Source organism: uncultured Algoriphagus sp., assembly GCF_963974835.1.
Taxonomy (GTDB): Bacteria; Bacteroidota; Bacteroidia; order Cytophagales; family Cyclobacteriaceae; genus Algoriphagus.
In genome coordinates, this window is the sequence record NZ_CAXBET010000007.1 from 1 (window position 1) to 57,671 (window position 57,671).

Annotated in this window: 56 protein-coding genes and 1 pseudogene (1 of these 57 running past the window's edge); 30 read left to right on the plus strand and 27 right to left on the minus strand. The window is 39.7% G+C overall.

Annotation, left to right across the window (positions count from 1 at the left end; translation table 11 throughout):
* The first annotated feature begins 337 nt into the window (after positions 1-337).
* The 3 genes from AACZ73_RS13980 (at position 338) to AACZ73_RS13990 (ending at position 2,614) form a co-directional block, all read left to right on the plus strand.
* Positions 338-505, plus strand: coding sequence for a hypothetical protein (locus tag AACZ73_RS13980; protein ID WP_339878750.1), 168 nt, complete (start codon positions 338-340; stop codon positions 503-505).
* 950 nt (positions 506-1,455) lie between these two features.
* Positions 1,456-1,626 carry a hypothetical protein gene (locus AACZ73_RS13985; RefSeq protein ID WP_339878752.1) on the plus strand — a complete coding sequence of 57 codons (171 nt, stop codon included), beginning with the start codon at positions 1,456-1,458 and terminating at the stop codon, positions 1,624-1,626.
* An 808-nt stretch (positions 1,627-2,434) separates the two neighbouring features.
* Positions 2,435-2,614 (plus strand): hypothetical protein, encoded by a 180-nt coding sequence (locus AACZ73_RS13990; RefSeq protein ID WP_339878754.1) that lies wholly within the window; start codon positions 2,435-2,437, stop codon positions 2,612-2,614.
* A gap of 630 nt (positions 2,615-3,244) precedes the next feature.
* Here the strand turns inward: AACZ73_RS13990 and AACZ73_RS13995 are convergent.
* The 4 genes from AACZ73_RS13995 to AACZ73_RS14010 all read right to left on the minus strand — a co-directional run bounded on the left by AACZ73_RS13995 (position 3,245) and on the right by AACZ73_RS14010 (position 7,275).
* Positions 3,245-4,426 carry a 6-bladed beta-propeller gene (locus AACZ73_RS13995; protein WP_339878755.1) on the minus strand — a complete coding sequence of 394 codons (1,182 nt, stop codon included), beginning with the start codon at positions 4,424-4,426 and terminating at the stop codon, positions 3,245-3,247.
* 68 nt (positions 4,427-4,494) lie between these two features.
* Positions 4,495-4,800, minus strand: coding sequence for a hypothetical protein (locus tag AACZ73_RS14000; protein WP_339878757.1), 306 nt, complete (start codon positions 4,798-4,800; stop codon positions 4,495-4,497).
* A gap of 110 nt (positions 4,801-4,910) precedes the next feature.
* Positions 4,911-5,921, minus strand: coding sequence for a glycosyltransferase family 2 protein (locus tag AACZ73_RS14005; RefSeq protein ID WP_339878759.1), 1,011 nt, complete (start codon positions 5,919-5,921; stop codon positions 4,911-4,913).
* A complete protein-coding gene (locus AACZ73_RS14010; RefSeq protein ID WP_339878760.1) occupies positions 5,914-7,275 on the minus strand; it encodes a hypothetical protein in 1,362 nt (453 codons plus the stop codon). Before AACZ73_RS14010 ends, AACZ73_RS14005 begins: the two co-directional genes overlap by 8 nt.
* A 393-nt stretch (positions 7,276-7,668) precedes the next feature.
* Between AACZ73_RS14010 and AACZ73_RS14015 the strand changes: the two genes are divergently transcribed.
* Both AACZ73_RS14015 and AACZ73_RS14020 read left to right on the plus strand, forming a co-directional pair.
* On the plus strand, positions 7,669-9,066 hold the full coding sequence (locus AACZ73_RS14015) for a hypothetical protein (protein WP_339878761.1): 1,398 nt from the start codon (positions 7,669-7,671) through the stop codon (positions 9,064-9,066).
* A complete protein-coding gene (locus AACZ73_RS14020; protein WP_339878762.1) occupies positions 9,059-10,621 on the plus strand; it encodes an NAD(P)/FAD-dependent oxidoreductase in 1,563 nt (520 codons plus the stop codon). The genes AACZ73_RS14015 and AACZ73_RS14020 overlap by 8 nt, the downstream gene beginning before the upstream one ends.
* A gap of 226 nt (positions 10,622-10,847) precedes the next feature.
* Here AACZ73_RS14020 and AACZ73_RS14025 read toward each other — a convergent pair whose 3' ends face one another.
* The gene (locus tag AACZ73_RS14025; RefSeq protein WP_339878764.1) at positions 10,848-12,692 is read right to left on the minus strand and encodes a S41 family peptidase; all 1,845 of its coding nucleotides are present in this window, start codon (positions 12,690-12,692) and stop codon (positions 10,848-10,850) included.
* Between the two features lie 529 nt (positions 12,693-13,221).
* Between AACZ73_RS14025 and AACZ73_RS14030 the strand changes: the two genes are divergently transcribed.
* Positions 13,222-13,692, plus strand: a complete 471-nt coding sequence (locus tag AACZ73_RS14030; protein WP_339878766.1) for a JAB domain-containing protein — start codon at positions 13,222-13,224, stop codon at positions 13,690-13,692.
* Positions 13,693-14,822: 1,130 nt separating this feature from the next.
* On the opposite strand, the gene AACZ73_RS14035 is transcribed toward AACZ73_RS14030, so the two are convergent.
* From AACZ73_RS14035 to AACZ73_RS14085, 11 genes are all read right to left on the minus strand, one after another.
* Positions 14,823-17,093 carry a molybdopterin cofactor-binding domain-containing protein gene (locus AACZ73_RS14035; protein WP_339878768.1) on the minus strand — a complete coding sequence of 757 codons (2,271 nt, stop codon included), beginning with the start codon at positions 17,091-17,093 and terminating at the stop codon, positions 14,823-14,825.
* A 12-nt stretch (positions 17,094-17,105) separates the two neighbouring features.
* On the minus strand, positions 17,106-17,564 hold the full coding sequence (locus tag AACZ73_RS14040; protein WP_146915529.1) for a (2Fe-2S)-binding protein: 459 nt from the start codon (positions 17,562-17,564) through the stop codon (positions 17,106-17,108).
* Positions 17,565-17,679: 115 nt separating this feature from the next.
* Positions 17,680-19,920 carry a molybdopterin cofactor-binding domain-containing protein gene (locus AACZ73_RS14045; RefSeq protein WP_339878769.1) on the minus strand — a complete coding sequence of 747 codons (2,241 nt, stop codon included), beginning with the start codon at positions 19,918-19,920 and terminating at the stop codon, positions 17,680-17,682.
* 19 nt (positions 19,921-19,939) lie between these two features.
* Positions 19,940-20,830, minus strand: coding sequence for an alpha/beta hydrolase (locus AACZ73_RS14050; RefSeq protein WP_339878771.1), 891 nt, complete (start codon positions 20,828-20,830; stop codon positions 19,940-19,942).
* 84 nt (positions 20,831-20,914) lie between these two features.
* Positions 20,915-22,024 (minus strand): aldo/keto reductase, encoded by a 1,110-nt coding sequence (locus tag AACZ73_RS14055; protein ID WP_339878772.1) that lies wholly within the window; start codon positions 22,022-22,024, stop codon positions 20,915-20,917.
* 92 nt (positions 22,025-22,116) lie between these two features.
* On the minus strand, positions 22,117-23,721 hold the full coding sequence (locus AACZ73_RS14060; protein ID WP_339878773.1) for a carboxylesterase family protein: 1,605 nt from the start codon (positions 23,719-23,721) through the stop codon (positions 22,117-22,119).
* 43 nt (positions 23,722-23,764) lie between these two features.
* A complete protein-coding gene (locus AACZ73_RS14065) occupies positions 23,765-24,616 on the minus strand; it encodes an aldo/keto reductase (RefSeq protein WP_339878774.1) in 852 nt (283 codons plus the stop codon).
* Positions 24,617-24,695: 79 nt separating this feature from the next.
* Entirely contained in the window at positions 24,696-25,124 is a 429-nt protein-coding gene (locus AACZ73_RS14070; RefSeq protein ID WP_339878776.1) for a helix-turn-helix transcriptional regulator, read from the minus strand.
* Between the two features lie 37 nt (positions 25,125-25,161).
* Positions 25,162-25,770, minus strand: coding sequence for a flavodoxin (locus AACZ73_RS14075; RefSeq protein WP_339878778.1), 609 nt, complete (start codon positions 25,768-25,770; stop codon positions 25,162-25,164).
* A 78-nt stretch (positions 25,771-25,848) separates the two neighbouring features.
* A complete protein-coding gene (locus AACZ73_RS14080) occupies positions 25,849-26,295 on the minus strand; it encodes a nuclear transport factor 2 family protein (protein WP_339878780.1) in 447 nt (148 codons plus the stop codon).
* 18 nt (positions 26,296-26,313) lie between these two features.
* Positions 26,314-26,763 (minus strand): nuclear transport factor 2 family protein, encoded by a 450-nt coding sequence (locus tag AACZ73_RS14085; protein ID WP_339878782.1) that lies wholly within the window; start codon positions 26,761-26,763, stop codon positions 26,314-26,316.
* 292 nt (positions 26,764-27,055) lie between these two features.
* Between AACZ73_RS14085 and AACZ73_RS14090 the strand changes: the two genes are divergently transcribed.
* From AACZ73_RS14090 to modA, 6 genes are all read left to right on the plus strand, one after another.
* Positions 27,056-28,054, plus strand: a complete 999-nt coding sequence (locus tag AACZ73_RS14090) for a sensor histidine kinase (RefSeq protein WP_339878784.1) — start codon at positions 27,056-27,058, stop codon at positions 28,052-28,054.
* Entirely contained in the window at positions 28,051-28,758 is a 708-nt protein-coding gene (locus tag AACZ73_RS14095; protein WP_339878786.1) for a LytTR family DNA-binding domain-containing protein, read from the plus strand. Before AACZ73_RS14090 ends, AACZ73_RS14095 begins: the two co-directional genes overlap by 4 nt.
* 197 nt (positions 28,759-28,955) lie before the next feature.
* On the plus strand, positions 28,956-29,585 hold the full coding sequence (locus tag AACZ73_RS14100) for a hypothetical protein (protein ID WP_339878787.1): 630 nt from the start codon (positions 28,956-28,958) through the stop codon (positions 29,583-29,585).
* A 197-nt stretch (positions 29,586-29,782) separates the two neighbouring features.
* Positions 29,783-30,124 carry a ModE family transcriptional regulator gene (locus tag AACZ73_RS14105; protein ID WP_339878789.1) on the plus strand — a complete coding sequence of 114 codons (342 nt, stop codon included), beginning with the start codon at positions 29,783-29,785 and terminating at the stop codon, positions 30,122-30,124.
* Between the two features lie 251 nt (positions 30,125-30,375).
* Entirely contained in the window at positions 30,376-30,882 is a 507-nt protein-coding gene (locus tag AACZ73_RS14110) for a molybdopterin-dependent oxidoreductase (RefSeq protein WP_339878791.1), read from the plus strand.
* Between the two features lie 11 nt (positions 30,883-30,893).
* Positions 30,894-31,652, plus strand: a complete 759-nt coding sequence (gene modA, locus AACZ73_RS14115) for a molybdate ABC transporter substrate-binding protein (protein WP_339878792.1) — start codon at positions 30,894-30,896, stop codon at positions 31,650-31,652.
* A gap of 735 nt (positions 31,653-32,387) precedes the next feature.
* Here the strand turns inward: modA and AACZ73_RS14120 are convergent.
* Entirely contained in the window at positions 32,388-33,293 is a 906-nt protein-coding gene (locus AACZ73_RS14120; RefSeq protein ID WP_339878793.1) for a helix-turn-helix transcriptional regulator, read from the minus strand.
* 461 nt (positions 33,294-33,754) lie between these two features.
* Between AACZ73_RS14120 and AACZ73_RS14125 the strand changes: the two genes are divergently transcribed.
* From AACZ73_RS14125 to AACZ73_RS14145, 5 genes are all read left to right on the plus strand, one after another.
* Positions 33,755-34,735, plus strand: a complete 981-nt coding sequence (locus AACZ73_RS14125; protein ID WP_339878794.1) for an aldo/keto reductase — start codon at positions 33,755-33,757, stop codon at positions 34,733-34,735.
* 13 nt (positions 34,736-34,748) lie between these two features.
* Positions 34,749-35,960: an aldo/keto reductase gene (locus AACZ73_RS14130; protein ID WP_339878796.1), complete on the plus strand. Its 1,212-nt coding sequence runs from the start codon at positions 34,749-34,751 to the stop codon at positions 35,958-35,960.
* A 35-nt stretch (positions 35,961-35,995) separates the two neighbouring features.
* Complete coding sequence (locus AACZ73_RS14135; protein ID WP_339878797.1) at positions 35,996-37,045, plus strand: NAD(P)-dependent alcohol dehydrogenase; 1,050 nt, start codon at positions 35,996-35,998, stop codon at positions 37,043-37,045.
* Between the two features lie 182 nt (positions 37,046-37,227).
* On the plus strand, positions 37,228-38,223 hold the full coding sequence (locus AACZ73_RS14140; protein ID WP_339879106.1) for an aldo/keto reductase: 996 nt from the start codon (positions 37,228-37,230) through the stop codon (positions 38,221-38,223).
* 77 nt (positions 38,224-38,300) lie between these two features.
* A complete protein-coding gene (locus tag AACZ73_RS14145) occupies positions 38,301-38,879 on the plus strand; it encodes an NAD(P)H-binding protein (protein ID WP_339878799.1) in 579 nt (192 codons plus the stop codon).
* Between the two features lie 200 nt (positions 38,880-39,079).
* On the opposite strand, the gene AACZ73_RS14150 is transcribed toward AACZ73_RS14145, so the two are convergent.
* The 5 genes from AACZ73_RS14150 to AACZ73_RS14170 form a co-directional block, all read right to left on the minus strand.
* Complete coding sequence (locus AACZ73_RS14150; RefSeq protein WP_339878800.1) at positions 39,080-39,892, minus strand: alpha/beta hydrolase; 813 nt, start codon at positions 39,890-39,892, stop codon at positions 39,080-39,082.
* Positions 39,893-39,964: 72 nt separating this feature from the next.
* Complete coding sequence (locus AACZ73_RS14155) at positions 39,965-40,717, minus strand: family 16 glycoside hydrolase (protein ID WP_339878802.1); 753 nt, start codon at positions 40,715-40,717, stop codon at positions 39,965-39,967.
* Positions 40,718-40,728: 11 nt separating this feature from the next.
* On the minus strand, positions 40,729-41,250 hold the full coding sequence (locus AACZ73_RS14160) for a DinB family protein (protein WP_339878804.1): 522 nt from the start codon (positions 41,248-41,250) through the stop codon (positions 40,729-40,731).
* 77 nt (positions 41,251-41,327) lie between these two features.
* Positions 41,328-41,915, minus strand: coding sequence for a Crp/Fnr family transcriptional regulator (locus AACZ73_RS14165; RefSeq protein WP_339878805.1), 588 nt, complete (start codon positions 41,913-41,915; stop codon positions 41,328-41,330).
* 615 nt (positions 41,916-42,530) lie between these two features.
* Positions 42,531-43,244 carry a helix-turn-helix domain-containing protein gene (locus AACZ73_RS14170; protein ID WP_339878807.1) on the minus strand — a complete coding sequence of 238 codons (714 nt, stop codon included), beginning with the start codon at positions 43,242-43,244 and terminating at the stop codon, positions 42,531-42,533.
* Between the two features lie 230 nt (positions 43,245-43,474).
* Here AACZ73_RS14170 and AACZ73_RS14175 point away from each other — a divergent pair, with 230 nt between their 5' ends.
* From AACZ73_RS14175 to AACZ73_RS14200, 6 genes are all read left to right on the plus strand, one after another.
* Positions 43,475-44,044 carry a sugar O-acetyltransferase gene (locus AACZ73_RS14175; protein ID WP_339878808.1) on the plus strand — a complete coding sequence of 190 codons (570 nt, stop codon included), beginning with the start codon at positions 43,475-43,477 and terminating at the stop codon, positions 44,042-44,044.
* A gap of 29 nt (positions 44,045-44,073) precedes the next feature.
* Positions 44,074-44,583 (plus strand): cupin domain-containing protein, encoded by a 510-nt coding sequence (locus AACZ73_RS14180; protein ID WP_339878809.1) that lies wholly within the window; start codon positions 44,074-44,076, stop codon positions 44,581-44,583.
* Between the two features lie 11 nt (positions 44,584-44,594).
* A complete protein-coding gene (locus AACZ73_RS14185) occupies positions 44,595-45,065 on the plus strand; it encodes a cyclophilin-like fold protein (RefSeq protein ID WP_339878811.1) in 471 nt (156 codons plus the stop codon).
* A gap of 13 nt (positions 45,066-45,078) precedes the next feature.
* Complete coding sequence (locus tag AACZ73_RS14190) at positions 45,079-45,483, plus strand: cupin domain-containing protein (protein ID WP_339878813.1); 405 nt, start codon at positions 45,079-45,081, stop codon at positions 45,481-45,483.
* A 95-nt stretch (positions 45,484-45,578) separates the two neighbouring features.
* A complete protein-coding gene (locus AACZ73_RS14195) occupies positions 45,579-46,661 on the plus strand; it encodes an alpha/beta hydrolase (RefSeq protein ID WP_339878815.1) in 1,083 nt (360 codons plus the stop codon).
* 69 nt (positions 46,662-46,730) lie between these two features.
* Complete coding sequence (locus tag AACZ73_RS14200) at positions 46,731-47,777, plus strand: NAD(P)-dependent alcohol dehydrogenase (RefSeq protein ID WP_339878817.1); 1,047 nt, start codon at positions 46,731-46,733, stop codon at positions 47,775-47,777.
* A gap of 335 nt (positions 47,778-48,112) precedes the next feature.
* Here AACZ73_RS14200 and AACZ73_RS14205 read toward each other — a convergent pair whose 3' ends face one another.
* Entirely contained in the window at positions 48,113-48,847 is a 735-nt protein-coding gene (locus AACZ73_RS14205) for an SDR family NAD(P)-dependent oxidoreductase (protein WP_339878818.1), read from the minus strand.
* Between the two features lie 324 nt (positions 48,848-49,171).
* Between AACZ73_RS14205 and AACZ73_RS14210 the strand changes: the two genes are divergently transcribed.
* Together AACZ73_RS14210 and AACZ73_RS14215 are read left to right on the plus strand one after the other, a co-directional pair.
* Positions 49,172-49,633, plus strand: a complete 462-nt coding sequence (locus AACZ73_RS14210; RefSeq protein WP_339878819.1) for an antibiotic biosynthesis monooxygenase family protein — start codon at positions 49,172-49,174, stop codon at positions 49,631-49,633.
* 6 nt (positions 49,634-49,639) lie between these two features.
* On the plus strand, positions 49,640-50,539 hold the full coding sequence (locus tag AACZ73_RS14215; RefSeq protein WP_339878820.1) for a helix-turn-helix domain-containing protein: 900 nt from the start codon (positions 49,640-49,642) through the stop codon (positions 50,537-50,539).
* 304 nt (positions 50,540-50,843) lie between these two features.
* Here the strand turns inward: AACZ73_RS14215 and AACZ73_RS14220 are convergent, their stop codons facing one another.
* Both AACZ73_RS14220 and AACZ73_RS14225 read right to left on the minus strand, forming a co-directional pair.
* On the minus strand, positions 50,844-51,002 hold the full coding sequence (locus AACZ73_RS14220) for a hypothetical protein (RefSeq protein ID WP_339878822.1): 159 nt from the start codon (positions 51,000-51,002) through the stop codon (positions 50,844-50,846).
* 298 nt (positions 51,003-51,300) lie between these two features.
* On the minus strand, positions 51,301-51,576 hold the full coding sequence (locus tag AACZ73_RS14225; RefSeq protein ID WP_339878824.1) for a hypothetical protein: 276 nt from the start codon (positions 51,574-51,576) through the stop codon (positions 51,301-51,303).
* Positions 51,577-51,985: 409 nt separating this feature from the next.
* Between AACZ73_RS14225 and AACZ73_RS14230 the strand changes: the two are divergent.
* Positions 51,986-52,193: pseudogene (locus AACZ73_RS14230) on the plus strand (IS1595 family transposase); the annotation flags it as partial.
* Positions 52,194-52,510: 317 nt separating this feature from the next.
* On the opposite strand, the gene AACZ73_RS14235 reads toward AACZ73_RS14230, so the two are convergent.
* Both AACZ73_RS14235 and AACZ73_RS14240 read right to left on the minus strand, forming a co-directional pair.
* Positions 52,511-53,872 carry a hypothetical protein gene (locus AACZ73_RS14235; RefSeq protein ID WP_339878826.1) on the minus strand — a complete coding sequence of 454 codons (1,362 nt, stop codon included), beginning with the start codon at positions 53,870-53,872 and terminating at the stop codon, positions 52,511-52,513.
* A gap of 21 nt (positions 53,873-53,893) precedes the next feature.
* Positions 53,894-56,305 carry a TonB-dependent receptor plug domain-containing protein gene (locus AACZ73_RS14240; RefSeq protein WP_339878827.1) on the minus strand — a complete coding sequence of 804 codons (2,412 nt, stop codon included), beginning with the start codon at positions 56,303-56,305 and terminating at the stop codon, positions 53,894-53,896.
* Between the two features lie 171 nt (positions 56,306-56,476).
* On the opposite strand from AACZ73_RS14240, the gene AACZ73_RS14245 reads away from it, so the two are divergent.
* From AACZ73_RS14245 to AACZ73_RS14260, 4 genes are all read left to right on the plus strand, one after another.
* Positions 56,477-56,659, plus strand: a complete 183-nt coding sequence (locus tag AACZ73_RS14245) for a hypothetical protein (RefSeq protein ID WP_339878829.1) — start codon at positions 56,477-56,479, stop codon at positions 56,657-56,659.
* A gap of 50 nt (positions 56,660-56,709) precedes the next feature.
* Positions 56,710-56,844 carry a hypothetical protein gene (locus AACZ73_RS14250; RefSeq protein ID WP_339878831.1) on the plus strand — a complete coding sequence of 45 codons (135 nt, stop codon included), beginning with the start codon at positions 56,710-56,712 and terminating at the stop codon, positions 56,842-56,844.
* Between the two features lie 394 nt (positions 56,845-57,238).
* Positions 57,239-57,655, plus strand: coding sequence for a response regulator (locus tag AACZ73_RS14255; RefSeq protein ID WP_339878833.1), 417 nt, complete (start codon positions 57,239-57,241; stop codon positions 57,653-57,655).
* A protein-coding gene (locus AACZ73_RS14260) for an ATP-binding protein (RefSeq protein WP_339878835.1) crosses the window boundary here: on the plus strand, positions 57,652-57,671 show its 5' end (the start). Its footprint extends 1,123 nt past the window's final position; only the first 20 of its 1,143 coding nucleotides appear in the window; it begins with the start codon at positions 57,652-57,654; its stop codon lies off the right edge, out of view. The genes AACZ73_RS14255 and AACZ73_RS14260 overlap by 4 nt, the downstream gene beginning before the upstream one ends.

Here is a 57,671-nt window from a genome sequence, read left to right on the forward strand (position 1 = left end):
GGTTCTAAGTTAAGGGGGCTTAACTTACTGTCCAATCAAATGTAGCAGGTCCAGGTTCCGAATCGTCAACTATTCGGACACAGACCTTAACAACGGAATCTTAGAAGGTATCAATGCTAAAATACAACTGGCCAAAAAGGAACTCGTGGTTTCCGACATATCGATATGATATACTTCATTGCCGGTAAACTCAAATTCGACTACCTAGCTATATCCCAGCTAGAGCCTAAAAAATAGGGCGAATGAAAAAAAAGAAATTATTTAGTATGTATTATTTGTTTAGTTTTCAATAACTTTTATCTTAGTCATTCATTTAAACTAAAAACCCAAAATTTTTATGGATAATCAAGCTAAATCGCGACAGCAAATAGCTGATGAATATGGCGTTTCTACCAAAACTCTTTTACGTTGGATTAAGAAGGAAAGAATTGTTATTTCAAATGGCTTAGTAACGCCAAAAGAACAATCAGTACTGTATGAAAAATTTGGAAATCCAAAGAGATAGCAACTCTAAAATTGTTTAGTTTTTTATCTTTTAGCTAACCTATAATAGACGCGGTAAGACTTAGCTTTAATGCTACAAGTGCCGATATTCCATATCTCTCTATCTTTCGAGTCACTAATGCAAGGGTTATACTTGATTATTTTTTTTGATTCCTAAAAGCTTCATGATGATTCTTCGTGATACAAAAGGCGTAACGCTTCTGTTCTTTTCAGAGTTGAAACATCACTAAAAAGCTGAACTCTGACATTGTTGAAGGAAGCACGTCCTTTTCATATTCTTTCCACTAAATATTCCACGCTAAAGGATTTCATTACTCAATTTTTACTGTTTCAATAGAGTCTGCTGAAAAACTCAGGGATTTTAACTTATAAAACCCAGGCATACAAGTGCCCTCCCTGCCAGTTTCACAAGGTTCAGCATAAGGATGATGGAGGCGATCCACGATTGGCTGGTTTGTTTATGTCTTACCCTGATCCTTTTCATCCCGTATGCATTTTTGGCCTGTACAAACTTTCTCTAAATCGGATTCCTCCCTCAGGATGTTACTTGATTTGCCACTGCCTTTGCGGATGGACGGCATAAGGGTTTGGCCGCCAGCTTTATATTTTTGGAGGCCAGCCATTTCCTGTTTTCCCTGGTGCAGTAGATCTTATCTGCCAACACTTTGGCAGGATAAAGGACAAAGCGCTCCCTGTAGTTCTCCACATAGTCAGCCAGATGGCTTCCCTCATTGAAGGTATCCCAGTAGATGGAATCCAGAAAAAATTATCTCCCAGATTCAGATGGATCTTGGCTCCGAACTCTGTTTTTGCTTTTGCTTTACGCCGCACGATAGGGGGAATATGTGGCTGACCAATTACTGACTATTCGATGATCCACCTGATGGCTTTCTTCCCGAAACATCTTCAATTGCTGTGCATATACGGTCTGGATGATCCAATACTTCCGATGTGTCAGGCGGAGAGTGGAAGCACGGTAAAGCCATCGAGCTGTTTTTCAATAATCCTGAAGTTCCTCCCCAGGTACTGGAGCTGGAATTTGATGCTTTTCGGATGACTTTCCCAGATGGTTTTTTGTTTTGGGCAACCTTGAGAAAACGCTTTCTGGCTACTTCCCGGTAAGTCCGGGGCTATTTTTACTGAGGGTTGGCCGCATGCAGCTGATCAATGATCGCTTCTGTGATCTCCTTGGATTTATTCAATAATCCAATATCGGTGGGATAGGCGATGTCCTGGGGACAGGCTGTGGCATCATAGATCACCTCTCCTTTTTTAACAGGAGCTACAGCTGATCCATTCGTCTGGGCAGTGGTTTTATCTTTTTTTTAACGCTTTGACCTGGGATAATTCATGAATCTTTTCGTTCATCTCGGCAAGCAATTCATTGCCAAGCCGTTTTCTGATTTCCACAAACAGGGAAGCATCAAAGGGAGGCCGTAATGTAAGAGCTGTAACCCCAAAATACTGGAGTTACATGTTTTCGGTGGTCTGGGCAACGGCCTCCAGATCATCCGCATTGAGCATGTGCTTGATGATCACCACTTCGATCAATACTCTGGGATTCAACTAAGGCTTTCTCGTGGATTTGGGAGAGTTTTGTTTGTTGAACAGACTCAACAGCTCGTCCGAGGGAATCACGGAACTGAGTACAACCCATCGGTTAGATGGATTCAAACTATTGTGGAAGGGAGTTTCAAATCCTGTGAATGGAAGCTGGCTTTGGCTGGTATATTTGCTGCGTTGGTGTATGCCTTTTAGAAGTCTTCTGCATAGTGCCTTGCACTTGTCTTCCTAAAATCTCACTCAATCCATCTAAATCTCGCTTTTTTATATTCTACCCAGACACTAAATAGAGATTTCTGCTCTTTGATGTGTTAGAAATGCCACGCGCCAACTATCCATAATGTGAGCTTTTTGCACCTCGACAGAAATGAAAACCTACGATAACCTGCTGAAAAATGAACAGTGCGATGCTGAAATCGATAAGATGTTGGAGCGCGTCATCAATTCGGTTGATAATAAGGGACAGTATCTCATTGAGCCGAAGCCACACAAAAGAGTGGATAAAAATACGCCCAAATACATCGAACTGAATTTGAAATTCTATTAGATGTTTGAAGGGACAGACGTATTGGCCATTCATAAGTTATTACAAAGTTTTATCTTTGATGAGCTAATTTAGGTTGGAGGGGAGGGGATTAAAAAAATCCAGGCTGTGAAGCATTTGGCCTATTTGCTTCGTCTTACACCAACAATAAAGTTAACTATTGAATGGTTCTTCCGAATAAAATCCCAAAAGAAAGATGCCGTCTTAAATAGCATCCGAATTGAAGCAAATGCCCTCGGGAATTCGAAAGATTCCACTCCCTTACTAGATTTTTTTCACCGCATTCACTCTCGCATCCATCTCCAAAAAGCCACTATTTTTTATGAATCCCCTAAAAAACAGAGCCTCCTAACACTCGGAGGATCCTGCAAGCAAAAGAAGATTGATTTATAAAAAAATAACCAATTCCTACGAATGATGCAAGTTCTGTAAGTAATTATTTTTTTGTTAAACAATTATGATTTGTACTACCTCTGTAAAAGTGTTCCTCTTCGTGACTAGCATCATTTCTGCATTCATATTTAACCAAATTCATTTTTTTTGTTTACTATTTTTCAATAGAAAATAGCCAAATAAGTCAAGGGAAGCTTCTTAAAAATAACAAATGCTGCTGGCTAAAGAACATGCGACCAGTTAGTTATTTCTATATATAAACAAAACTGGGTTTTCAACAATTTGCTTTTCTACTTCCCTGATCCTATCAGAATATTTTGTTGGGTTTTCCAAAACTGCATTTAAAGAAAATAAATCGTCTGGCGCAATATCAAGTACCATTTGATTTGCATTGGCGTTAGCGGGAAAAATCCCAGGAATATTTGCGATTAACCCATCCATGTCATTTTCCATCTTATCTATAAACCTAGCCTCTAAAGTCAATTTATTCATTGCTAGTATCTTCCAACTTTTCCCATGCCATACATTAAATAGTGTATAATCCTTTAAGTCTATAATTTGATCAGAAAACGCATAAAAATTATTGAGCCATATTTCATTAATTACATTGTCTTGATGAATAGCTTCGGCGCCCTTATTCCAAGGTATATCGAGTGTATTGAACTCATTTTTATCAAAGGAAAATTCCACAAAAGTGCTCGAATCATTTTCATTAATATAACTCAATGTGTTATCAACCTTTCTCTTAAAGAGAATTTCTCCATTTGATCCCCTGTAAAAATATTGGTTTTTAAACTCATCTTCAATTTTAATATCACTTTCTTTAATTGGAATCGTTACACCTGTAGATTTTAAATCGGCATCTAAAATATCAATTTTAACCCCTATATTATTATCAGCAGGTAGAACTGCATAGAATCCATCCTCAAATGGGTATAAATCATGATAACCTATCCCTTCCGAGAAAGATAGATCTCTAATCACTTCTCCATTTAAATCAAGTTCCAAAATTTTTCCTAAGGAATGATCCTTAATAAAAACAGATTTCTCATCATGTGAAAGAATAAAGTTTGAAACACGAATATACTCCCCAGGTCCACTTCCAGTACCTTGAAATGAATTTATAATCCGTCCATCATAATCAAAAATGAATAAGGACTCTGCAATGGAATTATCAAGCACAAAAATATACTGTTTTGTAGTGATTACTTTTGAAATACGTCCGATGAACGATTTTTCTGTAGCCTCCAATGGTACAATTAAAAGTGTATCAAAAAGTTCTGATAGTTTAAGGTCAATACTTTCGTTAGTCTCAATTGTCAAAATATTGCCTTTGGTCATCGTTTTCTCTTTGGAACATGAAACACATGTAAAAAGCATTAATACAGCAAAATTGAATAATAAAGTTTTGATAGATTTCATATTTAAGGTAATACAATGGAATCTAACTAAAATTGATTTAATCAGATTCCATTTGATGATTTTATATTTTACACACAGTCTTCTTCTTCCACATAGGTACAAGGACACATAGCACCTTGTACATATTCACAATCTTGCCAGAATGTAAAATATGAGCCACACCATTTTGACAGATCTGTGAGCTTAAAGTCTTCTGTGTATTGAGCTTCACAGGATGGCGGATTACTGCTACTGCTACTGCTTGACTGAGCAAGCGCATCATTACTGATCGATACAAATGGATCTGTCAAGCTTACCTTCACATTCATTAGTAGTGCCATAAAGAATATTCCCATAGCGGCTGTTTTTACGATTTTATTGAATTTAGTGTTCATTTTGATAAGATTTTTAATATAAGAATTTATTTTTAGTTGTTGTTAATTTTTTAGTTTTCACCTATCCTTTCCTCTGTTGCCCCGACAGCAGAAGAAAAATAACAATGAGGTCAAGTCATGGCTGCCCTCCTTTCTTGCCTATCTGATGGTTGGCCTTTTAGGTTTAGTGAATAGTTTTCTCCCCGAAGGTCATCAGCAGGAGTGATGTTGGTTTTTGAAATGAGATATGTAGGCCTTTGTTTTATTTCTATATATATTTTACCGATATATTCTCCGATCACACCCAAGACCATCATTTGAACACTTGAAAGGAACACAATACTGGCCACCACGGATGCCCATCCTGGCACTGTCATACCAAGAAATACTATTATGATTGCATAGATTCCATATCCGAATGCCAAACCTGCAAAGAACACTCCCACGGCGAGTGCAAAGCGAAGGGGTTTGACGCTAAAGGAGGTGATGCCATTGCTGGCAAGATTGAGCATTTTCCAGAACCCATACTTTGTTTCACCAAACTTTCTTTTTTCCTCTAGGTAGTAAGTGACAGCCTGCTTGTATCCTATCCAGGAGAATATTCCTCTCAGGTACAGGTTTTGGGTTTGGACACTGCGGATAATATCTGCCACTTTTCTGTCAAAAAGCCGAAAGTCCGCACCGTTTGGCAAGACCTTATGATCCGCCAGCCAGGATAAAACCTTATAATAGCAGGTGGATGTCAATTTTTTAAAAAGGGAAGGCTGTCCCTCATTCCTGCATACTGCTGTGACGATGTCATTTCCCTTTTGCCAAAGGGCGATCATTTCCGGGATTGCTTCCGGCGGTTTTTGAAGATCGGCATCAATGGTGACAATGCAATCGCCATTTGCATGGTCTATCCCTGCCTTAAGAGCTGCCTGATGGCCAAAATTTCTGGGGAACCTTATATAGCTGACCGATTGGTTCATGGAGTTAGCCAATTCGATTTCCACTTGCGTTTCGTCCTCACTGCCATCGTTGACTAATATCACTTCATAGCTATACTCTTTAAGTGTTATTTCTATACGCGCAAGTAGTGGTGCTATATTCTCAGCCTCATTGTAGCAGGGAACCACTATGGAAAGTAAAAAATCATTCATTTTCGATGAAGTTATATAATTTTCCCTCCTGTTTGCTTTTCTTTTGCTCTATGATTTCATACACACTTGCTTTTGCAGTCTCACTGTTTTTCCAGTCAGCAGTTCTTAAAAAAGTATGTATGCCCAAAAAAAGAAACCATACAGAACCTGCCACTATTAATATAGGTCTGTTTTTAGAGGAAAGCCACTGATCGACTTGCCAAACCAGCATCAATGCTATTCCTATGATGCTAATATACATATAGCGATCTGCGGTGATTACAGTACGGGGTAAAGGTATGATATGGAGTACTAATAGTAGATTGATGATAAAAAACAAAAATCCAGCTACTACAAATCTATTTCCTTTGCGGAAATTGACCCAGACGAAATAGCCTATAATCCCTGCCAAAACTATGTATCCATAATAGTATATAGGAAGAGCTTCTCCTGGCGAAATAGGGAAGGGGTGAAAGAAATACAGCTTAACGGGAGCCAGAAATCGGAAAATGTATTCGCTGATACTGTACAGGCCAAATACCAGCCTTTGATAAAATGGATATCCTCCAGTATTTACAGTGCCTAGATTGTTTGTAAAGGAAAAATACCAGAATCCTAGAGCCATTAAAAAGAAAGGGACTTTTTCAAGAAAGACCCGTGAAGTAACCAGTTTCTTCCAACCTAATTCCGAATACCGGCTAAATGCATAGTCAAAAAGTATCAGATTGAGCGGAAGAATAATTGCCTGTTCTTTTGCTCCAAATCCCAAAAGGAAAGCTAGTGCTGTTGCTATTAGAAAAAGCCAATTGGAAGTTTGAATGTATCTTATATAACTATATAAAGCAACTAAGGCAAAAAAGCCATAGAGTATAATTTTCGAGGCACTTATCCAAGCCACAGATTCCACTTGCAAGGGATGAATGGCAAAGATCAATGCGGTAAAGAATGCGTAAGTAATGATTTTCGTGTTTCCTGCATGGGGAAGTAAAGCAGCAACAAGCTTTTTAACTATAAAAAAAACTAAAACAGTGCTGCACCAATGAACCAGCAGGCATGCGGTATGAAATGCACCGGCTTGCATACCGAAGAGCTGAGTAATCATCAAATAGAATACTGAGTTGACAGGAGAATACTGCATCTGCCAAAAGTGGGTGAAATGGTAAATAATGTCCTGTGAAGATGGAGAGCTGACAAGTGGGTTTTCCAGAACCTGCCAAGTATCGTCCCAGTCTAGCTGGAAACCATTAGAAAGAGTGGTAAGAAACGCAATAATGAGGCTTGCGGACAACCCACATATAAGCCTGCTGGAAGTTATCCAGCTATCTGATCGAAAATTGGAAAGAATGTTTAATCGGTACTGTTTAATATTATCCATAAAAATAGTTTGGTTAAAATTAAAAATTAAATGTTTTAGTAAACGGTATAAAATCGGACAAAAATGGACAAAGAAAGACAGAGATATTTAAAGTCCTTATGATTTTTATATTCTTGGATAACAATTTCTGAAAGGTTAGAAAAAAGTAAGTTTTAGTAAAGTTTACTTGCGTACTAAAAATTTTTTATTATACGCGATTGTTATTTATTATATGACAGAATCACAAAAAAAGTAATGTAAAATGACCAAAACCCAACAAGAAATTGCAGTGGAAGATTGGATGTTTAAATTAGTAAAAAATTGGAATCGCTGATGTCATTGAAGACTAACAAGGGATCTATATATAGCGTATTTTTTATAGTCATCCTTGCGCTGACTTTCTTGTTTTGTCTTATGAATCATTATGAAGGACAGTCATGGGGGGATGATTTTTCACTTTATTTAAATCAAGCACGGAGTATCATATATGGTACAGTTGAAATAACAGTTTATAATAACATTTATGCTGTAAGAAACTCTACAGTTTCAACTTTTTCTCCAGAATCCTATCCTTGGGGATTTCCTCTTTTGCTTTCACCCTTTTTTTATATATTTGGAATTGATTTTAAATTTTTCAAGATTCTGGAGGCAATAATCCTGATTGCTTTCCTTTTTGTTTTTGATAGGCTTCTTTCAAATAAGTTGAAAAATCCCGAACGTATAGCGCTAATATCTTTGATTGGTTTAAATCAGGTATTTATTTTACATACAAATGATGTCTTAGCCGAAATACCTTTCTTGTTTTTTTCTGCTCTTACACTTTATGTGATTCAACAAGCATCAAAAACAAATTTTCCGACTCCTTTAAATATACTAATAGGATCTCTAATGCTTTTCACCTTCTTTATAAGGTCTGAGGGCATAGCATTAGTAGGTGCATTTTTATTATATCAACTTTTTATTATAAAACAATTTTCTAAAATAGATTTTAAATCATTCATGCTGTTTGCAAGTCCTCACTTGGTTTTTCTATTTTTGTATTTTTTATCTAAAGCAATATTTCCTACAGGATTTACATCTCATTTGGAATTTTTGGAGAATTTTAATATTGAGACATCTCTCCATCATACTGATTTGATATTTAAACTTTTAGGAATATTTCTTAATGAGAATATAAATTTAATTAATAGCATTTTAGTAATAGGTTTTTTTTTAATTGGTTTAGTGTCTAGGTGGAGAGAGGACTTTTTATTTATAGCTTATTGGTTTATTGTCCTATTTGTTTTATTTATTTGGCCATATTTTTATAATAGATATATGTACTCTCTGATTCCTTTATTTTGCTATTTTTTTGCTAGAGGTTGTGGGTTAGTTAGTGTATGGTTGGTAGGAAAGAATTATTCTGTTTATTTACTTTTACTTTTAGCGGGACTTAATCTTTTTTCACTTGTGGAAAAGACTGCTGAGCACAATAATGATATTTATATAACATATGGTCCAGCGAGTGCTGATAGTAAAGCTATGTATGATTTTATAAAGAATAAAGTTCCTCAGGATGAAGTTGTTGTTTTTCCTTTTCCTAGGGTTATTAATTTTTATACGCTAAGGAAATCAATATTTGAATATGAAAGTGCTGATATTATTATGGAAAAGGGAGATTGGTTGGTGCTTTTTAAGAATTGGAACCATAATTTTCAAATTTCAAATATTTCCGAGATTACCAGGCATGAAGGCTTTGAACATGTTTTTGAGAACAGACTGTATATTATTTATAAAATAAAAAAGGGTCCCAAATTAACGATTGATGCATAAAAAAACCGCGATAATTATTGGAGCAGGGCCTGCCGGACTGACTGCAGCATTGGAGCTTTTGGAGAAAACTGACATCAAACCCATAATTTTTGAAAAAAGTGAATACATGGGAGGGATATCCCGAACAGTCAATTATAAAGGCAACAGAATAGATATTGGCGGCCATCGATTTTTCTCCAAATCCGACAGGGTCATGGAATGGTGGGCGAAGATTTTACCCATAGAAAATTATGCAACGGATCGAGGGCAGCCTTTAACAATATCCTACCAGAGAAGCCATCGAACTGTTGTAAATTCAGCGAACGGAATAGATGCGGCGAAAGAGGATAAAGTGATGCTGGTGAGGAACCGTCTTTCAAGAGTATATTATGGCCGTAAATTTTTTAAATATCCTATATCTCTTTCATTAGATACTTTAAAGAAATTAGGGATAATAAACGTATTGCAGATTATGTCCAGCTACCTCTACATCAGGGTATTTCCCAGAAAAAATATAGAGACTTTAGAAGATTATATTGTTAACGGCTTTGGTAGTAAACTCTACAAGACATTTTTCAAGGATTATACTGAAAAAGTGTGGGGTATACCATGCAATAAACTAAGTGCAGAATGGGGTTCGCAGCGGATCAAAGGTATTTCAATCAGAAGTATTTTGGCACATGCTATGAAAAGAAAAAAAGATAATTCCATCGGCCAGAAAAACACCGAAACCAGCCTAATCGAGAAATTCCTCTATCCCAAGCTTGGTCCCGGACAGTTATGGGATGAAGTTGCTTTAAAAGTAAAGGAAGCTGGCGGTGAGATTATTACCCAAACCAAAGTTGTTGATTTTAAACTGGATGATAAGCAGTTTCTTGGAGCATTGGTTGATGATGGGGAACAACAAAGGGTAGTAATGGGAGACTATTTTTTCTCCTCAATGTCTGTGAAAGATCTGATTCAATGTATGACTGATGATGTGCCTGCAAAAATAAGTGCATTAGCCCGTGAGCTAAAATACAGGGATTTTATTACTGTGGGCATATTGGTTCATAAGCTGAAAATCCGTAATCCAGATGGCGGGAATATTCTTGACAACTGGATATATATTCAAGAAAAGGACGTAAAAATAGGGAGACTTCAAATTTTTAACAACTGGAGTCCTTATATGGTTAATGATAAGGAAACTGTATGGTTGGGTCTTGAGTACTTTTGTAATGAAGGAGATGAATTATGGACTATGGATAAAGATGCTTTGATTGAATTTGGTAAAAATGAGCTTTCTAAGCTGGGCATTATTGATGAAGAAAGTTTTATTGATGGAACCGTGATCAAAGTTCCCAAAGCCTATCCCGCCTATGTGGGCAGCTATGAATATTTTGATCAAATTAAGGATTATGTTAGCAAGTATGACAATTTGTTTCTGATAGGGAGAAATGGTATGCACAGGTATAATAACCAAGATCATTCTATGCTGACGGCCATGGCTTCTGTGCAGTGTATTATAGATGATTCTAAAAACAGAGAGCATATTTGGGCTATCAATGATGAGGATGAGTATTTGGAAGAGAAATAGAAAAAGACCCCCTCATTTTTTATGTATTACTTTTGTAGTTAGTTAGAACTGTTTCAATAGGATTGAATCTTAAAAAATATGCTTTCCCCCGATTCGAACCTTACCCATAAGGACATTGATTATTAGATGATTGGCACAGTGATTTGTAGCAGGCTACACGATTTACGCTGATTAGTATTAATCAATGGATTTAGAGTTTATTCTTTCCAGTAAATTGGATTGGGCTCTATTGCTGCTTGGCCAGTTCAATCGCTTTTTCCAGGAATTCGTCCCTTCCGGTTTTTACGCCTTCAATGGTACGCTTTACATAGACATCTGGTAAGAAGCCTATCCCATGAAGCTGGGATCCGTCATGTTTCAGTACCCGCATACCGGTAAAGGTAATAATATATTCCCCCGGCAGTGTAAAGCTGTTGACATTTCCATTGGTCCCGGAACTGGGCTGTCCAACGATAGTTGCCAGTTTGTATCCATCTATAAAGCCCAGATAGCTTTCTGCATAGCTTACCGCTCTTCCGTCGGTAATAAAGATGATTTTTTTGCCGCCCAGATAGGGTTTCTTTGCTTCAACAGACCAGCCAAAATCCGAATATCCGGATATTTGTTTTTGGTCAGGATACATGTGATGGTCTACCTGCATCCATTTGCGCTTATCCTGTTCCGATATAAGATGGCTGATTAATCCGTGGTTGCTATTTGGATAGCCTCTGACATCTGCTATGATGGCTTTGCTTTTTTCCAGTTGGGACATGATTTGGTTGATCGTATCCATCGGAACTGCATCCAGATTGAGATAGGCTATTCCATTTTTAAGGAATTTATATCCAGGACTCAAGGACTTGATTGAATCTTTCTGGGCATAATAGTTCAGTTTTCTCTTTAATGTGACGGTCTTTCCTGCTACGGTGACAGAGAGGTTTGTATTGAGTTTTCCGGTTATCATCAGGATAGGAGCGGTATAATCAAACCAGCCTTGTGTGGCAGCGGAGATCAATGGTTTCATTTCTTCATACAGCTGCTGCGGAGATATACCGTCTATCTTTTCAATAATCTCCCCCGGCTTAAAACCCAAACTCTGATCAAATACATCGGTGATGACCAGTTGCCCTTCTATCCATGCCACATTAATGGGAGGAGAAAAATAGGGGTTTTGTGGACCCCTTACACTCACATGGTTGTCTTTAAGTGCTGAAGTGAGGCGCTTCAGTTCATTCATGTGGTTTTTTGCATTACTGGCAAAGGTTCTTGTCAGGCTTGCCTTTAGCTCTTTATTCCAGTCTATGGACATTTCTGAGAAATAGGGATAGAAATGCTGGAACACATTCCAGGCATTGATCAGGTTGCCACAGCGGAAGGATAGAGCTGAAGCATCAGTAGCGGTTGATTGCTCTGCCAAATCCATAAGACCTTCTATGCTTATACTGCTTTGTGGGTAGGTCTGCCCGTCTTTACTGTAGAGTACCAGTGGCATGCTTATCCATAGGTCTTTTCCTATCTGAACTGTCCAGTTTTCATTTTTATTGGGTGAACCTTGAAAAAGAGCTGGGGTGGGAGTCAATTCACCATTGCCCATCTTGTTGTTATTATTGGCGGGAGATTCCTGGTTCTCATTTGCTAATGTTTCATTTCCGTCAGCTGCCTGGGGCGAATTCACCCTGACACTCCGGTACAGCGGATTGCCTTGGTTCATGTCTTTGGATACCCCGAAATGCTGCCAATACACAGGCAGGTATCCTTCTTTGTTTTCAGGGGTTGCATTGATAGGATATTGCGAAGAAGATTCAGCAAGAGTGAAGCTTACCGTAGGTGCAATGGGTTCAAAGATCCGCTGCATGGTCTGCATTAGCTCTTCATTATTCTGGCATTTCAGAACTTCTTCGCTAGCATAGACAGAAAACCATCCCCAGTCCACCTGATCTGCTTCGGTACTAGGATGGAAATATTTTACATAGCCATATGCTTTGGCAAAGGAAATCAGATTATCTATCTCTTGATTGCTCTGGGCCTGGGAGTAGAGGAGGTGGGATGACATGATGAGGAAGAAAAAAAGCGATTTATGTATAATATTCATGGTGCCTAAAAATTAGATCATAATTAGCTTCTAGTCTAAATCAGCGGATTGATATACAATATATTGAAAAAAGTTACATTAGTTGATGTAAGTAGTTTGAGATTAGTTATTTAGTCTGTTTTGATCATTCTTGCCGACGGGATTTTATTCCATATTTGAAAAGGATTATTTATTGGATTGAGTGTGTTTTAGGGTTTGTTTTCGCTAAAGCCTTTGAGGAATTGGTAGGCTTGGATGAGAAAACCTACTCCCTTTATTATCTATTTATGATACCTACAGAAATCCAGAGTGGTTAGGTCAACCAGGTTCTTGATCTGTAGAATTTTCAATTGAAAGGCTGTTTGGAAGGTTTTGGCTTTTTATCCCTGAATTCCTCACCAAGTTAGTCCTCTGGGCTCTGGGCGACCGTAAGCTTCCGGCATAAAGCCGCTTGCTTCGCTGCGCTTTTTATTCCTTTTCCTTCCGGTCTTTGTCGCCCCAGGCCTGATGAAGCTTCATAATTCATTGTTCCACAAAAACGAAAAACATTATGGAGACTCAAGAAAGAAAAATTGATTTGTTTGAAGTAGCTGAGATTAAGCTGAGCTACAGTACAAAAATAAAAGCTTCACAACGTCCAAGAGTTGAAAGCTCAAGGCAAGTGTATGAAGTGTTTACCAATGCCTGGGATCAGGATAGGATAGAATTTGTAGAGGATTTTAAAGTGATGTTGTTATCCCGAGCAAACCGGGTATTGGGGATTGTGAACATCAGCTCAGGCGGTACAGCAGGTACCGTCGTGGATGTTAAGCTGGTTTATGCAGCTGCCATCAAATCTAATTCCAGCTCGGTGATTATAGCTCATAATCATCCCTCAGGGAATATGAGGCCTTCAGAACAGGATAAGCGATTGACCCAGCGGATCAAACAGGCTGGAAATATACTGGATATCCCGGTTCTGGATCATGTGATTATGACTGCTGATGGATACTATTCATTTGCGGATGAAGGGGAGCTTTAGGGCTCCAATTTTTTAATATACAGAACGTATTTTATCTTTTTCCTTATAAAGGATTTGTATTGGGTGTATGTTTTTTATAAGGAATTATCAGTGGATTTTGGTATTGCAAGTATTTAGCTAAGTAAGAGCTGGAAAGATGCTGGATATCTAGACACTACTGTGGATAGTTATCCCAAAAATAATTGCTTGAATTAAGAGATTACAAGCGGTTATAAAACCAAATCAATCGATTATAAACAATAAAAAACCAGCTAATAAATCCGGATAGGCTATATTGGTTTTAAAAAGCCATGTAAAGTTTTATTCATATTGCTATTTATCAACAATTACCCAAAGCTAACAGGATAAAGTGTTCATACTTTATCCTGTTAAAAGAGGAAAGGAAAAGTTAAGCCTTTGATTACCAATTTTTACCATCCTAATCAAAAGCTTTGGAGTATGGTCAAAATCCATGAAACTGGGGATATCTTCAATGTCTTTTAAAAAGAAATCTGAAGTCAGATCAGCAGAGAAAAAATTATCTGTCCCTGTTAAAACTTTAATACCCAATCTATAAAGGCATTGGCATATTTGGAAGAGAAATTAATTCTTAAAGACAATAGCCCGTCTATGTTTAAAATACTTTTCACCACTTTGGGTATTACCTCATGTATATCCTTGCAGGTTATGGTGTGCTTCTAATATTTTACTTGCTTCACAGTTTCCAATCAGTCTTTATATTGATGGCCTCAGTTCATTATGTAAAAATAGATTTGGATTTACTTTGAATTTATCAGTTTGGCTACATGTGTTCGCACTATATCAACCGCCTCTTCTGCATCCCATCCAAAATAATGGCTTGAACCGGATTAATTTCAGAATATTTAACTGAAATAAGGCAGTATTTCTTGGACTACTCTTAAATAGAGTGGGGTTGTGGAAATTGTAGGTATATTCTGTTGTTGCTATTATAATTTTACAAGTATATTATTTGTATATATCGGTAACCTCAATTAATACCGAGGTCAATTTTATTAACCTCCGTTTTATGCTAGTAAACTTTGAATGAATAAAATTGCTGTTTTATTTCAACCAAAAAGAATAGGACTCTGAATTGAAGAGATCCATATTCCTTTATTTAATCCAGAATATTACATTCTCAGATTTTCCATCTGCATGATCTGAGGCTGGAATGGCTGGTCATATAGCCGCTTGCCAGTTGCTTTGTAAAGTGAATTGCCCAATGCGGCAAACACAGGGGGGAAGAGCGGTTCTCCCAATCCAGTTGGATCTTCAGTACTTTCTACGAAATGAACTTCGATTTTCTTTGGAGCTTCGCTGTGGCGGATCATGCGGTATTTATCGAAATTTGTCTTGGTAGGAACTCCATTTTCTAATGCCATTTCCCCATAGAAAGCATTGCCTATTCCATCGACAATCGCTCCTTCTCCCATATTTGCTGCTGCATCAGGATTGACGACTATACCGCAATCAACTGCCGCAAATACATTTTCCACCACTGGCTGATTTTCTTTGATGCTCACATCTATGACTTCGGCTACATAGGAATTATGGCAGAAGTAGGCAGAAACACCTCGTGAAATGCCGTTTGGAACCGTTGACCAATTGGACTTTTCTCGTACCAATTCCAACACTCCCGCATATCTCTTAGGATCGTAGTCATTATCTTTTCCTACAGGATTTGTCTCAGCTCTTTTCAGCAATTCGAGACGGAATTCAATGGGATCTTTTCCCATTTCTTCGGCCAATTCATCCAGAAAGCTCTGTTCCGCTCCTGCGATAAAGTTTGATCTCGGTGCACGGAAAGCACCAATTGTAATGTTGGACTCGATCTGCCAGCCTTCAGCGAGGTAATTGTCAATCGCTCCAGCAGGGAATCTATTGGCATGAAGAGGGGATTCAGGAATTCCACCTGCTTTTACATGAAGCGCGAGTAAGTTGTTATTTTCGTCCAAAGCAGCTCTGTAAGTAGCCGAATAGGTGGGCCTGTATACACCTGCACTCATATCATCTTCTCGGGTATACACCATTTTCACCGGAGTCTGGATCTTCTGGGAAATCAAAGCAGCTTCTACCAAATGATGGCTATAGGCTCTTCTACCAAATCCGCCACCCATTCTTGCAAGGTTGATCTGAATATTTTCTTTAGGAAGGGCTAGGCTGCTGGAAAGGGCATTCATAATGGATTCCGGCGCTTGTGTTGGACCATAGATAGTTGCCTTGTCACCTTTTACATCAGCAAAGCAATTCATCGGCTCCATAGTATTATGGGCCAAGAAAGGAGCAGTATAAGTTCTCTCGAGGACTCGGGCAGCTTTTTGAAAAGCTCCCTCAGGATCCCCGTCTTTTCTTTGCACATTACCTGGTTTGGTGATGTATTCAGCCATCTTTTCTTTATGTGCAGCAGAGTTTTCCAAGCCTCCAGGGACTTTAATGTCCATATTTTGACCTCCTCTACCCGCCATAGGGAAAGTGGAGTCAGGAGCTTTCTCCCATTCTACATTCAGTTTTTTCTTTGCCTGCATAACCTCCCATGTAGAATTCCCTACAATGGCTATGATCTGTGGGAAGGTGGTAGTATCAAAGAAGTTTCTATTATAGTCCTCTTTAAAAATATTGATTTCAAAGGCATCCTGAATTCCAGGTAAGGAAGTCACAGAGCTCTTGTCAAATGATTTTAACTTCATTCCAAAAGCTGGTGGATGAACTATAGCGGCATATTTCATGCCTTCCACTTTATGGTCTAAAGCAAAAAGAGGTTTTCCTGTCACAATTTTAGCCCCATCCACGTTCTTTTTGGAATTACCGATGATCTTGAAATCAGAATTTTCCTTCAGTTTCACTGCCTCGGGATCCGGAGCTTCGAGTGTCCCTGCCAGCGAAGCCATTTCACCATAACCGGCTTTTTTACCAGAACCTGTATGTTCTACCGTTCCTGCATTGGTAGTGATTTCCCCTGCAGGTACATTCCAGGTTTGGGCAGCAGCATTTATAAGCATATGTCTGGCAGTAGCGCCAGCAGTACGAAGAGGTTTCCAACTTGAACGGACACTATTGCTTCCCCCGGTAAACTGTCTTTCAAATCGTTCTGGATAGAAGTCTGCCTGCTCTACAAAGACGTTTTTCCAATCCACATCCAACTCATCAGCAAGGATCATTGGCAAGGAAGTTTTGACGTTTTGGCCAAATTCAGGATTCGGATTGAAAAGTGTCACGGCTCCATTTTCACCGATTTTGATGTAACTGTTGATTGTAAACCACTCATCAGGCATGGTCAGTACTTCTTCAGCGGTCGGTTTGCATCCAGCCAGCCAGCTAAAGCTCAGCATCATTCCTCCTCCTGCCAGTGTAGAGACTTTCAGGAAGGATCTTCTGTTTAATTTTTTATCAATTAATGTCATGATTTGCGCGGATTAGAGTGATTTGGAAGCAGTTTTTATGGCTGCTTTGATTCGGGTGTAGGTACCGCAGCGGCAGATATTTCCGTTCATCGCATAAGAGATTTCCTCATCAGTGGGATTGGGATTTTCAGCTAAAAGTGAGGCTGCAGTCATTATTTGTCCTGATTGACAATACCCACATTGTGGCACATCATGTTCCAGCCAGGCTTTTTGTACAGGATGATCGCCTTTTTCGGACAAGCCTTCTATGGTAACCACTTTTTTGTCTTCAATCACACTAACAGGGTAGGAGCAGGATCTTACCGCCTCACCGTCTATATGGACGGTACATGCACCACACTGGGCGATGCCGCAACCGAATTTGGTGCCGACCAAATCCAGATGATCTCTCAATACCCATAACAGAGGGGTGTTGGGATCGACATCTACATTCATTAATTTTCCGTTGATGCTTAAATTATACTGTGCCATAAGTGTTGTATTTATCTCTAAATTAATTATTTACAAGGAGTGTTGCTTACGAAATTCAAACGAAGCGTATTTTCTGCAATCGAATTATTACTATTTAAAAGGATTCTAAATTCAACTAACTGTTCAACTGATTGATATAAGGCTGATCATAAAATCGCTTTCCGGTTGCTTTATAAAGCGCATTCGCCAAAGCAGCGAATACAGGAGGGTAGGCGGGTTCACCTAACCCCGAAGGATCTTCTCCATTTTCCATAAAGTGGGTTTCTATGGAATCTGGGGCTTCTGTCATCCTGATCTGACGGTATTGGTGAAAGTTGGATTTGGTTGCCACTCCATCCTTGAAAGTCAACTCGCCAAACATTGCCGTTCCAATGCCATCCACCACGGCACCTTCACAGAGATTTTTAGCAGCATCTGGATTGACCACTATTCCACAATCTACCACAGTGGTAACTTTATGTATTTTCACCTGACCCTCGACTATTTTCAGATCAAGAACCTGAGCCGCGTAGCTATTATGACAGAAATAGGCCGATACTCCTCTTGAAATTCCATCTTTTGAACTTCCCCAGTTAGCCTTTTCCCTAAGCAATTCCAGCACTTTTGCATAGCGTTCCGCATCGTAATCATTTCTTTCTCCCACAGGGTTTGCTTTGGCTTTTGCCAATAATTCCAAGCGGAAATCAATAGGATCTTTCCCTGCTTCTTCCGCTACTTCGTCCAGAAAAGATTGCTCTACGCAGGCCATAAAATTGGATCTTGGAGCTCTGAAAGAGCCTGTAGTGATATTGGAAGGTACTTCCCATCCTTCAGCCAGATAGTTATCCACTGCTCCCGCAGGGAATCTGTCCGCATAAAGTGGGTTTTCAGGCAATCCTCCTGCATTAACATGAAATGCTGTCAGCTTATTGTTTTCATCCAAAGAAGCACGGTATGTTGCCTGATAGCGGGATCTGTAAACTCCTCCGGTCATATCATCTTCCCGGGAGTAAATCAGCTTGATTGGCGCCTTCATTTTTTGGGAAATTATAGCCGCTTCTATCAGCCAATGCGCATAAGATCTTCGCCCATACCCACCCCCCAATCGGGTCATTTTGATATCGATATTTTCCAAAGGGATTCCCAATCTGGAAGAAAGTGCCTGTTCCGTTAACTCCGGTTTCTGCAAGGGTCCGGCGCATTCCACTTTATCACCTTGTACATCCGCGAAAAAGTTCATCGGCTCCATACAGTTATGTACTAGAAAAGGCCCTGTGTAACTTCTTTCTATAATTTTAGCTGCCTTGGCAAATGCTGCTTCAGGATTTCCATCTTTGCGCTGAGTTTCCGGATTTTTAGCGGCTAATTTCATCGCTTGCTCCTGTGAGCTGGAGCTTTCCAATCCTTTCGGGACTACTCTTATCCCGTCTCTGCCAAACATATCGCGCTTTTCTTCATAGCTTTCCTGGATTTCCCATTCTGCCTCTATAGCTTTCTTTGCCTGCAAGACCTGCCAAGTGCTTTCTCCTACAACCGCGATTAAATCGGTAAATTGAACCGTATCAAAAAAGGTTCTTTTGTAATGATCCTGGATGGATTTTATCTGGAAAACATCCTTAATCCCAGGCATGCTTCGGGCCTTGGAATCATTAAACGATTTTAGCGTTTTTCCAAAAGCAGGGGAATGCAGGATCATTGCGATCAGCATACCTTCCCGCTTTGTATCTATTCCAAAAAGCGGTTTCCCTGTCACTATATTTTTTGCTTCTACATTCTTCTTGGAGGTACCGATAATTTTAAAATCCCTGGCGCTTTTTAATGGAACTTCTTCAGGAACGGGCATCGTGGCTGCCAAAGAAGCAAACTCTCCGAAATGTGCTGATTTACCTGATCCTTTATGGGAAATGGTGCCTGCTTTTACAGTTATTTCATTTGCGGGAACCTTCCAGTTTTGGGCTGCGGCAGCTATCAACATCGCACGGGCAGTAGCACCAGCCGTTCTCAAATTTGTGTAGCCAGAGCGGATGGCCTGACTACCGCCGATAAATTGTCTTGTAAAATATTTGGTGTCTAAATCCGCTTGCTCTACAACGACATTTTCCCAATCCACATCGAGTTCTTCGGCAACGATCATGGGCATGGAAGTCTTTACATTTTGTCCTCCTTCCGGATTTGGAGACATGATAGTTACCAATCCGTTTTTACCGATTTTAATAAATCCATTGAACTGAAACCATTCTTTAGGCATACCAAAAGCGTTTGCTTCCTTAGGTTGGCAAGCCGCCAGCCAGTTGAGGCTAAGCAGCATCCCACCTCCGGTAAGTGCGGAGACTTTGAGAAATGAGCGGCGGTTGATTTTAGTACTTGCAGTTTTCATGAATATAGTTTCAAGGTTTTCAGTCCAGACTTTTCTGTAAAAAAGCCATCACTTTCGTTCTGATTTCTTCAACATCAAACATAGGTCCGAAGTGAGGAGCGTCTTTGACAATAATCAGTTCATTGGATACACCTTTTACAGTGAGCCAAGAACTTAATAATTGGGATTGTCTCGGAGACACCAAGTCATCTTTCTCTCCATGAATGATCAGAAAAGGCGGATCGTATTCATCTATATAGCTAACTGGGCTTGCTGCCTTTGCCAAGTCCGGTCTATCCAGTGGAGCTGCGCCAATCAGAATTCCTTCAGGAGATTGGGCATCATTAGCTCCGGGAAAAAGAGTCAGATCTGCCGGGCCATAAAAATCAACCACTCCTTTGAAGCTGAAATTTTTATTGCTCTCTGGAATAAAGAATGCATCTACCTCATTGTTTTTGGCCAATCCAACCATGGATGCCAGATGACCTCCAGCGGAAAAGCCCATGACAACCATTCTTTTTGTATCCAAACCATATTTTTCAGAATTATCCACCAAATATGAAATGGCCGTATTGCAATCAAGCATTTGAGCCGGGAATACTGCCTGGGTGCTAAAACGATAATCGATCGAAGCCAAAGCATAGCCACTTTCAATAATTTCCGAAACGGTTTCATTCATATAACCCATGTCTGCGTACTTATCGTTACTCAGCCATCCGCCCCCATGAATAAATATTACCAAAGGGATCTTGCCTTTAGCATTTGCTGGTAAATAAATATCCAGGAGATGCTTCTTTAGTGTGTCATTTTGGTAGGGAATATTTCCATAGAGGATTGTTCCCTCTGAGAAAAGATTCATTACCCGGTTGTTTTGGCAAAATCCAGAGACCGAAAGAAGAATGAACAGAATGGCTAGGATGGGTTTTTTCATAGGTAGGTTGAAATACTTATTCAATAAACATGTCTGCTTAATTTACTGATTTTAAATAGGATATGCTTTGGAGTGATTTAGAATTTACTGATCAACTAAAGCAGATTCTTTAGAACGGACACCCAACAAATCGAATTTTTCTATTTCGGATCGAATTTCAGTTAACTCACTTTCGCTAAACCTCACTTCTAAAGCTCCGAGGTTTTCTTCCAAATGCTGGGGGTTTATTGTTCCTGGAATAGGTACAATAAACGGCTTTTGGGCAAGGAGCCAGGCAAGGGAAAATTGCGCCATGGTGATGCCTTTTTTCTGCGACCATTCCTGTACAATCCGCAAAAACGGCATGTTCTGTTCCAATCCTTCAGGAGAGAAAAATGGCAATTGAGAACGTCTGTCCAATTCTTCAAATCGGCTATACTCATTAAACCTTCCCGTCAGAAAGGATCTCAATGTCGGTCCCCATGGTACGAAGCCCACTTTAAGCTCTTCGCAGGTATCCAGAATCTTGTTTTCGGGAAATCGCTCACCTAATGAGTACTGGGTTTGCAGAGCCGAAACAGGTAATTCTGCATGAGCTTTTCTCAAGGTATCGGGGGCAACCTCTGATAATCCCCAGTGTTTTGCTTTTCCTGCTGCGATAATTTCTTTAAATGCTCCTGCTACTTCTTCAATCGGAATCTGTGGATCCCACCTGTGCAGATAAAGGAGATCAATGGTTTCCACACGAAGCCTTTTTAAGCTACCATCGACCACTCTTTTAAGTGATTCATAGCTGCTATTTCGTCCCATTCGTTGATTGTTTTGGATCTCAAAACCGATTTTTGTAGCAATCTTGATTTGACCTTTAAATGGCTCCAAACCTTCACCCACAACTTCCTCACTTCCGTAAGGTCCATAAACTTCCGCCGTATCAAAGAAAGTTACCCCACGTTCCACAGCCTTTCGAAGATGGGCGATCATATCCTGTTTTGGTGGGGTTGGGTTATAAGTGCCCGCTACCATGCTCATGCAGCCCAGACCGATCCCTGAAACTTCTAATGCTCCAAGTTTTCGGGTTGGGAGAGCGGCTGATGCATTTAAATGTGGTTTGTCTCCTGAGCTCATTGCCAGAGTAGGGGTCATTATTAAACCGGCTCCAGCCAATGTAGCACTTTTAAAAAACTCCCGTCGGTTGGATTTAATTTCATTGGTCATGCTTGTTTCTTAACTTCAATTCCTGATTTATCTACTTTTAAATTAAAGGCTACTTTTGATTCTTTAGTGAAATGCCTTGAATTCACTAATTCTCATATACCTCTGGTTTGTATTTTTGCACGATTCTTAAATGCTTTTTCCAACACATCGAATCGTGCTTTTCTAGGATCGGGGATGCTGGTCACTTTTCCGTCGAGCGTTATATCCATAATCTCTGCTTGTTGTATGTCGTATTGTGGCCATACTGGAAGGTTGTTTCCGTTAGGATTTCCGGTTTTGGCAAAATTGGCCCAATAGGTATTCATTATTCTTGCTAATTCTTTCTCTTCCGGCGTCGGTTCTCCTTGAGCTCCCCATCTTGCATTGAGTGTGTTGAATACAAATGAAGTCTCAGAACCATGACCTGCACCATAAGGTGAACGCTCTCTGGCTGCAGGGGGGACGTATCCAAATTGCCAAACATAAACTGGCTCATTTTCTTCTGCAAATGCTATTGCAGTCATTCTAGCAGGTTCAGCCCAACCCCAATCAGTAGTAAATTGTATGAGTATTTCTGCAAACTCCTTATTGCCATCGGGATCATAAGCAGCTTTAGCTTCTGCAGCCAAATCACCGAATTGTGAAAATAGCTCCTCTTTTGTTTGGCTGCTTGTAATAAAAGCTCCGCCGATTTCAGCACTTGAACTTCCTATCATCAGAGGAACTTTTGCCTGTCTTCCTGCATGGTATGCAGTTTCGGCTGTTTCAACCACGAGTTTCCCATCCAGTATTGGACCTGAGTAGGTTCTGGCTCCAGTGCTGTCATTTTCCTGACCACCATCTAAAACTTCTTCCATACTTAATGCCCGAAGTTGGTTCAAAGCATCTTTGCCTGTTCCTTCGATTCCATACCTTTTTGCAAAATTAATCCCTATAGTTTCGGCTGATACAGGGTACAATTCATCATAATTATCTTCACTGATTGGCCTTCCTGTTAAAACCCCATCACGTCCACCTCCTGATTCGCTGATCGCTTTATGAAAAAGTCCATTAGCTGAAGGAATGCTTAACAGCGAATGCACAGCAACACCTCCAGCAGAGAAACCGAAAATTGTCACATTATCAGGATCGCCACCAAATTCTTCAATGTTTTCCTGAATCCATTTCAGCGCAGCAATTTGATCCATGTAGGCATAGCTACCTTTCATTTCCTCAGCATTCTCGTGGCTCAAAGCTGGAAACGCAAAGTGACCCAATCTACCCAACCTGTAATTGATAGTTGTCAAAATAACCCCTTGCTTCGCAAATGCATCTCCCGCTGAGCCTGGACCTGCGCCACTTCCACCTGTAAACCCTCCTCCATGAAGCCACACCATTACAGGAAGTTTCGCTCCCTTTACTGCATCAGCTGGTTTCCAGATATTCAGAAAAAGGCAATCCTCCGAAATTTTGGAAGTAGCTCCTGGCCATTGTCTCTGGGGACAATCGGCACAATATTCCGTGGCATTTTTCACCCCTTCCCAAGATGTGACAGGCTGGGGAGGTCTCCAACGAAACTCTCCGACAGGAGGTGCTGCAAAAGGGATCCCTTTAAAGCTGGTGACATCACGCTCCGTCGCTCCCCGGAGTGAACCGGAACTGATTTTTACGATGGGTTCCTGCGCAAATCCTGACATTACTATCAGGAAAAATAAGCTGATCAATAAGGTTCTTTTCATTTTGAATTAAGGTTGGGATTGGAAGTTTATTGCTTGATTGTGGTTACCCCTCTAATTTTCTACTAGTCAGCCATTTGACCATATTTGGGTCCCGATGATCAAAGAAGGAGCTTTCCTTTTGATCCAACGATTCGATTTGCTTGATGTCTTCAGGACTGAGTTCAAAATCCAAAACGTCAAAATTTTCTATCATCCTGGATTTGCTGACTGTTTTAGGAATTGCAATAATGCCACGCTGATTAAGCCAACGGATTACCACCTGGGCGATAGATTTCCCGTATTTGTCACCGATGGAGGCTAGAAGTTCATTGCTAAAAAGTTGGTTTTTACCTTCTGCAAATGGCCCCCAGGATTCGATCTGAATGTTGTTTTCAGTTAGAAATTGCTGGGTTTGGATCTGCTGGTGGAAGGGGTGGGTTTCGATCTGGTTAATTGCCGGAACGACTTCATGGAATGCCATCAGATCAACCACTCGATCGGGTTGAAAATTACTGATTCCTATTGCCCGTATTTTTCCCTCCTTGTTCATTTCCTCCATAGCTCTCCAGGATTCATGCACATTTCCATAGGGCTGGTGGATCAGATATAGATCCAGATAATCCAATTGGAGCTTTTTCAGGGATTTCTCAACAGCTGCTTTAGTCTTGTCAAAACCGGTATCCTGAATCCAAAGCTTGGTTGTAACGAACAATTCCTCACGGGCAATTCCACTCTTCTTAATAGCTTTTCCGACTGCTTCTTCATTTTGATAAGAGGTAGCCGTGTCAAGTAATCTGTATCCTACTTCTATCGCGTCTAAAACACTTCTTTCACACTCGTCCTGATCGGCAATCTGAAAAACACCAAATCCTAGAATTGGCATCTCTACTCCGTTGTTTAATGTTATGATTTTCATGTCAATTTTATTTGTTCAATTAGGTTATGTAGAAAAGCCAAGCCCACATGGACCTGGCCTTTCTTTCTTATAACCCAATCTATAATTTTTGTTTTCTGTTCTCAATTAATGATTTGCGGAACTGGGATGGATTCATATTCATCTCTTTTTTGAAAAAGTTATTGAAATGAGTCACTTCTGTGAATCCCAATGCATAAGCTATTTCAGACACGTTCCACTCAGTTTGCTTCAAAAGGCGTTTGGTTTCAGCTAGGATTCTTTCGCTAATGATGATTGAAGTTGGTTTATCATTTATTGCTTTGACCGATCTATTGAGGTGGTTTACATGGATATTCAGTTTGTGAGCAAAAGCTGATGCGGACCTAAGCTTTAGTGTCTTGCGTAAATCAGTAATAGGAAATTGATTTTCCAGCAATTCCAGAAAATCTGTACTGATCCGTTTTGCAGCAGAATTTGAATTTTCTTCTGTTTTTATCTTAGCTCTTATTTTATTCGCTGTCTGACTCATAGATTTTTATAATCTTTTTTGCTAAGTAGATGATCGCTTAGAAGCCCAAATCACTCAGCCAATTATTCACGGCCGTTCTTACTTCCACTTGCTTTTCCCCTTCCATGACAAATAATATCCCGTCTCTTTCTATTCCACCTGTAGTGGAATAGCCTTCCAGAATGTCACTTTCCGGACAAAGCTCCTCAACGGAGTCAAAGCTGCTTCCTATTCCATAACCTGCATTGGTATTGAAAGGAATAACAGTCTTGCCGCTGAGATCATTTTCACTCAGGAATGTTTTCATCGGTGGCGGTAACTGCATTCCCCAAGTCGGAAATCCCACAAATACAGTTTCGTATTTAAAGAGGTCCACTTTTGTCTTTAATGGAGGAAGTACCCCAGTCTCATTTTCCTGGGCAACTTGTGCTACAATGGCTGGATAGTCTTCAGGATAAGGGGTTTCCAATTCCAAACTCACCAAAGTCCCACCTGCCTTTTCCTGAATCATCTCTGCCACCGCTTTCGTGTTATTGGTACGCGTGAGATAAACTATAAGGATTTTATCCGAGTCTAATTCAACCGGATTATTATCTGCCTCGGTTTGTACCTGGCTTGTGCAGCTTAAGGAACTAAAGAGGAAAATGAATAGGAAGAAATACTTCATGGTTAGTTTGAATTGTTGTGGCTAGTGCGACACTAACTGGGGCCGTCGTGGCAAAGTGAATGTCACCACTCATTTAACTTACCTGTCCCCAGGCGCCATCAATTTGGTAAAAGAAAGGGATCCAAGTTTCCAGCCTTCGGCTTTTCTGATGTAAACCTCCGTGACTTCGAAAGGATTGGTGACTTCATTGCCTCCAACTTCGGCGATCAATGTGATGCGGTTGAGCAGGATGGCAGTGTTATCAATAATTTCAACAGATACTTCATGTATGTCCGCTTTCTTATACCAGATCCCGCCACTTCGGATGATGTTGACTTCTTGCTCTTTTCCCCAGGCTCCGCCCATATGGACAAACACTGATTTGTCATCAAAGAGCTCTGCAAGCTTATCCGTATCTTTATCTGCCATCCACTGCCATTTGGTTTTGGAGAGCTCAATGATTTCTTGTTTGGTTGCCTCGTCTTGGGCGTAGGTAAATTGGGCTGCAAAAAGAAGGATGAATACTCCTAGAATTATCTTTTTCATGCTTGATTGATTTTGAGATTAATGTTCAATCTCGTGGGTATCCCTCACGCTGCTAAATGTCAACGCAAGCATTTTCCAATCTTCACCCTGCTTTTGATATACCTCTGTCACGGTAAATTCTGTGACTACATCGTTTCCTCGAACAAAAGCTGTCAAGGTGATTCTATTCCAGACAATTGCGGTATTCCCTGAAATCTCAACAGCTGTATCATGTACCTCTGCTTTTTTGTACCAGATACTACCCGACTCGATGATTTCCAGTTCACGGTCTTTTTTCCAGCTTCCACTCATGTGAACAAACTTTGCCTTGTCATCGAATAACACTTCCAGTTTGGCAACATCCTTATCCGCCATCCATTGCCATTTGTCCATGGAAAGCTTTTTAATTTCCTGCTCGGTAGAAGTTTGGGCAAAAGTGAAGGAAACGCTAAATAATAAAAGGGTAAAAACGATGAGATGTTTTTGCATGGTTATTTTGTTTTTGATGTGATAAATTTCAATGCGTTGTAAATTGGATTTACCCAATTCATCGCTACTAATAGACGAAAAAAAATACTAGGGTTTGAGGTAAATCAGTAGACAGCAAGGTTCTCTCACCCAGTTAACAGATTTGATCTACGAATGAAAAACCCGCTTCGCATAACTTGCATAAAAATATATACTTTACCACTCGTTGGGGAAATCCTGTTTTCTGTAGAGCACAACAGTCAGTTGGATGATCCATGAGTTGTGGTGTTATTTAAAATTCTAAATTTCAAAAATGAAGAATAATGTGATATCGCGTCCGGCATTTTACGCGCTGCATGTACTTTTCTGGTTTTGCTATGGAGCCATATTATTTGCCTCGCTTAGCAGCTGGATTGATTCTCCGTTGGAAATTTGGAAAATCGTCATTTCTGATGTGTTGACTTCCTCCGCCATCACGTATCTGAATTACTATTTGCTTCTGCCCAAGCTGTACGCTAAAGGCAAGTATCTTTCCTACGTTATCGCTTCACTTGCTTTGGTGATTGTCATTGTGCTTCTGAGAGTCAATATCCTCGGGATGTCTCATAAATCTGTTGCTTATACTTATTTCATCAGATCGGTTCCTGCCATTGGTTTCTACTTGGTCACGACGGTTGTATGGTTCTTTGCCAATCTGATTAAAGCGCAGAGAAATGAAATTGAACTTCGAAATAGTCAACTCGCCTCTGAATTGAAGTTTCTGAAGCTACAGCTAAGTCCACATTTTCTATTCAACACGCTAAATAACATATATTCCATGGCTTATTTCAGCGATAGCAATACCGCACCGGCTATTATGAAACTCTCCGAAATGATGCGGCATATGCTCTATGAGGATCAGGGAAAATTTGTGTCCCTTTCCAGGGAAATCACCTTTATGGAGAATTTTATTGAGCTTTGGAGACTCAAACTGGATGAAAAACCCATAATAGTTTTCAAACATAAAGGAGTAAGAGACAGTCATCAGATCGCCCACTTGATCTTTTTAGTATTTCTGGAAAATGCGTTTAAACATGGGAATACTATTGACGGAACTATAAATATTAACCTACATGTGGATGCTTCTGATCAGCTGTTTTTCCATATTAAAAATGATGTGATTGACGCCCGTAAAACTGCCGAGGAGGAGAGTGGGGTGGGACTATCTAATGTCAAAAAGAGACTGAACCTGATTTATCCCGGTAAACATGAGTTGATTCTGGATCAGCAGTTCACCTCTTTTGAAGTGAAATTAACCATAAATCTAAAATGAACTACCAAGTCCTAATTGTGGATGATGAACCGCCGGCAAGAAAACTACTTTCGGACTATGTTTCTAAAGTTGTTAATCTGAAGCTGGCTGGAGTGTGTAGCAATGGGGAAGAAGCTTTGGCTTTTCTGAAGGAAAATTCTGTAGATATTCTTTTGCTGGACATTCGTATGCCCCTTATGACGGGAATGGATTTGCTAAATGAATTGGAAGATAAACCGCTCACAATATTTGTGACAGCCTATGGGGAGTATGCTTTGAAAGGATATGAGTTAGATATCATTGATTACCTGGTAAAGCCGGTTTCATTGGAGCGATTTAGAAAAGCTATCGATAAGGCGGTGGAATATCTGTCTGTACAAGTGGTAGCGGAGGAGCCTCCTGAGAAACCCGACTACTTCTTTATTAAAACGGATACGAGAATTGTCAAATTTCTCTTCGCCGAAGTGCAGGCAATAGAGGCTCAACGGGAATACATTAAGATTATTACAGCGAACAGGAAGGTAATGTCATTGGTTTCCCTCACCAGCATAGCCAATGCGTTGCCCGGAGAATTTATCCGTATTCACCGCTCATTTATTATTAACATGAGGCACATCGATGAAGTGCAGTCCAATGAAGTTTTGATAGGAAAGGAGCTCTACCCAATTAGTAGAAATTATAGGGACGAGTTTTTTAAAAAATTGGGAGACAGGAAGTTGCTATAAGTTAATCAGATACTTTTTTTGATTTAACGGCTTGGTTTTGTGAGTTTTAAAATGAGGAAATATTTTCGTGATTAGCGATTGTTTCTCCTTATAAATAGCATTGAGGATTGAGCTTTAATACGATTAAGACCTGTATAACTGAGAATTCTATTGGAATAACTATTGTGAAATTTAATTATACTTTAACCACTCTTTTTATGAAACCCTCCAATAAAAATGCGCTAACGCTAGTCAGGAGCAGACTACTCTTACTAACAAACTTGGTCTTCGTCGGATTGTTGATTTTCTCAGGATATTCCTTTAAAAATGGATTAAACAATCCATCAATCGAGTTGAAAGCCGAGGAAAAGTCTTTAGAGGCTTTTGAAAATGTCTATAAAGTGCTGATGAGCCCCCGCTGTATGAATTGCCATCCAGCTGGAGATATTCCACTTCAGGGTGACGAACAAAAACTGCACACCATGTCTCCAATGAGAGGGGTGGATGGCAAAGGGATTTTGACACTCAAATGTTCCAATTGCCATGCACCGGAAGGAGTGCCAGGTGATCACACGCCGCCTGGAAATCCCGATTGGCATCTACCTCCTGCAGATATGAAAATGGTCTTTGAAGGAAAATCTCCCAGAGAACTCGCACTTCAGTTAGTTGATCCGGAGAAAAATGGACATAAGGATATGGAAGCACTCAAAGAGCACGTCAATGACGGGTTGGTCAAAGAAGGCTGGACAATGGGTGGAGACAGAGAATTACCTCCCCTTAGTTATGAGGAATTCAAAGAAGCTTGGTTGACCTGGATTGAAAATGGTGCAGTGGCACCGGCTCAGTAAGGATAATGTAAATAAATGCGTAAGAATTAATATCCAAATTAGAAAGCTTTTAGCTTTTGATTTGGCTATTTCATTATAGGTGCTACAGTGCTTTAGCAGGAAAGCTTTAATATCAAATTACCTACTTATATTATATTTTGATTCCTATACCCAACCATCTAACTTATGTATTGATTACAGGTTGCTAATTATAACATATGGAAAGTAAGGAAATCAGGTTGCGATGTTGGATAGAGATAGAGGAAAAAAAATTTTTTGGTCCAGGACCTGCACAATTGCTCAAATTGATCCACAAGGAAGGCTCCATTGCCAAAGCTGCCAAAACGATGGGCATGTCCTATAAAAAAGCCTGGGATATCGTAACAGATTTGAACTCACGTGGTAAAAGCCCTTATGTAATTTCCAGAAAAGGTGGAGAAAGGGGTGGAGGGGCAGAATTAACTGAAAAAGGTATAGAGGTAGTTAGAAAATACGGGGAATTGATTGACTCATTAGAGTCAGTGGCTAAACAGTATAAGTATTTGATTGAGATAGTATAAAAGATATTAAGAGTAAAATTTTTTATTTATCACTTACAATTTATTATCACTTTCAAACAATTGTCGATTTTCTCGGATTAAAAATTTCCCAATTAGGTATTTCCGTGTACATTTCGATATGTATACGTGTATATATCGTTTGGTATACTCAAAGAGTTGGACAATCTGAGAAACGATTCCCATTCTCTCAAAATTAAGTTGTTGAATTTTGTTTAGAAATCTCACCTAACATTCCTTAAACCGGTACAGGTATGAATTGGAAACCAGTTTTATTTATATGTCTTATTTGCATAGTATTTTCCCCCGAATTTGCTGTCGGACAAATTGGGACCTCTCCTTCAATAATTATTGAAGGAGAGGTTTTAAATCCTTTGAAATTGAGCATAAAAGATTTGGTAAAAATGCAATCAACGCAAGTAAAAGTTCTGGATATGCAAGGAAAAGAGCATGTATATAAAGGTGTCATGCTCGTGCATATTCTTGACTCTGCTGGGGTTACTTTGCGAAAAGAGCTTAGAGGGAAAAATCTAACCAAATATCTGCTTCTTTCTGCACCGGATGGATACCAAGTTGTGTATTCTCTAGCTGAGATTGATCCGGAGTTTACCGATTCGGCGGTTATAGTCGCCTATGAAGTGGATGGTCATATGCTACCAAGTGGTGAAGGTCCTTTTCGAATTGTAGCATCAAAAGATAAAAAGCCAGCCCGTTGGATTCGTGAGCTGACCGCTGTTCAAGTACTTTTACCAAAAGACTAATAGTTTAACTTATGGTTAAGAAAATCGCTGTATTCGTACTGTTTACATTTTTTGCCAGTCATTCATTTGCCCAAAATTCCAATAGAATTCTGATTGGAGCTGCTTCCTACTTAAAATTTGCCTTGGATTCCATTATCCAGGTTTTCAATAAGGAAGACAGCAGAGCGGTCAATGTTACCTATGGTTCTTCAGGAAAGCTATATGAGCAGATTTCAAATGGCGCTCCGTTCGATCTATATTTTTCGGCGGATATCAGTTATGCGGACTTATTAAAAGAGAAAGGATTTGCAGCCTCTGAAGTATATCCTTATGGAATTGGAAGAATTGTGATTTGGAGTAAAAGATTGGACCCAACCAAGGATGGGATGAATGCTCTCCTTGCTTCATCAATTCGAAAAGTCGCAATTGCAAATCCCGAGCATGCCCCGTATGGTAAGCGGGCGATGGAATCCATGACATTTTACAAGCTGCATGACCAGATCAAAGACAAATTGGTACTTGGTGAAAATATCTCTCAGACGGCCCAGTTTGTGACCACCGGAGCAGCAGACATTGGGATCATAGCCTTATCATTGGCACTTTCACCTACTATGAAGCAATTGGGAGGAAAGTACTATTTAATTCCTGAGTCCAGCCATGACCCGTTGCTTCAGGGAGCAATCATTACGCTAAGAGCTAAAGGAAATGAGCTGGCTGAATCTTTTTTCAATTTTATGAAGGGGAAAAAGGCTGTCGATATTTTGTCTTATTTTGGGTTTACCAAACCCTGAATTGATGTTGGATTCCGAACCGTTCTATCTCAGTCTAAAGCTCGCAATAACCACAATGGGGAAACAAATTTGAATGTCTGCTTTCTATACAAGCTTACCGTGCTATATACTATGCTAATAGATACAAAACCGGATCAAGTATTGGTTAGTCATTTTCATGAACCATTTCGCTTGTAGGTAATTAACTCCTGGTTGTTTTTGTCGGATATTTGTGTTCTTCGTAAATTATTCATTCTGACAAAAGCTTATTTACTGACAAAATATCCTGAATCGACTTCTTTTAGGAGCTATATTTAATTCAGGCAATTATTACATACCCCTTTTCTTATTTGATAATTTATTGAGGGCAAATGATATATAAAAGGTATAGTCAAGCATCATTTTGAAGTTTCCTTGACCTCAATTAGGAAATATTTTTTACTAAAAGATTTAATAGTCGGATAAGGAATGTAATTTTTTTTAGACTTGGTAGTATTTGCAATTGTTGCGATAATTTTGTCCATTCAGGACTTATAGGTTATTTAAAATCCTGAACGATAAAGGAAAACTTGACTCAAACTCCATTTAGGAAAAATAATTGGAGAGTTAGCAGCAGTAGACCCTGCATTTATATATGTTATTCACTTGATAACAGGTGCTTACGCTTGGATTGATCTAAACTTATCCAAGTACTGAAGATATGAAATTGGTTTCAAAAAATAGGGGCAAAGGATTTCAAGATTTCTGTTTCAAATTTTAAAGAAGAGATTTTCTGTATTGCGTAGGGTTAAGGTCAGTATGCTTTTTGAAGAAATTATTGAAATGTGTCACCTCCGAAAATCCCAGGGCGTAAGCAACACCAGAAACATTCCAGGTACTTTGCCGCAGCAACACCTTCGCTTCCTGTAGCAAACGCTCAGCAATAAGAACTGAAGTGGTCTTTTGGGTAATTTCCTTGACAGCTCTGTTCAAATGATTGACATGTACATTCAGTTGATTGGCAAAGTCAGAAGCTGTTCTAAGTTTCACTGAGGTATGAAGTTCATCAACCGGAAACTGACGCTCTAAAAGCTCTAAAAAGATGGAACTGATCCGCTCTGATGCTGAACTCTTTTTGCTTTTCACAGGAGCGGCTGGCTGCATTTTCAAACCATAATGAATGAGTTCGAAAAGCAGGTTTTTAATCAGATCAAACTTGTATTTGTAATCAGAATCCAACTCTTTCTCCAGTTTGTCAAAAATCACCTGCACTTCTTCCGCTTGTTTATCCGTCAACTCAAAGAGATGTGTTCCATGACTTTGAAAAACTTCGTATTGCTGAAACTGGGAAAACTGATGAAAAAAATCCTTGCTGAAGATACAATACATGCCTTCTCTTTTACCGTCTAGATGTCTCCACTGATACGGAATCATAGGATTAGAAAAAGACAAGGCCTGCTTTTTGACCTCAATTTCCTTATCGGCATACAAGACCGAGCTGCGTCCCTTTACCAACATGATTTTATAAAAATCACGTCTTCTGTAAGGTATGACTGTTGGTTTATCTGGATCTAAAGGCTCCAGATGGAAGAGGTTAAAATGCTTCACCTCGCTATGAAAATCAGCCGACGAACAACTCTTTTTCCTCTCGTAAAACTCACCTAGGTTCTCTGGCTTTTCCATGTCATTAGTTTATATACTGAGAATTGATTTAGACAGAAACTCAGCAAACTGATTTTGATATCAAAACCAATCACAAAGTTGCGGTGTATCATTTTAAAATGATAACAAGATTCAAATCAATACTTACAAAATTCAAACATTTCTACAGTTCAAATTTAGATTCAAGTCAAATTCCTAAGTGACTTCTTGATTTGAATTACTAAAGTTCCAAAGTGACAATTATTACCATCAGAAGTCAATACAAACCGTAATGACCATTCAGTCAATTCACTATGTTGGATGTCCTTTTTTGCTAATTGTTTGAATATAGTAATCTATTGTTTGAATGCTGTTAGTATGAAAGATACCGAAAGGCAACATTTGTATTGTAATAAATCAGTAAAAGTACCTTCCGGTTTTTAGGTTCTATTTCTTTCTGAAGGCACTGAGTACTATTCAAGACCAATATCACAAAGTAAATCATGGAAAAGCGTAAATTAGGAAATCAGGGATTGGAAGTATCTGCTTTAGGGCTTGGTTGTATGGGGCTAACCTTTGGATACGGCCCTGCTACGGACAAAACTGCAGCTATTAAGCTGATCAGGACTGCGGTAGAGAAAGGAGTGACCTTCTTTGATACAGCAGAAGCTTACGGCATCGACAACGAAGAAATCCTGGGTGAAGCACTTGCTCCGTTCCGTAAAGACGTAATCATTGCCACCAAATTTGGATTCAAAAATGGCGATTCAAAACAAGGCCAAGACAGTCACCCAGACAGAATTCGATTGGTAGCTGAGGAATCGCTGAGACGATTGAAAACCGATGTCATTGACCTGTTTTATCAGCATAGAGTTGATACCTCTGTACCGATGGAAGATGTGGCAGGCACAGTGAAAGAACTCATCCAAGAAGGGAAAGTGAAGCATTTTGGACTATCCGAAGCAGGAGTAAACTCTATTCGAAAAGCGCATGCTGTCCAGCCTGTCACAGCTTTGCAAAGTGAATACTCGCTTTGGTGGAGAGAGCCTGAAATTGAAATCCTGCCTACACTCGAAGAACTCGGAATCGGCTTTGTGCCTTTTAGTCCATTGGGAAAAGGCTTTTTGACTGGTGCTATTAACGCAGGCACCAAATTCGACAGCTCTGATTTCAGAAATATTGTTCCTCGTTTTACAGAAGAAAACAGGAAAGCCAATCAACAATTAGTGGATTTACTCCAAGAAATTGCTGTAGAGAAAGGAGCGACCACAGCACAGATTGCATTGGCTTGGCTACTCATACAGAAACCTTGGATTGCACCTATTCCCGGAACTACTAAACTGCATCGATTAAAAGAAAACATTGGAGGAGCCAGTATTAAACTCAATGCAGACGATTTAATCAATATCGAAGCAGTTGCCGCCCAAGTGGAAATTCAAGGTGCCCGCTATCCGGAGAATTTGGCTAAAAGGGTTGGAAACTAGAGTCCTATCTAAGATGAAAACGGAAAATAATTTTATTACAAACAGACGAGATTTCATCGTGAAATCCTCGCTGGCCGGAATGGCCTTAACCTTTGGATCGACGTCTTGGCTTTCTGCGGGAAGTCGTGGAAACCAAACCTCCAATCAAAAGTCAACTTCTGATCTCGCCAGTTTCTCCGCAGCAACTCAAAGAAAAATCGGATCCTTGGAGGTGTTCCCTGTGGGAATTGGTTGCATGAACGCAGCGTGGGGATTCGGAGAACCCATGGAAAAGTCAGCTGCAGTAAAATTGTTTAGAGGAGCAGCAGATAACGGGCAAAATTTCTTTGACACAGCAGAAGCCTATGGAGCTTGGCTCAGCGAAGAGATGGTAGGAGATGCCCTTTCCCCTATCAGAAAGGATGTAATAATCGCTTCCAAATTCGGTTTCCAGATCAATGATCAGGGAAATATAACCGGACTCAACAGCCGACCTGAAAACATCAGAAAAGCCACTGAAGGCTCAATGAAACGACTGAAAACTGATTACATTGATCTTTTGTACCAGCATAGAGTTGATCCGACCGTTCCTATTGAAGATGTGGCGGGAACTGTCCAAGATCTTATAAATGAGGGGAAAGTCAGAGAATTCGGACTGTCAGGCGTTGGTGAAGCTACTATCAGAAGAGCACACGCTGTGCAACCAGTAAGTGCTGTTCAAAATGAATATTCAGTTTGGACTCGTGACCCAGAGGGTGAAGTTTTGGCTGTTTGTGAAGAGTTAGGAATTAGTTTGGTTTCTTGGTCTCCTTTGGGGAAGGGCTATTTGACAGGGACCGTTTCTCCTGATACTATTTTTGCAAATGGTGATCGCAGAAGCACCATGCCACGATTTACCAAAGAGGCCATGCAAGCAAATTGGGAATTGGTTGAATTGCTGCAAAAAATTGGGGAGAAATATAATTCTACTCCCGGTCAAGTAAATCTAGCTTGGTTACTCGCGAAAAAGCCATTCATCATACCAATTCCTGGGACTACAAACTTGGAACACTTAAAAGAAAACATGCAAGCGTCCAATGTTCAACTCACCCTAGGTGATTTACAGGAAATTGACTTGGGTTTGTCTAAAATTCAAATCGTAGGAAAGCGCGCTGCTGAAGATGTATTAAAATTATTGGATATAGGAAATCAGGGTGACGTGAAGTCAAAAGGCACACATGGGATATCGCCACTTCCTAAAAGTTAATTGAATTTTCATCTAGAATTAAAAGTCAAAAATAAATGAAAACTACCAACAGCACAGCATACGGAACTGAAGCAGAGGGCACTCCGCTGCATAAAATTGAAATCAAAAGAAGAGAACTACTACCTTCCGATGTGGAAATGGAAGTTCTGTATTGCGGTATCTGCCATTCGGATCTGCATCAAATCAAAAATGACTTTGGAGGAACTATGTTTCCGATTGTTCCTGGACATGAAATTTTAGGAAGAGTAACCCGCGTGGGTTCAGATGTAAGCAACTTCAAAGTAGGTGAACTCGCCGGCGTGGGATGCATCGTGGACAGCTGTGGTCACTGCGAAAGTTGTGAGGATAACTTGGAGATGTTCTGCGAAGAAGGAGTAACCTTTTCTTTCAATTCTCCAGACAAACATCTAGGAGGGGCAACATTTGGAGGATTCTCAAAGTCCTATATATGTGACGAGAGATATATGCTGCACATGCCAAATTTTGAAAATCTAGCAGCAGCAGCTCCTCTACTTTGCGCAGGAATAACGGTCTATTCTCCTTTGAAGCACTGGAAAGCAGGCCCAGGAAAAAAAGTTGGCATTTTGGGAATAGGCGGTCTTGGCCATATGGCTATTAAAATCGCGAAAGCCATGGGAGCCGAATTAACTGTATTTACCACTTCTCCTTCCAAGGTTGAAGATGCAAGGCGCTTGGGTGCAGATTACGCTATCCTATCCAGCAACGCTGAAGAAATGGCCAAATATACCGGTCAATTACATTTTATCATTGACACTGTTTCCGCAAAACATGATGTGAATTCGTATCTGAATCTCTTGAAACATGACGGAACAGTCGTGTTAGTTGGCCTTCCTCCAGAGCCTCTCGAAGTAGGCGCCTTTAATGTCGTCATGGGAAGAAAAAGTTTTGCAGGCTCCAACATAGGAGGCATTGCAGAGACGCAGGAAATGCTGGACTTCTGCTATGGGCATAACATCACAGCCGACTCAGAAATCATCGCGATGCAGGACGTGAATGATGCTTTTGACCGATTGGAAAAAGGTGATGTCAAATATCGATTTGTGATAGATATGGCCACCCTCTAAATCTGAAAACCCTAAATTCTTTTCCTATGAAAACCAATCAACCAAACATCCCCCAAGAATCAAATTCTACCAGAAGAAACTTCCTTAAAATTGGAGCGACTTTGGGAGCTGGGATATTGAGTGCTCCAGCTATTTCAGCTTCTGTTTTAAAACAGCCGAACTCAATGAACTCTCTCAACATTATGAAGCATAGAACGCTTGGTTCAGGCAAACATAGTTTGGAAGTCTCTGCTCTTGGATTAGGATGTATGGGTATGAGTTATCACAGAGGCCGAATACCTGATCGAAATGTGAGTATTAAACTGATTCGAAAAGCAGTAGAATCTGGAGTTCTTCTTTTTGATACAGCTGAAGTATATGGAGCCTATACGAATGAAGACTTAGTCGGAGAAGCGCTTCAGCCTCTGCGAAAGGAAATTTTGATCTCCACCAAGTTTGGTTTTAACATCGAAAACGGAACGATGGCTGGACTAAATAGCCGCCCTGAGCAAATCAGAAAAGTAGCTGAGGAATCTTTAAAGCGATTGAGAACTGATGTGATCGACTTATTTTATCAGCATCGCCAAGATCCAAATGTGCCTGTGGAAGATGTGGCGGGCACCGTTAAGGATCTAATTGCAGAGGGGAAAGTCCGAAATTTTGGATTGAGTGAGGTAAATGCTGATACACTCCGTCGAGCTCATGGGGTCCAACCTGTCACTGCCCTTCAAAGTGAATATTCCCTAATATGGAAAAAACCTGAAGGTGATATTTTAAATACCTGTGAAGAATTAGGAATTGGTTTTGTTCCATATAGTCCTGTCTGTCGTGGCTATTTGACAGGCACTCTGAACGGACAGACTAAGTTCTTTGCTAAAAATGATAACCGAGCAGGCTTGCCTCGGTTTACATCTGAATCCATGATCGCCAACTGGCCATTGATCGAAGTTCTGATCAACTTCGGACATCAGCGGGGATTGACGCCAACACAGGTATCCTTGGCTTGGCTCCTTCATCAGAAGCCTTGGATCGTGCCGATTCCAGGCACTACGAAAGAAGCGCATTTACATGAAAATCTAGCAACATCCGAAATACAGTTTTCTCAGGCTGATCTTATGGAATTGGACGATGCAGTTTCGAAAATTGAAATCGTCGGAGATCGTTATACAGAAGTGGAAAGAAGCAGAGTGCAGAACTAAGTCTGTAAACACTTAGTATCTCAAGAATATTGAAAGGAGTGGCAAAGCGCTCCTTCTTTCCAAATAAACATATACCTATGAAAAATGTATTGATACTCGGTGCTTCCGGCACCATAGCGAGGCATGTCTATGATTTGCTAATTAACAATTCCAGCATACAGTTGACGCTATTTTTAAGAAATGCTAGAAGGCTTCGAAAGAATAATGTTGCTAGGGCTCAAATCATTGAAGGAGATGTTCTAAATTATACCCAGCTCAAAGAAGCTATGTTTGGTCAGGAAATCGTCTATGTCAATCTTGCGGGAGAGCTTGGAAATATGGTCAAAAACATTGTCAGAGCCATGGAAGAAACTCAGTTGAAGCGGATTATATTCATCTCCTCCATCGGAATTTATGATGTGCCAATGAAATCTGTGTTGGAACAGTATCGAAAGGCTTCTGACATAATCGAGTCTTCTGAATTGGATTATACCATTTTAAGACCTGCTTGGTTCACGGCAACTGACGAGGTGGACTATGAAATCACCACTAAAGGTGAGCCAGAAAAAGGCTCTGTGATTTCGCAAAGGAGTCTGGCAACTTTTATCTCCAAGCTAATTGAAGACCCTCAAATTAATGTGAGGCAAAACCTTGGGATCAATAAACCAAATTCATAGAAGAATTGTCATTCCTGAATTTCCATTATGATGAGTAGGGATTTGATATAATTTTTGGACTACAGGTACTATAAGGCTATTCATGCGGTTGATCAAATGATTTTACATAAACTATAGATCGGAGCGATTAAGTGCCGAGGCTTGATGCTAAATGAAGGAATTATAAGGCATAAATTAGAGAGTATTCAATCCTCTAGAACTTAATTGATTCCGAGAAAAGGCTTTAAAGCATACCAAACCGCTTCAAAATTTTCCAAAAACACCACATGACCAGAGTTTGGAATGATGCTCAATTGGCTGTTGGGAATCATGTTGTAGGCATTGATTACGGTAGGCAGCGGAGCATTTCGGTCCAATTCGCCTGACATCACCAGTACAGGGCATTTGATGGAGCCAAATAACTCTTTGCTTGCAGTCATAGAATTATAAAAAGATTCCATGGCTGCCCAGAAATCCTCCAAACGCTCCGGTTCTGGCATGATTAATTTTCTTTCCTGCCAAAGCTTATTTTCGGGATCAAAAGGCCCTCCGCTGAATACCACTTTTCGAAGTCCCGGAATTTGCTCCCCTGCACCGATTGCTATCAGCTTTTTTACCCTTTCCGGATACATACTCGCTACTTTGTATCCGGTGTATGCTCCGTCGCTGAAACCGAGTACAGTCACAGAATCTTTCGTTACTTCATTGATTACATCAAAAATGTCTTTGGCTTTCCTCTCATAGGTAATAGGGAAAATACCCATTTCCGACTTGCCATGTCCTCGGCTAGAAATGGCTATTACCTGATAGTTGGGTTTCAATTTGTCAATAAACTGTGTCATTTCAGCGGTGGAACCCATAATTCCACCATGCAACAGCACAATTGGTTCACCATTGCCATATACTTCATAGTAAATCTTTGCGTCTCCAGCGGTCACGTAGCGTCCAGCCGCTGGGTTGTTGCCATAGTCGACCTCTTGGGCATAGCTATGAATGGTCATTATCATTAGCGAGAATAAAAGAAGCTTTTTCATTCGAAGGTTGATAAATTCTTGTGGATCAAATCATGGAAAGGAATAGAGTGCGCAATGCAACAGTTAGTCTGGTTAAATATCCGACACCTTTTCTTGCGCTTTCTTCTCTAAGTAAGCTCTTTTGGTCACTTTAAGATCCCTGAAATAGCCAATGGTTCCAATATCGACATACAGGCCCACAAATCCTTTTTTGGTTTTTCCCAGCATTTTGTCAACCACAAAAGAGGAGTACTTTTCATCGTTAATAAACATCTCGGCGGATTCTCCATTGACTTCGATTCGCATGGTGAACCATTCATTCAGAGCAGTTGGGGCTGAGCCTTCATACTCGAAAGGAGCGATTTTTCTCAAGGTGTCGAATTTGTAATCGGGGTAGGAAAAGTACTGAACAGAGTGGTTTCTGAATCGCTGACTACTCGCCCTTCCGACCTTTGGTCGAACGTAGATGCTCTCAAATTCCGAGTCATCTTCTTTTACTCGAAAGAAAAGTCCAATGAATCCGGCAATTCCGGAATAAGGTGCCGGAACCTTCAATTGGCTGTACATTTTGACTTCGATGGTTCCATTTTCAAAGTCATCCAGACCAACAAGCCTGGCATAATGGGGTTCGTCTACCGTGGCTTCCACTCGGGTGGAATCAAAGGGGATCGCATTGAGATCTCGTTCGATTTTTAATGTTCTCTTTCCCTGGAATTTGACGATTTCTCCAGTTGTGTTGTGCAACTCAAATTCCTGCTTTTTGAGTTTCAAGGTTTGAGCATTCACATTCAAAGAAAATGAACTGGTCAGAACCAAGAGGACCAATAGTCTATGAAATATTCGCATAAATCTTCTGCTTAGAATAGTTTCTCATTGGGAGGAGTTACCCCTGCCAAGCGGATATAGACCGTGGTTTGACCTCTGTGGTGTGTTTGATGCTCAAACAGCTTTTCCAGGGCCTTGCCTTTGGTCATTTCGAATCTTCCGAAGAGGGTCACGTTTTCGTTGAGTTTTTCAGGAGTCATCGTTTTTAGATTTGCAATAACAAAGTCATAACCCGCAGTTACTTGTTTTACCACGCTTGCCTTGCTTTGATCTGCGGATTTTTCAGATTCTCCCATTCCTATTGGACTTTGCGCTCCTGTGGCAGCGGATGTAAAACTGTAATTGGCATCGGTCAGGTGAAGCATCTGCTGGGCAAAAGTCCTCATCTCGGGAGTTGGCTTGAGATTGTACTTGTCAGCAGGCATAGTTTCCAGATATTCCAAAGTGTAGGCTTTGGCTCTTTCCCAATCAGCGACCAAGGAAGAGGTTGCAGTTTGTGCATTTGCAACTGACGTCATAGCGAAGAAGCATAGAAATATGAAAAGGATTTTCATGAGTTTGGATTTTTGGTTTTTGTTATTGCAAAAATCCGAACTCTGCCTGCTTGCTACCCTTAAACTAGATTAAGAAATCAGCCTTTATTGGTAAGATTTTTCCTTATTTTGCTTAAAAACTCAGGGGTGATACCTAAATAAGAAGCGATTTGGGTATTGGGAAGTCGATTCGAAAGAGAAGGATATTGCTCCAAAAAATCCAAGTATCTCTGATCTGCGGTCGAGCTAAAAGTCTGCATCACACGATTTTGTAATTCAATGTATTTGTGTTCGATAGTGACTTTGAAAACCCGGTTGATCTTCGGGATTTTCTCAAAAAGTCGGTAAAGGTCCTTTTGATGGATTTTTAGGATTTCGGAAGTTTCCAGAGATTCAATATTTAAAAGGCTGGGTTTACCAGTATAAAAACTTGAGATGTCAGCAATCCAATCATTTTGCGCAGCAAACTGAATATTGTGTTCAAAGCCTCGATCGTCGATTCCGTACATCCGAAAGCAACCCCGAACCACAAAAAAATATTCTTTGCATACCTTTCCGGATTCTAATAGCTTTTGTCTCTTTGAAATTTTTTCCACTTCAAAACTTTCCGTAATCAAATTCATTTCCTCTTCAGAAAAGTGAATGAATGATTCTAGAAAATTGGCTAAAGGTCTCTTGGAGTTCATCCTGAAAGTTAACCCGAAACCATTAAAATGGAAAACTTAAAACTAAGGTGCCTTACCGATAAATTACCATTTTTGCTCATCACTATTATTGAGCGGCATTAGTATTTTTAAAGCATTTTCTGCGATTGAAGAAATTGTCACATACAAATCAGTGTTTTTTAATCGAAATAGAGCTGTACCATTAGGTTGTTTCAGGAACTCCCAATATTAAAGCGTAGTACCATCAAAGGGCTGTTGCTATAATGCAACACCTGCTATTTGCTCAGATTCGGGCTGAAAAGGTTTTCTTCGTGAAAAGATTCTTGTATAAGTTATGTCACTCAAAGAGATCATTTCCCATGTGATGCATTTCAAATCCTGATGACCATAGCCAATGAATGAATCAATTTACATTTTTAGTAAATGTTTTCTTGTATTATCAATACCATTTCCTAGATACAGAAAGGCACAAATTGCTATCCAATGAATCCATGCATCTGTTTTTAAAAAAAAATATTTACCCTACTTAATACCACTCTCCATTTTATTTCATTCTTATTTATTTAAATCAAGTGCCAAGTATATCTCAATCAAAAACCATAAGAGTAATTAAAAAGAGCTTAGGTAAAAATGCAACTAATCTAAGCGATTTCGATATTCACTTGGACTTAGCCCCAATACCTTTTTTACATATCGAGTGAAAAATGAACGGCTCGAAAACTCCATCTTGTCTGCAATCTCAGAAATATTCAAGTCGGTGTTTTGAAGAAGGATTTCCAAACGTTCCTTCGCAAATCGCTGAATCCATTCGGAAGCAGTAACTCCTGAATTCTGTTTACAGACAGCATTTAGATATTTAGCCGTGATATGAAGCTGATTGGCATAAAACTGAACCTCCCTTTCCTTCATGCAATATTCCTGGAGGAGATGCATATATCGCTCATATAGGGAGCCCGTTTGTATACTTCGCTTTCTATGTTCAAAATCATTGGAGAAAACGTGCCACATCTCCAGAATAAACAGGCGCATTTGAAATTTCAGTACCTCCTCATAAAACCTGTGTTCTGTCTGAATAGATTTTTCATGCAATAATCTAAAATTCTGCAAAATTCTGTTCCTGTCATCCTTATCGTGTAAATGAAGTACTGGGAAGCGATTAGAATGTAAAGTGGCATCAATACTTCTGCCTTGATCAGGAATGTTGTCATTTAATAATTCTTTCTCCACTAATAGAACTGAGGCCTTGAAATTTTTAGAAAATGTTATATCAATTACCTTACTCCCTGAAAACCAGAAAACAAATTCTCCAGCTCTACATTTAAATTCTTCCTGATTAAAAATAAATTCCATCGAACCTTTTTGACACAATAAATGGGTATGATAATATTTTAAAAATTCTTCAGGAAAATCTTCTTGGTTTTTGACTTCCAATAAGAATACGTTGGACCTGTTTATCATTTAAACCCACTATTTTTTTTTGAATTTTTCATATAGGTGAAATATGACACTAATCTAGAAAAATGTGTAATAAAGGGAAAAAATGATTCGATAATTTTGTATTGCAATACAAAACAAAGGAAATGATCGAAAAAGACATATTTGAAAAACTGAAATCAGGTGAAACTATTTCAGCTTCAGATTCAGAGGCTTTTAGAATGCGTGAAGCTTCATTTGCCACTAAAGAGTTGTTATTACAGATGAACAATACTTCCGATCCTGCAATAGTGAGGGATTTTTTGAGTCAAATTACCGGGACAAAGATTGACGAAAGTGTAGTGGTTTTCACTCCCTTCCATATCAATTATGGTAAGCATACCCAAATCGGGAAGAATGTGTTTATCAATTTTGATTGTGTCTTTCTCGATCTAGGAGGCATCATTATCGAAGAAGGTGTATTAATTGCCCCAAAAGTATGCTTGTCTTCAGAAGGGCATCTCATTTCACCAAAAGGAAGGCATTCGCTCATTCCAAAGCCGATCCATATTAAGAAGAATGCCTGGATAGGTGCAGGAGCCACCATTTTGCAAGGGGTTACAATAGGTGAGAATTCTGTAGTAGCGGCAGGTTCGGTCGTTTCCAAAGATGTTCCTGATAATACTGTTGTAGGTGGTATTCCTGCAAAAATCCTCAAGACCATTGATGAGGAATAAATCTGGGTGATAAACTTAAGTTTAGTACTATGAAATTAGATCATACACATATTCTTAGTCTGCTGATTACAATGACTTTGGGCTTAAGTTCATGCCAGCAGAATTCCTCCCTCAACGGAAAAGAGGTTTTAGAATCACTACCCACCAATGAAGAGCAAGCCATTTTTCCACAAGGGAATCTCGGTTCAAAGGAGAACTTCACAGGGAATGCCTACAACTACGGGCTAGTGCCGAATGACAGTAATTTGACTACGCTCGTGGGAAATGTCTATTTCGAACCAGGAGCCAGAAGTAATTGGCACAGTCATCCTGCTGGACAAATTCTCGTCATCACCGACGGAGAAGGTTTCCATCAAATTGAAGGGCAGCCCAAAGAAATTCTAAAAAAAGGATCTGTTGCCATATGCCCTCCTAATGTACGTCATTGGCATGGAGCAAGTCCTGAAAAAAGCTTGTATCAACTCTATATCGTGCCTAACACTGAAAAAGGAATCGTTGACTGGCAAGAAGCTGTGACTGACGAAGTGTATCTTAACTAAACATGGAACAAATGAAAAAGCAATTCTTCCATTCTCTTCTTTGCCTGGGATTACTTGGGCTAATGAGTTTTACAGCCTGTAAAAAAAACGATTCGGAAATCGACCCAATTCAATCACCAACAGCCATGCAGACGACTATCAAAATCACGGTGGCAGAAAAAACCTTTACAGCTGAATTGGTGGATAATCCCACCACGGCTTCTTTTCTCCAAATGTTGCCACTTACACTGGACATGCAAGAACTCAATAGGAATGAGAAGTTTTTCCGCCTCGAAAAAAGCCTTCCTACACAGGCTTCCGTGCCTTCGTCTATACGAACAGGAGACCTTTTGCTTTACGGAGACAATACTTTGGTGTTATTCTATAAGTCATTTAACACCAGCTATAGCTATACCCCGATGGGGACCATTAAAGATCCCGCTGGATTGGAAGCCGCTCTTGGGGCTGGTAATGTGACTGTAAAATTTGAAGTCGAAAACTAAACCACTATAAATTATGGAGATTAAGAAAAATGGAACGCAAGGTTTTTATTCAGGACCTGAGGAATGGTTTACCGGAAGTGTTAGAATTGAACCACTAATCTCAAAACAGCCTAAGACAGTTGCTGCAGGAGCTTTGGTGAGCTTTGAAGCGGGAGCGAGAACGGCTTGGCATACGCATCCAGCAGGCCAGACCTTGATAATTCAGACAGGTCTTGGGCTGGTTCAAAAAGAAGGTGGTCCAATTGTGCAAGTTGGCCCTGGTGATGTGATTTATTTCGAACCGGAGGAAAAACACTGGCATGGAGCAGATGCCCATTTCCCCATGAGTCATATCGCTATTCAAGAGGAAGTGAATGGAAAAGTGGTGGATTGGATGGAAAAGGTAAGCGACGATCAATACAAACTCACAAAAGGATAAAACATGAAATCGAGGACGACGCAAGGGGTACATATTGCGAGGAATATTAATCGTGCGAGATTCCATCTGACAACTGAAAAATGAATAATAAACAAATGAAAAAAATACAAGTTTTTGCAGTCACTATCTTTCTAATAATGGGAAATGGCTGTACACAGAAATCAAGTCAAGAAATGGAAAACAGCCAAAAAGAAGTCGTAAGCAAAGAAATTGCTAACGAAGAAACTACCTATACATTTGAGCTAAGTGATAAGGTAACCCGTCAAAAAGTAACCTTCAAAAACAGATATGGGATAACCCTGGCAGGTGATCTTTATCTTCCCAAAGATGCAGGTGACCAACCGCTAGAAGGATTGGCAATTAGTGGCCCTTTCGGAGCGGTGAAGGAACAATCTTCAGGATATTATGCCAATCAAATGGCAGAAAGGGGATTTGCTGTATTAGCTTTTGATCCTTCTTATACGGGCGAAAGCGGTGGCGAACCGCGCAATGTTGCCTCACCTGAAATTAACACAGAGGATTTCAGCGCAGCTATTGATTTTCTAGGATTACAGGAAGGCATTGATCGGGAGAAGTTGGGTATTATTGGCATCTGTGGCTTTGCAGGGTTTGCACTGAACGCTGTAGCAGTGGATAAGCGCGTGAAAGCTGTTGCGACCACCAGTATGTATGATATGTGCCGAGTAAATACCAAGGGATATTTTGACTCTACCACTCCTGAGCAACGCACTGCATTATTGGAAAACATGAGTTATCAACGATGGGAGGATGCTGAAAACGGTTCACCGGCTTTATCTCCTGATGGATTACCAAATGAACTGACAGGAGAAGAACCTCAGTTTGTGAAAGACTACTTTGATTACTATAAAACGGAAAGAGGTTTTCATCCACGATCCATCAACTCTAATGGTTCTTGGACGCTTACCACGCCAATTTCATTAATGAATATGCCAATCCTTACTTATATCAAAGAGATTTCTCCTCGCCCAATGCTTTTGATCGCAGGGTCGGATGCTCACTCGCTCTATTTTAGCAAGGACGCTTATGAAGCTGCCGCTGAGCCTAAAGAGTTGATGATTATTCCTGGAGCTGTTCATACAGACCTTTATGATGGGGGAGACAAAAACTATATCCCCTTCGACAAATTGAATAGCTTTTTCAAGGAGAATCTCAAATAAAATTAAAAGTTGCTTTATCACCCAGTAGGTCACTTGGAGACCGAATAAATTTCAAAAAACCAACAAACTATGAATTACACAATATCATCTGCTTTTGGTACCGAGGCTGCCGATCAGCCGATTAAGGAAATGACCATTCAACGCAGAGAGCTTTTACCAAACGACGTAGAAATCGAAATTCTTTACTGCGGTATTTGCCACTCCGACCTCCATGCCGTAAAAAATGACTGGGGAGGGTCTACTTATCCCTTGGTTCCTGGCCATGAGATCGTCGGTAAAATCACTCAAGTCGGTAGTGAGGTCAGCAAATTCAAAGTAGGTGACATTGGAGCGATTGGCTGTATTGTGGACAGCTGCGGTAAATGTAGCCATTGTCATGATGGAGACGAGCAATATTGCGAAACCGGCTGGACGGTGGTCTTTAATTCTCCTGATAAAATATCCGGAGGAATGACCTATGGGGGATTTTCGGAGAAAATCGTCGCCAATGCTGATTATGTTTTGAAAATGTCTGAAACTGTCGATTTGGCCGCCACCGCACCAATTCTTTGCGCTGGAATTACCGTGTATTCACCATTGAAGCACTGGAAAGTTGGCCCTGGTAAAAAAGTTGGAATCATTGGAATAGGAGGGCTAGGTCATATGGCCATCAAAATCGCCAAAGCTATTGGGGCTGAAGTGGTGGTATTTACTACCTCCCCATCCAAGTTGGAAGATGCCAAAAATCTCGGAGCTGATTCTGCAGTACTTTCCACGGACAAAGCCGCGATGAAAGCCCAACGAGATTTTGACATGATTCTGGATACTGTATCCGCCAAGCATGATGTAAATGTTTACCTCAATGCACTGAAAGTGGATGGCAGTTTAGTCCTTGTCGGACTTCCCAATGAGCCTTTGGAAATTGGGGCTTTCAATGTGGTCAATGGACGCAAAAGCTTCTCAGGCTCGAATATCGGGGGTATCGCGGAGACTCAGGAGGTGATTGATTTCTGTGCCGAGCATAATATCACTGCTGATATCGAACTAATCAAGCCCTCTGAAATCAATGAGGCTTTTGAAAGGCTCGAAAAAGGCGATGTGAAGTATCGGTTTGTGATAGATATTAAGAACAATTAATCTTTGCAAAAGCGTTAACTGGACTATGAATTTAAAGGGAAAGGCAAAATCTTTCCCTTTTTTATAGACGAAACTTGGAGATGAATTTCAGCTAGTTGACAATTTGAAATTACTTGTATTTTAGAATGTCATCTTTTTCTAAAATACTCTTATTAGCACCATTCAAGCTCACATGGTAAATAGTGATTAAGTTAGCAGTTGCTTTAAAAAAGTGTAAAACTCTTTTGATAGATGAACCGCTTTTTAAATAGGAAAAATTGAGGTTTGGAAAAGGTTGTCTGAAATTAAAAAACTGACATTTTTTTTAGAGGAAATACGATTAGTTATAACGCCGGCTAGTGCCTATCATATTTACCTTCTTTGATAATGGATTCGCATTCAGAAAGTAGTCTGTTTTGGAATTCTGGACTATTGGTCTCAGGGTTAGCTATTTCTTGTCTTCGATGGTGAAAATATTTCCCGGAAACTAATGCTTCCTTTTCTTTGCTTGTAGCAAGCCAGGCCTGTGTTTCATATCCTTTTTGTAAATCATCTGGAGCACCTGATCCTCCCATTCTTGTTGGTACCCATCCGGGATCGACGGAATTAATATACAGATCAGGATATTGTTTAGCAAAAGCATTTGCTAAAGTAGTAATAAATAGCTTTGAGTCGGAATAGCTTGTTTTTTGGATATAAAATTCATTTTTGAATACTTTTCCACCCCTGTGCATACCTGAACTTAGATAGATTAGCCGATTTGGTTTTTCCACCCGAGTGGTTAAAAGATAGGGTGCTAAAACGTTGACCTTGAATATAACTTCTGGGACTACTGAGAGCACTCCTGCATTGTGGATGATTGCATCATATTTACCTTGGTAATTCAATTGCTCTGACAATTTTAAAACTTGTCTAATATCTGAAAGATCGGCGATGAATGTAGTTGCCTTTACACCCAGCTTTAGTTGAAGGTCTGCTGCTCTTTCTCTATTTCGGGCATGCATATGAACCTCGTTTCCTTCACTTAATAAGCGTTGAGCAGCTAAAAATCCAATCCCTTCGGTGGAGCCTGTGATAAATATTTTTGCCATGTGATTTGGATTATCTTGATACAAGCTAAATAAATAATAATCTTTAAGCTCAAGAAATGTTTTTTTATATTGGGTAGGGTTGAGATTTGTGTGCTTTTTGAAAAAATTATTGAAATAAGTCACTCCCCAAAAATCTAGGGAGAAGGCAATCCCTGAAACATTCCTGTTACTTTGTTGCAACAACACCTAGGCTTCCTTGTGGTAAAACTTTTTGTAGCGCCGCACAATAAAACTGTCTTTCTGGTTTAAAGTCCTGTAATTCGGGTTGGTTGAATTAGGTTACATTATCAGAGATTTGTGAAATATTAAATTGATTTAAACACAATGAAAGCTTTCTCACTTCTGATATTTATACTTATGGTCCAGCACGTAGCGGCTTACTCACAAGATAGGGTAGCTCAAAAACCAGAGAAGGTGTCAAATTTTGACTCCACCTTTAAAAGCCCTCATCCAGCTGAAAAACATTTGATCCGGATTTCAGAGATTGAAATTTTTCCTGAATTCCTTGACGAATATATTTCTATCTTAAAAGAAGAATCCAATGCATCAGTAAATAATGAGCCTGGAGTAATTTCAATTTTTCCAATGGTCCAAAAAGAAAACCCTACTCAAATCAGGATTCTGGAATTTTATCAAGATCAAGAAGCCTATCAATCTCATATTGCTTCCGAGCATTTTCAGTATTATAAAAAAAGCACTTTACATATGGTGAAAGAGCTGAAGCTTGTCGATATGAATGTGTTAGACCCATCGGCGATGTCTCTTATTTTTCAAAAATTGAAATAGTAATTGATGGAAAAGCAAGAAAATGTCAGGTTAAGAACGGTAAGCCAATTCAATGAGGAAAGAGGTCAAAAAACATTGCATCCTCTAATTACGGTATTGGATCAATCCAAATCTTCTTTGCTTAAACCAACTCAATGGCTCACTGAATTATACATTGTTTTTTACAAGGACAAAAAGTGTAGTGAAGTCAAATATGGAAGGCAGCACTACGATTATCAGGATGGAACCATGATGTTCATTTCCCCAGGTCAGATAATGGGGATTGAGGAGGATGGATTGTATCAACCCAATGGATGGGCATTGGCTTTTCACCCTGATTTTCTATTAGGTACTTCACTTAGCAAACAGATTTCTGGATATGGCTTCTTTTCATATCAGGTAAATGAAGCACTTCATCTTTCGGAGATGGAAAGTGAAGTTATTTTGACCTGCTTTCGAAATATTTTAAATGAGTTATACCATAACATTGACACTCATAGTAAGAGGCTTGTTGCTACTAATTTAGAATTGCTTTTGAATTATTCCAGCAGGTTTTATGACAGACAGTTTATAACAAGAGAGCATGTTTCAATTGGGGTTCTTGAAAAATTCGAAAAAAGTCTTTTTGATTATTATCACTCTGATTCGGTTGAAAAAGACGGATTGCCTAGCGTCGGATTTTTTGCCAATGAATTACATTTATCACCGAATTATTTTGGGGATTTAATTAAAAAACAAACAGGTAAATCCGCTCGTGAATTCATTCAGGATCGAATCATTGAGATTTCAAAAGATTTGCTTCTGGATAACTCAAATTCAGTAAGTTATGTTGCCTATCAAATCGGGTTCAAACACCCTCAACACTTTTCAAGATTGTTTAAAAAGTATACTGGTAAAACTCCACTGGAATTTCAGGAATTGAATTAGCAAATGTTTTCTATTAGGGTTGAATTAATCAAGTTTTAAAAAAGGATAAATCGCATGCCAAACTGCATCAAAATTCTCCAAAAACACCACATGGCCTGTGTTAGGATAATACCCAATTGGCTATCGGGAGTCATGAGATATGCGTTGACGATGATGTTTAGTGGGGCGTTACCGTCTTTTTCCCCAGCCATAATTAGTACAGAGCATTGGATTTAAGAGAAAAGCTCCTTACTAAAATGAGGCTCCATGCCGCCATTCGATCTCCTTTCTCCTTTAATCTATTGGATTCTGGCATTATTGATAGTTACTGATCTCGAAATTCAGGATCCAAGTCAAATAGCTTCAGTAAGTTCATAGAGATCTTTCTCAACTCCAGTGTTCCCTCTCCAGCTCCGATGGCTATCAGTTTTTCGATTCGTTGAGGATAAGTAAAAGCGAAACTATATCCTATAAGCTCCGTCACTGAATCCCAAAATCGTTACTTTTTCAAGATTTTCGGCTTTAAATACCGCCAGCACATCGTTTGCTTTCTTAAATATTGTTGTGGTGCCGGTTCCTAATTCAGATCTGCCTTGTCCTCCCTGGTTGGCATCAGCGAAGAGAATACATAGCTCTTCTTCATACCAGAATGGACCAAATATCTTTTTGGGAATAGGTTTGCTTTTCGCTTCATCGATCCATTCGCCGGCGGATTTAATTTGATGTCAGTTTTGAAAGTTAACCAATCTGTTTGTGATCAATAACTATCCCTATTAAAAGCATTAAATAGATAACTCTTTAAGTTTGGAGCTTAGGGTGGTAAGTCCAGCTTTTTCCAAGCTATCGGCAATAATAATATTCAGTTCTTCTTCTGATTCTTTTGAAATACGAAAAGGGTTTTTTCCGGATTCAGATTTTTGTTCCATCCCAAGGGTGATTACTTCGGTCAGCAACAACACTGTTTTGCGTGGGATTTTTAGATCGATCTTTACCGTGTCATGCATTCCGGGTACGGCAAGCAGTGTATCGTAGATAGTTTCAAGTGATGGGATTGTCATGGCATCCTTGGTTTTAGTTAGAAATTTTTATTTCTTAAATCTATTGTATATCAATGATATGAACCTATTTAGAGAATGATTAGAATAGTAAAATATTTAAAGACACTTATATAGTAATATGCAAATAGTAAATTACTTTCAATTTCAATGTTTACTTTCATCGGATGAGACTCAGGTTAATTGAAACAGGAAGTCAGACAACAGGTTATACTAAGGAATAGTTATGTATATCTGAAATGACTACAATGGCAAAATGAGTCCTTATTGACAGTTAATGAAAATTGCTTTACTGAGGGTTTTTACTTATTATAAATTATGTCATACACGGATTTGACTACGAGTAGTATCCCTTTCATGAATCGGTTTAAATAGGGGGTTCCTTCATTGAATTTGTTAAAGAACTGGAGTCAGGCATTACTGGCTTGTAAAAAAGTTTTTCTTTCCAGTGTGCTTCCTGTGGATTCAAAGCAAGTATCATAAGCGTAATAGTCATGCAGAGCAGTAATCTACTGATAAGAACTTAGATGATAGCCATAACTTTCATTACCGCAATTAAGAAACGGTTCAGTGTTGCAGAACTCCAGCGACATTCGGTAATGAAACGCTATGAAGCGGTTTAGGCTATATAAGTGTGGGGAATTCCACAATTACTAACATCCGAAGCAATGGAATTCTAGAGGAGGAAAAACATGCTGTATTCAGCCTAAAAGTGTTGTCTGAGAGGTGAGAAAGGATCAGTCTAAATCTGTATCTCAGATAATAATATTCTGATCTACATAGAGAGAGGGGAGTTTATTTTATTAAATATTTGTGGCCGATACCATTCAGGCTTTCATGAAAAAATCCCGCAGATTAAGCCTGTTGAGCTCTTTCTACGAGATTTTGTGGTGATGCATTTAGCTTTGGCTAAAGGCTCCTTTTAAAAGGTTTTGAATTAAAATACACCTATAAAGTGACTTCCGTTAACGTTCTCCAGTTGGGCACCTTTGGTTACTTCACCTGTTTCGGTGTTTACTATGTAGATGTTTCCGTTTTTCCCTACAGGGGCTTGAGTAAGGTAAATATCCGTTCCATCCACAACAAAACCTTGGTATTGGAATAAGTAAAAGTCAGCTTCGTAAGGGATGTTATCAAGTCTTACAGCTGTCTTGGCATTTAGGTCAGCCAAAGCAAAGAATCCCTGTGCTCCTGCCACTCCTTCTTCAGACCCGTCATGACGATAAGCAATTACTGCTTTTCCGTTTGCTGCTGGTCTCCAGGCAAGTATATAAGCTCCTTCTACGCCTAAAGCATCGTCTAGATTAAACACATAGGAATCGTCGTATTGGTTATTTGACCCGATTCTCAGGATATGCGAACCGTTAGGGTCTTCCTGATTAGCTTGATAAACACTGCCATTGTATTCAAAAGCGTTGATGCTACGGTAACCATTGGTGTTTCCCAATCCTACTCCAGATGTAATTACTGTTGGATTCAACAAAGATGGATAATCCAATACAATTGTCTTAGCCCCTAAAATTTCGCCTCCATTGTCAGATTCACCAGTGGCTGGATCTACTTTGCTCAGACGTGCACCGATGTATAACTTATCTCCAGCTTTATTTAAAGTAGGCATGTCGATTCTGGAGATATAATAGCCATTTGCTTCTTCCTCTTCACTCAAGGCCAGGGAGCTTTCCTGGAATTCTATGATAGAAGAATTTACCAGGTTTAACGTTACAACTCCCATGGTGGCCTCATGACGCAAGTAAGTGTCATCAGTAGCATCATTAGGTGTATCATTGTCATCAAATTGAGCTTCTGTATTTACGTATACTGCAGCTCCAGTTTGGTCTCCATCAAAAAGTTTTATCCATCTAGGGGCAGAGCCTACATAAGGTGCAATGCTTACCCCAGTACCATTTTGAGTAAAAGTCTGTCCACCACCAACAGTGTATTTGGTATATTGGCCACCCGTATCCCCGGCATAGCTAATGTTAAATATGGTGCTTCCGTCTTCTGAAGACTGTAATCTAGCTGTTCTGTTGGAAGGTACAATAAATCCATTGTCAAAAGGAGCTATGGATACGGTAGGGTCTTTGGCTTCCTCACTGCTTAGCGAGTAAATTAATGTCCCCCCGTTTCCATCGCCCGGATTATCTCCCATTCTTGCTGCTGCCACGGTGATCCATCTACTTTCAGCTGGATCCGGACCCGGATTGGGGTTAGGGGTTGGATCTTCAGAACAAGCAACCAAGAGTCCGCCTGCCAGTAGCATGGTAGTCAGTTTTTGGAAATTTTTAAAAGTGTGTTTCATTAGGTAGAAGGTTTTAATTGGTTAATAATTATTGATTCTATAGTTTAATTTCAGGTAGAATGCCCTTCCCGGTTTTTGCACGGAGAGATTATCATAGACAGGCTTGTCAAATATGTTTTTGACGTCAAAACTCATCACCAATTTGTCGCTTGGAAAGACATAACTAAGTCCTAAATCCTGCGCCAACTGCTGTGGGACTTTAAAAAACTCATCGCCTACAGTATTTGATCCCTGGGGTACCAGGTAGGAAAATTCATCTGTGAAGTACATGGTGTAAAAGAGATTCAAGCGGGATTCCTTTTGGATCAAATCCTTAAATGAATAGCGTAAGCTTCCATTCATAGTGAAAAATGGGGTGTTTGGCACGTCTATCTCCACGCCTCTGTTTACAATTTTCAGATCAAATCGGGAAACATTTAAGTTCAATCCAAAATTGTCGTTGAACGTATAGTCCAATTGCGCATCAAATCCTTTGGAAGTCCCATTCCCCTGATTTTCATAGAGTATGGTTTCATCATTTACATTTAAGGATGTTTCAATCGGCAACCCAATTCTGTCTTTGATGTTACGGGTGAACAGATTGGAAGATACCGTAAAATCGTGCTCGTTTATATTGAAGGATCCTAATCTGAATCCTAGGTTAAAATTATTGCTAAGCTCCGGTCTGATGCTAGGATTGGCCACCACATTATCCCCATCGTTACCGAATACTTCACTTTCATTGGGTAATCTGACAGCTTTTTCTGCGGAAGTCAGCAAGGTGATATTTGGAAGAACAGCATAGGAAACAGTAAATCCGTAGCCTTCATCAATTTTGTTGGCACTGGTAATATCGTCTACTATTTCATTGGTTTCCTGATCAATCTCAGGGTCAATGTTTACGGTTTTTTGCTGGTAGTATTTTCCAAAAACATTCGCCTTCAGTTTTTCATCCAGCGCATTGAGCTCATAGGTAAGAGAGAGAATGCTTTTTTCTAAATCCCGCGTTCCCCTGAATGTATTTTCCAAAACCGATCTCAACTGATCGCTATCCACCCGATCTATGCCGCTAAACACATGATTAAGCATGATTCTGTGATTCTTGCCAATGCCATAGGAAACCCCTGTTCTAATCGAGGATACATTCCTGTTGATTCTGGCCAGTGTAGGCCCGCCTTCCTGCTGGGAATTCCATGAATATTTATATTCATTTCCTCTAAAGTCAATGGCTCTTTCTCCGTTCCAGCTGTATGCCCAGGCAAGCGTGTCGCTTACCATACGGTTTCGCTTGCCATACAAGCCATTGATAGTGACATCCAGTCCTTTCGTAAAAAGGTTTTTCTTTTGGTATGTTAGATTCATCAAAGCGGCGTCCGATTCCATAAATCTATCCTGGTAGGGCATAATGGTCATAAAAGCCCCGTGCTGGATTTCTTTATAATCACTGGATCCTGTGAAACCAATCAAAAATTGATCTGCCCATTTTACATCCGTATAGCCAATCTGGAACATTCCCCCTGAAGACCTGTAGGCATCATTGAATCTTCTGGCTGTGATCGGAGTTTGCACACCTCCTAATCCTGTCACCACTACACTTCTGCCTGAAACCTTGTAATCATTATCAGAATAATTATAGAAAACAGATCCCTTAACCGTAAAGCCTGATTTTTTAAACCGATGCAAGCCGTTTAAACTAGCCTGTAGGGTATTGAAGGAACCATAAGAAAGGGAGGTATTGAAATTTGATTGAACAGAATTTTGAAGCACAATGTTGATAGCTCCACCTAAAGCATCATCTGCCAAATGTCCGGGAACCACCCCTTTATACACTTCAATTTCCTTAATCATTGAAGGCGGTATACTATTCAGGTTAAATGAGTTGCCATAGGCAGAGATTGGTATTCCATCGATAAAAATACGCACTGCGTTACCTGACAAACCGTTTAAACTATAATTGACCTCAGAACCTAAACCTCCATTTTGACGGATTTTAACGCCCACGGTAGTATTTAACAATTCGTTTGTCTGAATATTTCGCAGGCTGGCTTCTTTTGTATCTACTATATTGACAGCGAATCCGGATTTTTCAACTTGGGTTTTGTAGGATTCTCCGACGACCTGCACCTCGTCCAGATTGGTATGGCCGGCTCTTTTCACGATTGTGGGTACCGTTTTGGAAGCAGTATTAATTTCAATCTCAAATTCATTCAGCTCGGCTTCAAGACTGGAAACCTGCACGATATACTTTCCATATGGAAGATTCTCAATGGTATAGTTTCCCGACTCATCAGACAAGCCCTGCTTTTTCAACGATTGAATAAATATTGAGGCATAAGCTACTGGTGCTCCATTTTCGAAAGTCAAAGTTCCTGAAAGATTTCCCGTCTGGGAGAAAACAGATGCTGAGATCAAAAAGCCGGAAAGAAAAATTACAGCGGTTAAAGCTAGTTTCATGTGTTGCCTATGGGTTAACAGGCACAAAAATAGAATTTAATTATAATTAATCTAAATAAGAATTGAGAAAATCTCCTGTTAGTTTAAATTTTGGAATTAGGATTGTTATAATCGGTTGATTTTTAAAAGTTTAGGTTTTTGAACATTTGAAAAATCAAAATAAAAACTATTGTGGAAGTAGAGAGGGTGCCGGGGAGGCAAAGCATTGATGAAAAGACTTCTGTTCGTAGCAAGCCTATTTCAGAAAATGATTTTAAGATAATGCTTGTCGATCGCAAGCTGGAAGAAATATTATATAAAGAAAGTAAAAACCATGAAAGCGAGCTTTTAAAAGTATACCCCACAGAAGCATGATCATTCCATTGGGGAGGTTCCATATGAACTTAAAAAACAACTGGTATCATATGAAATTTTACAGCGCTATTACGATCAACAACATTGACAAGCACAAGGTAATTGGTAAGCCAATCTACCAGATCGAAGACGATACAGTATGGCATGCAGGAAGAAACCGAGTAAGCGGGCCATCCCGTTTTTAGAAGGTGAAACAATTCGACAGCGTGAAACCTGAGCTTTGGAAAGTACGTGAACCTGAAGGGAAAAAGGTTGTCCAATGAGCTCAGCTAGATTGGAAATTCTCATTCTCTCTTGTACCAGAAGGTGTATGGTAGCTTTCAGAAATTGTAAATAAGGATTAAGTTGAATTTATGAATACATACATACAACAGCACCCTCTCTCTTTTTGCTTTTTCGTAATGCCCTGAAAATGCGCTGGCTTTCACTTTTCAGTTTTTATCAATTTTAATTGATTTTATTGCCGTTTTGAGTTCTTAAGATCATTCCTGAGTTTTTCGCAGGGATACACTTTCTCAATAGATTTCTAAAGTATATTAGAATATTATAAGCTAACTTGAGTGTAAATAATATTCTCATATGACTGAGGTAAACTGCCTATTGATTGATGATGATCCAGATGACAGGGAATTCTTTAAAATTGCCCTTTTCAAAGTGCCTTTTTATGTTAATTTATATTCTGCTCCAGATGGACTTTGCGGACTGGATATATTGAATAGAGCGAGGAATAAGCCACAGTACATTTTTTTAGATTTGAATATGCCATTACTCTCTGGTAAAGAACTCCTTTCCAAAATTAGGCAGCTCAAAGACTACAATGCTATACCTATTATTATTTTATCTACTTCATCTTTTCACACAGACATCGAAGAATGTCAAAAACTAGGAGCATCACATTTTTTAACCAAGGTATTTAACATTCAGTTACTTACTGATATAATTACAAAATTGGTTTCAGGAGCAGAAATGCCTTATGTTTTAAATTTTCAGAAATGAAGGACCATTCCAAATA

Coding starts and splice junctions, on each gene's coding strand:
- AACZ73_RS13980 (WP_339878750.1), top strand. CDS start 338: ATGGATAATCAAGCTAAATCGCGACAGCAAATAGCTGATGAATATGGC.
- AACZ73_RS13990 (WP_339878754.1), top strand. CDS start 2,435: ATGAAAACCTACGATAACCTGCTGAAAAATGAACAGTGCGATGCTGAA.
- AACZ73_RS13995 (WP_339878755.1), bottom strand. CDS start 4,426: ATGAAATCTATCAAAACTTTATTATTCAATTTTGCTGTATTAATGCTT.
- AACZ73_RS14000 (WP_339878757.1), bottom strand. CDS start 4,800: ATGAACACTAAATTCAATAAAATCGTAAAAACAGCCGCTATGGGAATA.
- AACZ73_RS14005 (WP_339878759.1), bottom strand. CDS start 5,921: ATGAATGATTTTTTACTTTCCATAGTGGTTCCCTGCTACAATGAGGCT.
- AACZ73_RS14010 (WP_339878760.1), bottom strand. CDS start 7,275: ATGGATAATATTAAACAGTACCGATTAAACATTCTTTCCAATTTTCGA.
- AACZ73_RS14015 (WP_339878761.1), top strand. CDS start 7,669: ATGAATCATTATGAAGGACAGTCATGGGGGGATGATTTTTCACTTTAT.
- AACZ73_RS14020 (WP_339878762.1), top strand. CDS start 9,059: ATGCATAAAAAAACCGCGATAATTATTGGAGCAGGGCCTGCCGGACTG.
- AACZ73_RS14025 (WP_339878764.1), bottom strand. CDS start 12,692: ATGAATATTATACATAAATCGCTTTTTTTCTTCCTCATCATGTCATCC.
- AACZ73_RS14030 (WP_339878766.1), top strand. CDS start 13,222: ATGGAGACTCAAGAAAGAAAAATTGATTTGTTTGAAGTAGCTGAGATT.
- AACZ73_RS14035 (WP_339878768.1), bottom strand. CDS start 17,093: ATGACATTAATTGATAAAAAATTAAACAGAAGATCCTTCCTGAAAGTC.
- AACZ73_RS14040 (WP_146915529.1), bottom strand. CDS start 17,564: ATGGCACAGTATAATTTAAGCATCAACGGAAAATTAATGAATGTAGAT.
- AACZ73_RS14045 (WP_339878769.1), bottom strand. CDS start 19,920: ATGAAAACTGCAAGTACTAAAATCAACCGCCGCTCATTTCTCAAAGTC.
- AACZ73_RS14050 (WP_339878771.1), bottom strand. CDS start 20,830: ATGAAAAAACCCATCCTAGCCATTCTGTTCATTCTTCTTTCGGTCTCT.
- AACZ73_RS14055 (WP_339878772.1), bottom strand. CDS start 22,024: ATGACCAATGAAATTAAATCCAACCGACGGGAGTTTTTTAAAAGTGCT.
- AACZ73_RS14060 (WP_339878773.1), bottom strand. CDS start 23,721: ATGAAAAGAACCTTATTGATCAGCTTATTTTTCCTGATAGTAATGTCA.
- AACZ73_RS14065 (WP_339878774.1), bottom strand. CDS start 24,616: ATGAAAATCATAACATTAAACAACGGAGTAGAGATGCCAATTCTAGGA.
- AACZ73_RS14070 (WP_339878776.1), bottom strand. CDS start 25,124: ATGAGTCAGACAGCGAATAAAATAAGAGCTAAGATAAAAACAGAAGAA.
- AACZ73_RS14075 (WP_339878778.1), bottom strand. CDS start 25,770: ATGAAGTATTTCTTCCTATTCATTTTCCTCTTTAGTTCCTTAAGCTGC.
- AACZ73_RS14080 (WP_339878780.1), bottom strand. CDS start 26,295: ATGAAAAAGATAATTCTAGGAGTATTCATCCTTCTTTTTGCAGCCCAA.
- AACZ73_RS14085 (WP_339878782.1), bottom strand. CDS start 26,763: ATGCAAAAACATCTCATCGTTTTTACCCTTTTATTATTTAGCGTTTCC.
- AACZ73_RS14090 (WP_339878784.1), top strand. CDS start 27,056: ATGAAGAATAATGTGATATCGCGTCCGGCATTTTACGCGCTGCATGTA.
- AACZ73_RS14095 (WP_339878786.1), top strand. CDS start 28,051: ATGAACTACCAAGTCCTAATTGTGGATGATGAACCGCCGGCAAGAAAA.
- AACZ73_RS14100 (WP_339878787.1), top strand. CDS start 28,956: ATGAAACCCTCCAATAAAAATGCGCTAACGCTAGTCAGGAGCAGACTA.
- AACZ73_RS14105 (WP_339878789.1), top strand. CDS start 29,783: ATGGAAAGTAAGGAAATCAGGTTGCGATGTTGGATAGAGATAGAGGAA.
- AACZ73_RS14110 (WP_339878791.1), top strand. CDS start 30,376: ATGAATTGGAAACCAGTTTTATTTATATGTCTTATTTGCATAGTATTT.
- modA (WP_339878792.1), top strand. CDS start 30,894: ATGGTTAAGAAAATCGCTGTATTCGTACTGTTTACATTTTTTGCCAGT.
- AACZ73_RS14120 (WP_339878793.1), bottom strand. CDS start 33,293: ATGGAAAAGCCAGAGAACCTAGGTGAGTTTTACGAGAGGAAAAAGAGT.
- AACZ73_RS14125 (WP_339878794.1), top strand. CDS start 33,755: ATGGAAAAGCGTAAATTAGGAAATCAGGGATTGGAAGTATCTGCTTTA.
- AACZ73_RS14130 (WP_339878796.1), top strand. CDS start 34,749: ATGAAAACGGAAAATAATTTTATTACAAACAGACGAGATTTCATCGTG.
- AACZ73_RS14135 (WP_339878797.1), top strand. CDS start 35,996: ATGAAAACTACCAACAGCACAGCATACGGAACTGAAGCAGAGGGCACT.
- AACZ73_RS14140 (WP_339879106.1), top strand. CDS start 37,228: ATGAAGCATAGAACGCTTGGTTCAGGCAAACATAGTTTGGAAGTCTCT.
- AACZ73_RS14145 (WP_339878799.1), top strand. CDS start 38,301: ATGAAAAATGTATTGATACTCGGTGCTTCCGGCACCATAGCGAGGCAT.
- AACZ73_RS14150 (WP_339878800.1), bottom strand. CDS start 39,892: ATGAAAAAGCTTCTTTTATTCTCGCTAATGATAATGACCATTCATAGC.
- AACZ73_RS14155 (WP_339878802.1), bottom strand. CDS start 40,717: ATGCGAATATTTCATAGACTATTGGTCCTCTTGGTTCTGACCAGTTCA.
- AACZ73_RS14160 (WP_339878804.1), bottom strand. CDS start 41,250: ATGAAAATCCTTTTCATATTTCTATGCTTCTTCGCTATGACGTCAGTT.
- AACZ73_RS14165 (WP_339878805.1), bottom strand. CDS start 41,915: ATGAACTCCAAGAGACCTTTAGCCAATTTTCTAGAATCATTCATTCAC.
- AACZ73_RS14170 (WP_339878807.1), bottom strand. CDS start 43,244: ATGGAATTTATTTTTAATCAGGAAGAATTTAAATGTAGAGCTGGAGAA.
- AACZ73_RS14175 (WP_339878808.1), top strand. CDS start 43,475: ATGATCGAAAAAGACATATTTGAAAAACTGAAATCAGGTGAAACTATT.
- AACZ73_RS14180 (WP_339878809.1), top strand. CDS start 44,074: ATGAAATTAGATCATACACATATTCTTAGTCTGCTGATTACAATGACT.
- AACZ73_RS14185 (WP_339878811.1), top strand. CDS start 44,595: ATGAAAAAGCAATTCTTCCATTCTCTTCTTTGCCTGGGATTACTTGGG.
- AACZ73_RS14190 (WP_339878813.1), top strand. CDS start 45,079: ATGGAGATTAAGAAAAATGGAACGCAAGGTTTTTATTCAGGACCTGAG.
- AACZ73_RS14195 (WP_339878815.1), top strand. CDS start 45,579: ATGAAAAAAATACAAGTTTTTGCAGTCACTATCTTTCTAATAATGGGA.
- AACZ73_RS14200 (WP_339878817.1), top strand. CDS start 46,731: ATGAATTACACAATATCATCTGCTTTTGGTACCGAGGCTGCCGATCAG.
- AACZ73_RS14205 (WP_339878818.1), bottom strand. CDS start 48,847: ATGGCAAAAATATTTATCACAGGCTCCACCGAAGGGATTGGATTTTTA.
- AACZ73_RS14210 (WP_339878819.1), top strand. CDS start 49,172: ATGAAAGCTTTCTCACTTCTGATATTTATACTTATGGTCCAGCACGTA.
- AACZ73_RS14215 (WP_339878820.1), top strand. CDS start 49,640: ATGGAAAAGCAAGAAAATGTCAGGTTAAGAACGGTAAGCCAATTCAAT.
- AACZ73_RS14225 (WP_339878824.1), bottom strand. CDS start 51,576: ATGACAATCCCATCACTTGAAACTATCTACGATACACTGCTTGCCGTA.
- AACZ73_RS14235 (WP_339878826.1), bottom strand. CDS start 53,872: ATGAAACACACTTTTAAAAATTTCCAAAAACTGACTACCATGCTACTG.
- AACZ73_RS14240 (WP_339878827.1), bottom strand. CDS start 56,305: ATGAAACTAGCTTTAACCGCTGTAATTTTTCTTTCCGGCTTTTTGATC.
- AACZ73_RS14250 (WP_339878831.1), top strand. CDS start 56,710: ATGAAATTTTACAGCGCTATTACGATCAACAACATTGACAAGCACAAG.
- AACZ73_RS14255 (WP_339878833.1), top strand. CDS start 57,239: ATGACTGAGGTAAACTGCCTATTGATTGATGATGATCCAGATGACAGG.